The organism is Streptomyces sp. BV286 (genome assembly GCF_019090165.1).
In the GTDB taxonomy this organism is placed as follows: domain Bacteria; phylum Actinomycetota; class Actinomycetes; order Streptomycetales; family Streptomycetaceae; genus Streptomyces.
Genome location: NZ_JAHRIB010000178.1, coordinates 113,696 through 171,366 on the forward strand (window position 1 = coordinate 113,696; position 57,671 = coordinate 171,366).

The window sequence follows — 57,671 nt, forward strand, 5'->3', positions numbered from 1 at the left end:
TCGGTGAACCGCTCGCGTGCGGTCTCCGGCGCCACGTCCAGCAGGACCGTCAGATGGGGTACGAGCCCGTGGGTCGCCCACCGGTTGATGCGGGAGACCTCGGTCGGGGACAGGTCGCGCCCCGCTCCCTGGTAGGCCACCGAGGAGTCGATGTACCGGTCCGAGACCACGACCGCGCCCCGCTCCAGCGCGGGCCGCACCACGGTGTCCACGTGCTCCGCGCGGTCGGCCGCGTACAGCAGCGCCTCCGCGCGGTGCGACAGCCCCGCCGACGACACGTCGAGCAGGATCGACCGCAGCCGCTTGCCGACGGGGGTGGCGCCCGGCTCGCGTGTCACCACGACCTCGTGGCCCTTGGCGCGGATCCACTCCGCGAGCGCCTCGGCCTGGGTCGACTTCCCGGCCCCGTCACCGCCCTCCAGGGCGATGAAGAACCCGGAGGTGGTGGGCGCCTGCACGGGATCGTCGCCGCCCCGCAGCGCGTCCCGCAGGTCGTGCCGCAGGGGCACTCCGGAACGGTCGTCGGCCTTGGCGAGGACCAGCGCCGCGACCGGCAGCAGGAGCGCGCCGACCAGCATCAGGGTGAAGGCGGCGCCGCCGTGCGCGAACACGAACTTGCCGTTCTCCAGGCGGTGCGGCCCTATCGCGGCGGCCACCAGCGGGGCCGCGAGCACGCCCAGGGCCACGAAGACCCGTACGACCGCGTGCAGGTGTTCCGTCGTCCGCGTGCGCCGGTAGTCCTCGGCCTCCTGGTCGAGCAGCGCGTGCCCGGTGTTCGCGGCGACGCCCGCGCCGACGCCCGCGAGGCCGGTGATCAGCAGCACGGTGGTGCCGTCCGGGACGAGCCCGGCGGCGAGCAGTGCGATCCCGGTGAAGGCGATCGCCAGGGCGAGCAGCCGTCGACGGGACAAGGAGGGCAGCAGTTTGGCGGCGTTGCGGATGCCGATCACGACACCGCCGGTCAGCACGAGGACGAGCAGCCCGTACGTCACCGGGCCGCCGCCCAGGTCCTTGGCATGCAGCACGGCCACCGCGACGGCGGCCGCGACGGCCCCGGCGACGGCCGCGCAGGCGAGCACCAGGAGCGGGATGGCCCCGGTGCGGCCCTTGTCGATGCCCGAACCTGTCTTCGGGCGGCGCAGTCCTTCGAGCGGCGACCGCGCGCGGGGGGTCCGTGTGTCGGGCAGTTCGAGGAAGGTGAGCACCGACAGGGAGGCGGCGAACAGGCCCGCGGAGACGTACGAGGCGAGCGCCGCCTGATGCTGGTCGAACCACGCGAGTCCGGCGCCCAGCAGGTTGTTGACGAGCCCGGCGGCGACGAGCGTCGCCGCCGCGAGGGGCGCGGCCATGAATCCCGTACGCAGTGAGAGTCGGCGCAGCGCGTCCATGTGGTCGGGCAGCGGCCGTACCGTCGCGCCCTCCAGCGGCGGCGCGGGCAGGAGCGCGGGTGCCGCGCTCTCGCGGCACACCGTCCAGAAGCGCTCGGCGACCCCGATCACGAACGCCGTCACGAGGAGCAGCGCCAGCGCGTTCTCGGGAGTCCAGTCGATCCACAGGGGCGCGATGATCAGCAGCGCGGCCCGTACGCCGTCCGCGCCGACCATGGTCCAGCGGCGGTCGAGGGGGCCGTCCTGGGCGGTGAGCGAGGAGAGCGGGCCGAGGAGGACCGCCCCGAAGAGCAGGGTGGCGAGAATGCGTGCCCCGAAGACCGCCGACACGGCGACGGCCACTCCGCGGTAGCCACCTCCGAAGGAGCCCTCGGCGACCGCGGTCTGGAGGGCCAGCAGCACCAGGACGAGCAGTGCGAGGGCGTCGCCCACGCCTCCCACCAGCTGTGCGCTCCACAGCCGCCTCAGTTGCGGCACCCGCAGCAGCGCCCGGACGGCGCGCTCCCGTGAGTCTGCGACCAGGGCGTCGTCGGGGGCCGGAGTGTGGGCCGTTGGCTGCTCGGCTCGCGTCATCCTGCCAGCCTATCCGGACGGGCCCGCTCCCCGAAGAGGCCCCCGAACATGCGAACGGCCCCGACACCAAGTGGTCCCGGGGCGTTCGTTCGGCGAACCGAAGGTGAAGGAGTCGGTCCGCCACCGGACCGGTCCTCGACCGAAAACAGTCTGCGGCCCGGGCGGCACCGAAAAACGGTGTGCCGCCCGGCCGTCCACCGGAAAGCGGATCAGTCCTCGGCCGTCGTCTTGGCCGCGGTGACCTTCTTGGCCGTCGTCTTCTTGGCGGTGGTGGTCTTCTTTGCCGCCGTCTTCGTGGCCGTGGTCTTCTTGGCGGCTGTCTTCTTCGCGGGCGCCTTCTTGGCCGGTGCCTTCTTGGCGGGGGCCTTCTTCGCCGTCTTCTTGGCCGGCCCCTTCGCGCGCTTCTCCGCGAGCAGCTCGAAGCCCCGCTCCGGAGTGAGCTCCTCGACGCTGTCGCCGGACCGCAGGGTCGCGTTGGTCTCGCCGTCGGTGACGTACGCCCCGAAGCGGCCGTCCTTGACGACGACCGGCTGCCCGCTGACCGGGTCGGCGCCGAGCTCCTTCAGCGGCGGCTTGGCTGCCGCCCGGCCGCGCTGCTTGGGCTGCGCGTAGATCGCGAGGGCCTCGTCGAGGGTGATCGTGAAGAGCTGGTCCTCGGCCGTGAGCGACCGGGAGTCCGTGCCCTTCTTCAGGTACGGCCCGTACCGCCCGTTCTGCGCGGTGATCTCCACGCCCTCGGCGTCCTTGCCGACGACGCGCGGCAGGGACATCAGCTTGAGCGCGTCCTGCAGCGTGACCGTGTCCAGGGACATCGACTTGAAGAGCGACGCGGTGCGCGGCTTCACGGCGTTCTTGCCGGTCTTCGGGGTGCCCTCGGGGAGCACCTCGGTGACGTACGGGCCGTAGCGGCCGTCCCTGGCGATGATCTGGTGGCCCGTCGCCGGGTCGGCCCCGAGCTCGAAGTCGCCGCTGGGCTTGGCGAGCAGCTCCTCCGCGAGCTCGATCGTCAGCTCGTCGGGGGCCAGGTCCTCGGGGACGTCGGCCCGCTGGTGGTTCTCGGAGTCCTTCTCGCCACGCTCGACGTAGGGGCCGTAGCGGCCGACGCGCAGCATGATGTCGCTGCCGGCCACGGAGAACGACGACACCTCGCGGGCGTCGATGGCGCCCAGGTCGGTGACGAGCTCCTTGAGGCCGCCGAGGTGGTCCCCGTCGCCGTTGCCCGCCTCCGCCGCGGCGGCTGCGCCGACCTCGTCGCCCTCGCCGAAGTAGAAACGCCTGAGCCACGGGACGGACCGGGCCTCGCCCCGCGCGATGCGGTCGAGGTCGTCCTCCATCTTGGCCGTGAAGTCGTAGTCGACGAGCCGTCCGAAGTGCTTCTCCAGCAGGTTGACCACGGCGAAGGACAGGAAGGAGGGCACGAGGGCCGTCCCCTTCTTGAACACGTATCCGCGGTCGAGGATCGTGCCGATGATCGACGCGTACGTCGACGGGCGGCCGATCTCCCGCTCTTCGAGCTCCTTGACGAGGCTGGCCTCGGTGTAGCGGGCCGGGGGCTTGGTCGCGTGGCCGTCGACCGAGATCTCCTCGGCGGACAGCGGGTCGCCCTCGCCGACCTGCGGCAGGCGGCGCTCACGGTCGTCCAGCTCGGCGTTCGGGTCGTCCGCGCCCTCGACGTACGCCTTCAGGAAGCCGTGGAAGGTGATCGTCTTGCCGGACGCGCTGAACTCGGCGTCCCGGCCGTCCGAGGCCCTGCCCGCGATCTTCACGGTGACGGAGTTGCCGGTGGCGTCCTTCATCTGGGAGGCGACGGTCCGCTTCCAGATCAGCTCGTACAGCCTGAACTGGTCACCGGTCAGACCCGTCTCGGCCGGAGTGCGGAAACGGTCGCCCGACGGGCGGATCGCCTCGTGCGCCTCCTGCGCGTTCTTGACCTTCCCGGCGTACGTGCGCGGCTTGTCCGGCAGGTAGTTCGCACCGTAGAGCTGCGTGACCTGCGCCCGGGCCGCGGAGACCGCGGTGTCCGAGAGGGTCGTGGAGTCGGTACGCATGTAGGTGATGAAGCCGTTCTCGTACAGCTTCTGCGCCACCTGCATCGTGGCCTTCGCGCCGAAGCCGAGCTTGCGGCTGGCCTCCTGCTGGAGCGTCGTCGTACGGAACGGCGCGTAGGGCGAGCGGCGGTACGGCTTCGACTCGACGGACCGTACGGAGAAGTCCGTGTTCTCCAGGGCGGCGGCGAGCGCGCGGGCGTTCGTCTCGTCCAGGTGGAGGGTGTTCGCGCCCTTGATCTGCCCGAGCGAGTCGAAGTCGCGACCCTGCGCGACGCGCTTGCCGTCGACCGCGGTCAGCCGGGCGACCAGGCTCGACGGATCGCTCTGGTCACCGGCGCGGCCGGTGCCGAAGGTGCCCGTGAGGTCCCAGTACTCGGCGGAGCGGAAGGCGATGCGCTCGCGCTCCCGCTCGACGACGAGGCGGGTCGCCACGGACTGGACGCGGCCCGCCGACAGACGCGGCATGACCTTCTTCCACAGGACCGGCGAGACCTCGTAGCCGTAGAGACGGTCGAGGATACGGCGGGTCTCCTGGGCGTCGACCATGCGCTGGTTGAGCTCGCGCGGGTTGGCGACGGCACTGCGGATCGCATCCTTGGTGATCTCGTGGAAGACCATCCGGTGGACGGGGACCTTGGGCTTCAGGACCTCGAGAAGGTGCCACGCGATGGCCTCGCCCTCGCGGTCCTCATCGGTTGCGAGGAAGAGCTCGTCGGAATCCTTCAGCAGGTCCTTGAGCTTCTTGACCTGGGCCTTCTTGTCAGCGTTGACCACGTAGATCGGCTGGAAGTCGTTCTCGACGTCCACACCGAGCCGACGTACCTCGCCGGTGTACTTCTCGGGCACCTCCGCGGCGCCGTTGGGGAGGTCGCGGATGTGCCCGACACTCGCTTCGACGACGTATCCGGGGCCGAGATAGCCCTTGATCGTCTTCGCCTTGGCAGGCGACTCGACGATGACGAGTCGGCGGCCGCCGTGTGCGGTCTCGCTGGTCGGGGACAACTTCGCTCTTCTCTCCGGTCGACGCAGGGGGTCTCGCCCCAGGCCTGGAACCCGGGGCTCGGGTCATGCTGACGCTGCGGAGTGTGACGGTACATCCCGCCCCCGTGTCAAACGGGAAAAGCCCGCAACGGCCACTCGAACGGTAACCCGACTCCCGCCATTCCTGCCGCCCGGAGTGCCGACCTGCCGTTTCCGGGCCATGCGGAGGGTGACCTCTCAATTACCGGAGAGGAGGGGCGCGGGGAGTGTCGATCTTGGCCGTACCCACCGGAGAGCGGCGATTTACGGACACCGCGGGCGGCGTTTCCCGGCCGGGGAAGAGCCCGTGCGTGTCGCCGGCCCGGCGCTCAGGTGCGGGTGAAACACCACACGGCGAGGAACACGGCGGCCATCCCGGCGAAGCCCGCGACCGCCGCCGACGCGACGGGATTCACTTCGTGGGCGATGGGGGCCCGCTGCCGCAGCCGGACCGCCGTCCACAGCAGCAGCCCGCCTCCGAACAGGGCGAACACCGATCCCGTGAAGATCGCCGGTCCGCTCTCCATGGCTCGTCCCTTCGCCCGTTCGTGCCCCGGGTCGGACGCTGACACCTCCGGGAGGCCGGGATCCCAACCCCGGGTGAACGGGAGGCGGACAGCGCTGTGCGGCCCGATGCGGAATCACTCACACCGCGACCACACCCTCCGCACAGGGCCGGCCACCGCACCTGCCGGAAGTCGGCCATCTCTCGAATGGAGTCCGTCACACCGCACGGAAAACCGCTCGTTCCCCTTCGTTCCCCTTCGTTCCCGTGCCGCCGCCACGGTCCGCCGCGCGACCGGATACGACGCCGGCCCGAACGCCGAACCCGGGTTCCCCCCCGGACTCGGGCGCCGGGTGCCGTGCCGGGCCCGGCTGTGCCGTGCGGTGCCGTGCGGTGCCATGCCATGCGATGCCGTGCGGTGCCGGGTCCAGCCGTGCCCGGTGCCATCCGGTGCCGTCCGGTGCCGTCCGCCCCGGACGTCACCGTGCGGGTTCGATGAAACCCTGCTCGACCAGCAGCCGGATCTGGGCGGGCGTCCGGTCCCTGAGCAACACGGGATCCTCTCCGACCAGTTGGGCGATGGCGTCCAGGATCCGCCCCGCGCTCAGCGTGCCGTCGCAGACGCCCGCGAAGCCGGCGCCGACCGTGTCCACCTTCGTGGCCCGCCGCATGCCACGGTGCTGGCGCAGCACGACGTGCTCCGGGTCCTCCGCGCCGGGCAGCCCCACCTGCTCCTGCACGATCTCGCCGGCGAGTTTGAAGTGCCCGGCGAGCAGGGCCGCGTCGTCGTGCGCACGCAGAAAGTCCACCCGCTCGAAGTGCGCGCGCACGGTGTCGCCGAGCGGCTGCTCGACGGGGTGCGGCCACTCCTCCAGGACGACCGAGGGCAGCTCGGCCCCCGACCTGCGCAGGGTGATCCAGCCGAAGCCGACGGCCTTCACCTTCCGCGCCTCGAACTCGTCCAGCCAGGCGTCGTACCGGGCCTGGTACTCCGCGGAGTCGCCGTCGTGGTCGCCCGCGTCGCGCAGCCACAGCTCCGCGTACTGCGTGACGTCCTGGACCTCGCGCTGCACGATCCACGCGTCACAGCCGCGCGGCACCCAGGAGCGCAGCCGGTCCTGCCAGTCCTCACCCTCCACGTGCTGCCAGTTGGCCAGGAACTGCGCGTATCCCCCTTCGTTCAGACGGGCTCCCGCCTCCTGAACGAGCGTGCGGCACAGATCGTCCCCGCCCATCCCGCCGTCGCGGTAGGTGAGCCGGGCGCCGGGCGAGATCACGAAGGGCGGGTTCGAGACGATCAGGTCGAACGTCTCGTCGGCCACCGGCTCGAAGAGGGACCCCTCGCGCAGCTCGGCCGCCGGAGCCCCGGAGAGGGCGAGCGTGAGCGAGGTGATGTGCAGCGCACGGGGGTTGAGGTCGGTCGCGCTGACGCGTGTGGCGTGCTGCGCGGCGTGCAGCGCCTGGATTCCGGAGCCGGTGCCGAGGTCGAGCGCGGAGGCGACGGGGGTGCGCACGGTGATGCCCGCGAGGGTCGTGGACGCGCCGCCCACGCCCAGTACGACGGCGGCACCGGCCTGCGTGCTCCGCCCGGCGACGCCACCGGCCCCGCCGACCGCGCAGCCCAGGTCCGAGACGATGAACCAGTCCTCGCCGCCGGGCCCGCCGTACGGCCGTACGTCGACCGCCGCCGCGACCTCGTCCCCGCCGACGCGGACCAGCCAGCCGCTCTCCAGGCAGTCCTCCACCGGCAGGACGTCCGCCACGCGCGCGTACGGCACGGGGTGCTGGAGCAGGAACAGCCGTACGAGCGCCTCCAGCGTGGAGTCGCCCCTGGTCGCCCGGAGCGCGGGCACGGTCTCGCTGCGCGCCAGGGCCGCGTAGGCGGGGGCGCCGAGGAGGTCGAGGAGACCGTCGGCGCTGAAGGAGGCGCCCAGGAGGGCCTCGCGCAGCCGTGCGGTGACGTCGGTGCGGTCGGACGAGGGCAGCGGTGCCAGGCTGGTGTTACTCACCCGCCCATTGTGACGCGCAACCGGCGCGGGGCGGGCGCGCCGCTACCGCCGCGGACGATCCTTCCGCGTGAGCGGGCACGTCGGCATCCGCGGAGCGAGGTACGTGCAGCGTCCGCGGAGCGGGGCACGCGCGGCATCCACGCAGCGGGGCACGTCGCCGGCGGCGAGGCGAACAGGTGAGCCGCCCGACAGCGCCGGGCGGCTCACCGAAACACCTGGCCCCGGAGGGCGACCCGGCGTCGGGCGGCGACGCGTGGGGTCAGCTCTTCGTCGCCGAGGCCGAGGCGGACGCGCTCTTGCAGCTCTCCTGCTCGGCCATCGCCTTGCCCACGTCGCCCTCCTCCAGCTTCTTGAGGGCGTCGTTGCCGCTCTGGCTCAGCTTGTCCAGCTGGGTGGCGATCCCCTTCAGACCGTCGGCGAACTTCGCCTGGTCCTTCGTGTCGAGGTCGTCGACCTGCTTCTTGAGGTCGGCGTACGACGAGGAGATGGTGTTGAGCTCCTTGACGGCGTCCGTCTGCTTCTTCTCGCCGTTCTCGACGTCCGGGGCGCCGGCCTTGTTCACGGCCGTGCCGATCGCCTTGTAGGCGTCGGACATGTCCTGGAAGGCCTGGGAGTCGGTCTTCTGCACGTCCGCCGGAGTGCTGTTGTCCGAGGTCTGCTTCTGGATCGCGGTGTTGGCGGCCTCGATCTTCTTCGCCTGAGGCTGCACCGCGTCGCAGACCTCCTTGGCCCAGGAGTTCAGCTTGTCACTGCTGTCGTCACTGCTGCATCCAGACATCGCCAGTACCAGTACCGCACCGCCGGACAGTGCGGCCGCGAGCTTCTTGTTCACCGGATTGGTCCCTTCCATGGCTCTCGGCCCCGGAACATACACGCCAACCGGGCGACCCCACCGTGACGAACATCCGTTTGGACCACTATTGAAGCCATTTGCACCAAGCGAGATATGGCTCACGAACAGGGCGCGCACACAGACGGACGGGCGGACGGCGCGTCAATACGCGCCGCCCGCCCGTCCGTTGAGCCGAACCTGACCAGGTGATGGCCCAGGTGTTACGAAACCACCGCCGGATCAGCCGACTTGGCCACCCGCTCGGAGTTGCCTTCGTCACCCACGGCGATGCCGCGCCGCTTGGACACGTACACCGCACCCACGATGACGGCGAGCGAGAGCACGGCGATGAGAACCCGCATACCCACGCTCTTGTCCTCGCCGTAGCTGAATTTGACCACCGCGGGCGCGATGAGCAGCGCCACGAGGTTCATCACCTTCAGGAGGGGGTTGATCGCCGGCCCCGCGGTGTCCTTGAAGGGGTCGCCGATCGTGTCGCCGATCACCGTCGCGGCGTGGGCGTCACTGCCCTTGCCGCCGTGGTGACCGTCCTCGACGAGTTTCTTGGCGTTGTCCCACGCGCCACCGGAGTTGGCGAGGAAGACCGCCATGAGCGTGCCGGTGCCGATGGCGCCCGCGAGGAACGCGCCGAGCGCTCCGACGCCGAGCGTGAACCCGATCGCGATCGGCGTCAGTACGGCGAGCAGACCGGGCGTGGTCAGCTCGCGCAGCGCGTCCTTGGTGCAGATGTCGACGACGCGCCCGTACTCGGGCTTCTCGGTGTAGTCCATGATCCCGGGGCGCTCACGGAACTGCCGCCGCACCTCGTAGACCACGGCCCCGGCGGACCGCGACACCGCGTTGATCGCCAGCCCCGAGAAGAGGAAGACGACCGCGGCGCCCGCGATGAGCCCCACCAGGTTGTTGGGCTGTGAGATGTCCATCATCAGGTTCATCGGTGCGCCCGGGCCCGAGACCTTCTCCCCCACGTCGTTCGCGGCCGTGAGGATGGCGTCCCGGTACGAGCCGAAGAGCGCCGCCGCCGCGAGTACGGCGGTGGCGATGGCGATGCCCTTCGTGATGGCCTTGGTGGTGTTGCCGACGGCGTCGAGGTCGGTGAGCACCTGCGCGCCCGCGCCCTCGACGTCGCCGGACATCTCGGCGATGCCCTGCGCGTTGTCGGAGACCGGGCCGAAGGTGTCCATCGCGACGATGACACCGACCGTGGTGAGCAGACCGGTACCGGCCAGGGCCACCGCGAACAGCGCCAGCATGATCGACGTACCGCCGAGCAGGAAGGCCCCGTACACGCCGAGGCCGATCAGCAGAGCGGTGTAGACGGCCGACTCGAGACCGAGCGAGATTCCGGCGAGGACGACGGTGGCCGGGCCGGTGAGCGAGGTCTTGCCGATGTCCTTCACCGGGCGACGGGTCGTCTCGGTGAAGTAGCCGGTCAGCTGCTGGATCAGCGCGGCCAGCACGATGCCGATGGCGACGGCGAGGAGTGCGAGGATCCGCGGGTCGCCCGCGTTGCCGAGGATGGCCTCGTCCGTGACTCCGTCCAGGTCCGCGTACGAGGACGGCAGATAGACGAAGACGGCCACGGCCACCAGCGCCAGCGAGAACACCGCGGAGATGAAGAACCCACGGTTGATGGCGCTCATCCCGCTGCGGTCCGCACGGCGCGGAGCCACCGCGAAGATGCCGATCATCGCGGTGAGCACGCCGATCGCGGGCACGATCAGCGGGAAGGCGAGCCCGGCGTCGCCGAAGGCCGCCTTGCCGAGGATCAGCGCGGCGACGAGCGTGACGGCGTACGACTCGAAGAGGTCGGCGGCCATGCCGGCGCAGTCGCCGACGTTGTCGCCCACGTTGTCGGCGATGGTCGCGGCGTTGCGCGGATCGTCCTCCGGGATGCCCTGCTCGACCTTGCCTACGAGGTCGGCGCCGACGTCGGCGGCCTTGGTGAAGATGCCTCCGCCGACACGCATGAACATGGCGATCAGCGCGGCGCCGAGACCGAAGCCCTCCAGGACCTTCGGCGCGTCGGCCGCGTACACCAGCACCACACAGGAGGCGCCCAGCAGACCGAGCCCCACCGTGAACATGCCGACGACGCCGCCCGTGCGGAAAGCGATCTTCATGGCTTTGTGCGAGACGGCGGTGAGATCCTTTTCGGGCTCACCCTCCGCCGGAGTCGCTTCCCGTGCCGCGGCGGCCACGCGCACATTGCTGCGTACGGCGAGCCACATACCGATATAGCCGGTGGTCGCCGAGAACGCCGCGCCGATCAGGAAGAAGATCGATCGTCCGGCGCGCTGATTCCAGTCGTCCGCGGGCAGCAGCATGAGCAGGAAGAACACCACGACGGCGAAAACGCCGAGCGTTCGCATCTGTCGGCCCAGGTAGGCATTCGCGCCCTCCTGGATCGCCACCGCGATCTCCTTCATGCTTTCGGTGCCCTCGCCCGCGGCGAGTACCTGGCGTACCAGGACCCCGGCCACGACAAGCGCCGCAAGGGCGACCACCGCGATGACGATCACGATGAGTCGGTTGTCGTCGGTCAGTACCGCAGCTGCGAGGGTTGTGGGCTGGTCAAACTGATGAGGGGTAGAAAGCCCCGCCATTCGTCCTCCTTGACGCTTGGACCGAGCTCAAGATGTGGACGGATTGTAGGTACCGGAACCTGATCAAAACAGTGCGCGGTAAGCGGAATTGGCCTTCACATGCTCTTCAGCAAATGATCCATGGACCACCGCGGGACCCGAAAGTGGTAATGCCTCAAAAGCATTGACGCCAGGTCGATTGCCATGCGGCGCGACCTAAGGCTGATCGTATTGTTGATCGTAATCGAGATCGTGAATTCATTCACGAAAAACGCGTGGCTTGATCCGGTGACGGATGAGGAGCCGAACGGGCGGTGCCGAGCGGCTGTCGGCCCGCCCTCGGGTCAGCACCCGGGACGCAGGACGGTACGGATCTGCTGCCGGGGCGGCGGATGAGGCCGGGGGCTTCCGGGGACACCGAGCGGTGCCGACGCGGGCCCAGGGGTGGCCGGAGGAGGCGGCCGGGGGGGGTCGGAAGGCGGCCCGAAGGCGGCCCGAGGGCGGCCGGGCGGCGCCCAGGAGGGTCGCCCCGGAGGCAACCGGCCGGGGTTCGGGTCGGGCACGCGCAGCCCCTCATGCGCAGCCGGACATGCGAAAGGGCCCTGGTGAGCAGGGCCCTTTCGCACAGGTTGGGGCAGTACCGGGGGGTGGATCAGGAAACGAGCACGGCCGGCGGCGTGGTCGGCCAGCTCATCCTGATCAGTCCGCCGTTCTCACCGGCGGTCACTTCCACGTCGTCGACGAGGCCGCTGATGACCGCGAGGCCCATCTCGTCCTCCTCGGTCTCGACGTCCGCGCCGTCGCTTCCGCCATGGGCGCCCGGTGTCTTGTCACCGGGAACCGTGTGCGGTGCCTCGTCGCCGACCTCGATGGAGAACTGCTTCTCCTCCTCGATCAACGACACCCGCACCGGCGCCGAGATTCCGCCGCTCTGGTGCAGGCCGACGGCCCGGGTGCAGGCTTCGCCGACGGCGAGCCTGACCTCGTCGAGGACGGCCTCGTCCACTCCGGCCCTGCGCGCCACCGCTGCCGCCACCAGTCGGGCGGTCCTGACGTGCTCGGGCAGCGCGCTGAAGCGGAGTTCAACGGTGGCCATGCATCCCCCTCGGAACTACGGGCGTGCGGTCGGGGGGCCGGGTCGCCGAGACCCGACCCCCCTCCATTGACTTCTGCCTCCCGGGCCAGGCCCGGGATCCGACTGTCGGCGACTGACCGGCCGGTCAGGGACGGGCCGGACGACAGCCGCTAGTCGGTGGCCGCCACCGCTTCCTCGACCGAGGTGTGGATCGGGAACACCTTGGTGAGGCCGGTGATGCGGAAGATCTTCAGAATGCGCTCCTGGTTGCAGACCAGCCGGAGCGAGCCCTCATGGGCACGCACCCGCTTCAGGCCACCCACCAGCACGCCGAGACCGGTGGAGTCGAGGAAGTCCACGCCCTCCATGTCGACGACAAGATGGAAACTGCCGTCGTTCACCAGCTCGACCAGCTGTTCGCGCAACTTGGGCGCGGTATATACATCGATTTCGCCACCGACCTCGACGACCGTACGATCGCCGACGGTACGGGTCGACAGGGACAGGTCCACGGATCCTCCAGCACCTTGCTATCGAGCGGTCATCCCAAGGGACACCTCGGCGGAGCCCCCGGGACGGTTCGCCAGCCGCGATGGCATTCAATCACTTACCGGCAGGCGTGCACGACGCCTTGGGTCCATTGTCCGTCACGCCAGTGACACACTCGATGCCGATGGCCAAGAATCTCCGACCCGATCGAACCTCGACGGACACCGCATCCCGCCCCTCGCCGGGCGAGATCCTGGACCGGCTCGCCTCGGGGCCGAGCCGGGCTTCGCGCATCACTCATACGGAGCACTTGCCCCCACGTGCGGGTCGTCATGCAGTGTGGCCCGACCGGATCCGTTCGGAAGTCGTCGCCGCCGTGGCGTCCGCCGGTGTCGAACACCCCTGGGCCCACCAGGCGCTCGCCGCCGAGCACGCCCTGGACGGCGAATCGGTGATCGTCTCCACGGGCACGGCCTCCGGCAAGTCCCTGGCCTATCTCGTCCCGGTCCTGTCCACCCTCCTCGACGGTTCCGAAGCTCCGAACGGCCGCGGCGCGACCGCCCTGTACCTCGCGCCGACCAAGGCCCTCGCCGCAGATCAGCGGCGATCCGTGAAGGAACTTTCACATCCTCTGGGCCACGCCGTGCGCTCCGCGGTCTACGACGGGGACACCCCGGTCGAGGAGCGCGAGTGGGTACGGCAGTACGCCAACTACGTCCTCACCAACCCCGACATGCTGCACCGCGGGATCCTCCCCTCCCACGCCCGGTGGGCCTCCTTCCTGCGCGCGCTGCGCTTTGTCGTCATCGACGAATGCCACACCTACCGAGGTGTCTTCGGGTCACACGTCGCCCAGGTTCTCCGCCGGCTGCGCCGCCTGTGCGCCCGCTACGGCTCCTCCCCCGTCTTCCTGATGGCCTCGGCGACAGCCGCCGAGCCCTCGGTCGCCGCCTCCCGCCTCACCGGCCTTCCCGTGGTGGAGGTCGCCGACGACGCCTCACCCCGCGGTGAACTGGTGTTCGCCCTCTGGGAGCCGCCCCTCACCGACCTGCACGGCGAGAAGGGCGCCCCCGTCCGTCGCACCGCCACCGCCGAGACCGCGGACCTCCTCACCGACCTGACCGTCCAGGGCGTCCGGTCGGTCGCCTTCGTACGGTCCCGGCGCGGGGCCGAGCTGATCTCGGTGATCGCCAAGGAACGGCTCGCCGAGGTCGACCGCTCCCTGGTCCGGCGCGTGGCCGCCTACCGCGGCGGATACCTCCCCGAGGAACGCCGCGCCCTCGAACGTGCCCTCCACTCCGGCGAACTCCTCGGTCTCGCCGCCACCACCGCCCTTGAACTCGGCATCGACGTCTCCGGGTTGGACGCCGTCGTCATCGCCGGCTATCCGGGCACCCGCGCCTCCCTGTGGCAGCAGGCCGGCCGCGCGGGCCGCTCCGGGCAGGGGGCGCTGGCGATCCTGGTCGCCCGCGACGACCCGCTGGACACCTTCCTCGTCCACCATCCGGAGGCCCTGTTCGACCAGCCGGTGGAGTCCACCGTCCTCGATCCGGACAACCCGTACGTCCTCGCGCCCCACTTGTGCGCCGCAGCGGCCGAACACCCCCTCACCGAGGAGGATCTCGCCCTCTTCGGACCGGCCACGGCAGAGCTGCTGCCGCAGTTGGAGGCCGCGAAGCTGCTGCGCCGCCGCACGAAGGCGTGGCACTGGACGCGCCGGGAGCGGGCCGCCGACCTGACCGACATCCGCGGCGGAGGCGGCAGCCCGGTGCAGATCGTGGAAGCCGGTTCCGGACGCCTGCTGGGCACGGTCGACGCCTCGGCCGCGCACACCACCGTCCACGAGGGCGCGGTCCACCTCCACCAGGGCCGTACGTACCTGGTCGACGAACTCCTCCTGGACGACTCGGTCGCCCTGGTCCAGGAGGCCAACCCGCCGTATTCGACGGTCGCCCGCGACACCACCGCCATCTCCGTCCTGGAGACGGACGTCGAAGTCCCCTGGGGCGACGGCCGCCTGTGCTACGGCTCCGTCGAAGTCACCAACCAGGTCGTCTCCTTCCTGCGTCGTCGTCTCATCACCGGCGAGGTACTTGGTGAGACGAAACTCGATCTGCCTGCCCGCACGCTCCGTACGCGGGCCGTGTGGTGGACCGTCACCGAGGACCAACTCGACGCCGCCCGGGTGAATCCCGAGATCCTGGGCGGTGCCCTGCACGCCGCCGAGCACGCGTCGATCGGCATGCTTCCGCTCTTCGCCACCTGCGACCGCTGGGACATCGGCGGTGTCTCCGTCCCGCTGCACCCGGACACACTCCTGCCCACCGTCTTCGTGTACGACGGTCACCCCGGTGGTGCGGGCTTCGCGGAACGTGCCTTCCACACCGCCCGCGAGTGGCTCACCGCCACCCGCCAGGCCATCGCCTCCTGCGAGTGCGAGGCGGGCTGCCCGTCCTGCATCCAGTCCCCCAAGTGCGGCAACGGCAACGACCCGCTGCACAAGCGGGGGGCTGTGCGCTTGCTGACCGTCCTCCTGCGCGACGCACCGGAGGCGCACACCGGAGAACCGAAGGTGCATCGCGGAGAAGAACCGGTGGAGCGCCGCGAGGAGGGGCACACGGAGGAGACGGGCACCTCGTCGTCGGCACCGGACCCAGGTCACCCCGTCGGCCAGGAGGGCGTCACCGGCGAGGTGCCGGCGGCCACGGAGGGCTAGTGCCAGGGGTGGGCGCGGTCCCGGCTCTCGCCTCGCCCCTCCGCTCACCCCGGGTTCCGCTCACCCCGGGTCCCCGGCCGACGCCGGTCCCCCAAGGGCGACCTGAGGCACCCGACCCACGGCCCCCGGTGCGGTCATCGAACCCACCGGCCCGCCCGGCCCCACCGAGCTGTCGGGGCTGTCGGGGCTGTCGGGAGCGCCCGGGCCGCCCGGTGTCACAAGGCCAGGCGGCCCGCCCGGTGTCAGAGGCCCGGCCGGGCCGGCCCGCGACCTCACCTCGGCGGTCAGCGGCCCTCTTCCCGCCGCGACCGTGACGTCCGAGATGTCACCCCGGACCGCGCACCGCACGATCCGGGTGCCCTGGGCCCGTGCCACCCGGTCCGCCAGGCCGCACGCCCGTGTCCCACCGTCCGTCCAGTGGTCGGCCGCCGCGAGGGCCGCCAAGTCGGCCGCGCCGCCCGCGCGATGACGGACCACCACCGCCTGCCCCATCGCGAGCACGGCGCCGAAGACCACGCACAGCACCGCGAGCGCACCCACGGTCCAGACGGTCGCCGACCCCCGGTCCGACGCCGACCACGGAGCACGTGGTCCCGTACGCGTCCCGATGCCTGCCCTTCGGGCCCGTCCCCCTGTTCTCACCGGGCCGCCCCCACCGTCTCCTCGGCGAGGGCCGTGGCCTCCTGGCTCAGGTCGAGGGCCAGCGCGTCAGGCCCCGGTGTGTCGGCCTCGACCCGCACGCGCACCAGGTCGCCCTCCCTCCGGACGGACACCCGGGCTCCGCCCGGCGCCGCCTGCCGGGCGGTCTCCATGACCGTGCCCGGCGGTTCCTGCCGGGCCGCGGCCCGGGCGCCCGCCCGGGCCGCGTCCACACACTGGATCAGCGCGGCCGCGGCCAGCAACGCCCAGACCAGCGCCATCGTGAACGCGACCAGCACCGGCAGCACCACGGCCGCCTCCGCCGTCACGAAACCGCCGTCACCGGCCATCCGGGGCGGGCCCGGCCCCCGGCCCCGGCCTGCATCGGCCCGCCCGGTGACCGAAGCCGTCGCCCCTGCCTCAGAACTGCCCATTGAGCGCCCGCCCCACGATGTCCTGCAGAGCAGCGCGCACCTGACCGCTGGTCAGCACCTCGTAGAGCAGCGCGGCGAACCCCACCGCCGCGATCAGCCCCATCGCGTACTCGGATGTGACCATCCCGGCATCCCGCCGCACCATCCGCGCCCGCCCCACACAGGCCCTGCCCGCAAGGACCCACGCCCACGCCCGCACACGTACCCGCACTGCCTTGTCCATCCGAACTCCCCGTACAACTCTGTTCCGTTGACCTTCATCACTCGTCACTCGTCACTCGTCACTCGTCCATGGCTCGTCGTGCGGCCCTTTCAGACCTTTCAGCCGGTCGTCAGTCGCCTCCTCCCAGCACGCCGCCCGCGAGCCCGAGCACCACCGGCAGTACGCCGATCGCGATGAACGCGGGCAGGAAGCACAGCCCCACGGGGGCGGTGATCAGCACGCCCGCCCGTCGCGCCCTGGCCGTGGCGGCACGCCCGCGTTCCGTGCGGGCCTCGGAGGCGAGGCGCGCCACCGGTACCGCCGCCGGTACGCCCGACTCGCCGGCCCGCTCCAGCAGCCGGGCCAGTGGCCGGGCCCCGGGCAGCGCTGCCAGTCCTCGCCACGCCTCGCCCGGTTCGCCCCCGAGCCGCACCTCGGCGGCTCCCCTCGCCAGGCGCTCCCCCACGGGGCCCTCCAGCGCCTCGCCCACCGCCCGGGCGGCCAGGACGGGACTCGCGCCCGCAGCGATGCAGGCGGCCAGCAGATCTGCGGCGAGGGGCAGTTGCCGCTCGGCAGTCGCCGTGTCGAACTCCTTCACCGGTGCCGGTCTCCGCTGCCATCGCCACATGCCGAACCCGGCCGCAAGTCCGACCACGGCCCCGCTCGCGCCGCCGACGAACACCCAGCAGGCGCTCACGGCACCGACCACCGGCAGCCATCGCCGCACGGCGCCACGCATCCGTGAGCGCCTCCCAGTGGAGATCTGTCCCGAGAAGACCCGTCCCCCGGAGACGGGCCCCGCCGCCGATCCGGTCTCACCGGCCCACCGCGCCGACAGCGCCGACAGCGCCAGCAGCGCCTTCGACCGCCGGCGCGTCCGCCGCTCCCGCCGCGCGTGGCTCAAGGCCCTGGTCAGCGCCCACACCGCCGCCACCACGCACAGCGTCACCCCCAGCCTGTGGACGACTTCCGTACTCATCCCGCCTCCGCTCCCCGTACGATCCGCAGCGCCCACCACAGTCCGGCGCTCTCCAGAAGGCCGCCGACCAGCAGACAGCCGAGGCCCGCGCCGGTGTGCAGCACGACGTGCAGCGGGTCGGCGCCGAGCGCGGTGCCCAGCAGCAGCCCGAGCACCGGCAGCCCCGCGAGCAGCACCGCCGTCGACCGGGCACCCGCCAACTGGGCACGCAGGTCGGCACGCTGGTCACGCTCCGCGCGCAGTGCCCCCTCCAGCCGGTCGAGCCCGGCCGCGAGTCCGGCGCCGCGGTCCACGGCGACGCGCCAGCACGCGGCGAGGCCCAGCAGTCCCTCGGCCCCGGGCCGCCGGGCCGCGTCGGTGAGTGCGCCGGGCACGTCCCCGCCGAACCGGGCCGCCGCCAGCACCACCGCCTGCGCGTCCCCGAGCCCTCCGGAGTCCCGGGCGGCCCCCAGCAGGGCCTCACCCGGCTGCCGTCCCGCCCGGACCTCCCCGGCTAACGCCCCGCACAGCGCGATCACCGAGTCGGCCCGCCGCTCCCTCGCCCGCCGTGCCGCTCCGGCCCGGCGGGCTCGCCGTACCAGCGGAACTCCCAGTCCGCCCAGGACCACCGGCACGACGGACGTCCCCAGCAGGCCGACCAGCACTCCGGCGACCAGCGCCCACCACTCGCCGTGCGTCGCGTGCAGCCGTCGCAGTCGCTCCCCGGTCCGTGCCGCCCGCTGCCACGACGGAGGCCCGGCCCCCGCCTCTCCGCCACCCGCGCACAGCAGTTGAGCCCGTCGCGCCCCCGGCCCCGGACCGCCCATCAGCCAGGCCGCCGCTCCGGCACACGCCATCGCCGCGCCCATCGACACCTCGGCGATCCCCGTCACAGCCCCTCCCTCCGCCCGCCCACGTCATCGATGCCACCGAGCAGCTCCCGCAGCCGCTCCCACCCACGCCCGTACGAGAAGGCCCTGGCGCCCCACCGCAGCGCGGGCACCGTCACGACCAGTCCGGCCGGATCGCGCTCCAGGACGTGCACCTCGGCGATCCGCCGCCGTCCGGCCCGGTCGCGCACGAGATGGAGCACGACGGACAGCGCGGCCGCCACCTGGCTGTGCAGGGCGGCCCGGTCGAGCCCCGCGGCCGTGCCCAGCGCCTCCAGCCGGGCCGGCACTCCCGAGGCCGCGTTGGCGTGCACGGTCCCGCAGCCGCCTTCATGGCCCGTGTTCAACGCGGCCAGCAGCGCCACCACTTCAGGTCCACGCACCTCGCCGACGACCAGCCGGTCCGGCCGCATGCGCAGCGCCTGGCGCACCAGGTCCTGGAGCGTGACGAGCCCGGCGCCCTCCTGGTTGGGGGGTCTGGATTCGAGCCGTACGACGTGGGGATGGTCGGGGCGCAGCTCCGCCGAGTCCTCGGCGAGCACGATCCGCTCGCCCGGTCCGACGAGGCCGAGCAGGGCGCTGAGCAGCGTCGTCTTGCCGCTGCCCGTGCCGCCGCTGATCAGGAACGAGAGTCTCGCGTCGAGCAGGGCCCGCAGCAGCCGGTCCCCGCCGGGCGGTACCGTCCCCGCGGCCACCAGTTCGTCGAGCGTGAACGCCCTCGGCCGTACGACCCGCAGCGACAGGCAGGTCGAGCCGACGGCGACCGGTGGCAGCACCGCATGCAGTCGGGTGCCGTCGGGGAGCCTGGCGTCCACCCAGGGGTGGGCGTCGTCGAGCCGCCGCCCGGCCACGGTCGCGAGGCGCTGGGCGAGGCGTCGTACGGCCGCCGCGTCCGGAAAGGACACCGCGGTCAGTTCCAGGCCGCCGCCGCGGTCCACCCACACCCGGTCGGGCGCCGAGACCAGCACGTCGGTCACCGAGGGATCGTCGAGCAGCGGCTCCAGCGGCCCGCTCCCGATCAGCTCCGACCGCAGGCGCTCGGCCGCACCGAGGACTTCGGCGTCCCCGAGCACCCGCCCCTGCTCCCGCAGGGCCTGCGCCACGCGCGCGGGGGTCGGTTCGCCGCCGCTCTCGGCGAGCCACTGCCGGACCCCGTCCAGCAGTCCCGTGTCGGCGGACCCGCTCCCGCCCGACGGGCGGCCGGCGGGCGAACCGATGCCCGAGCGCACGCCCGGCGGCCCCGCCTGCACGGGCGCCGCGCCCCGCAGGCCCGTGCCCCCGCTCATACGCCCCCTCCGGCAACCGCGGCCCGCTCCCAGAACGCCGAGCAGAAGCGCGCGAGCGGCCCGCGGCCGTCCCCGCCGGGCGGGGCGCCCCGCTCCTGGGCCGCCGACAGCCCCGGTTCCCCGGGCACCTCACCCATGAGGGGCAGTCCGAGGAGCCGTGCGACTTCCCGGTCGTCCAGTCCTGGCGCGTACGGCCCGCGGACCGCGACGCGCAGGTCCCGCAGGACCATGCCGACCGCGGACGCCACCCGCCCGGCCGCCGCGACGGCGCGCAGCTCGGCGGGGACCACGAGCAGCCCCAGGTCGACCTGTGCGAGGGCCTCCGCGGCCCCTTCGTCGATCCGGCGCGGCAGATCCACGACGACCGCCCCGCCTCGCCTTCTGGCGGCGGCCAGAACCGCCCGGACGGCTTCGGGCGCGATGGTGACGGAGTCGCCACGGTCCCAACTGAGGACCCGCAGGGCGTGCAGTGAGGGCAGCGACTCCTCCAGGGCTCCGCCGCCGACCCGCCCGTGCGAGGCGGCGAAGGCCGGCCAGCGGAGTCCTTCGGCGGCTTCTCCACCGAGCAGTACGTCGAGTCCACCGCCCAGTGGATCCGCGTCGACGAGGAGGGTGCGCCTTCCCTGGCGCGCCGAGGTGACCGCCAGCGCGCAGGCGAGCGTGGACGATCCGGCGCCTCCGCGGCCGCCGATCACGCCGACGGTCAGGGCGGGCGGTCCGACTCCCTCGGCCACGTCGGCGATCCGGTCGACCAACCATTGTTCGCCATCCGGCAGCAGCAGCACATGGTCGGCGCCGATCTCCACGGCCCGTCGCCAGACCCCGGCGTCGTCCTGATCCCGCCCCACCAGAACCACGCCGCGTCTGCGCGCGGCGCCCCGCACCCGCCGTGCCGCGTCGTCGCCGACGAGCACCAGAGGTGCCGTGTCCCAGCCGCCGCCGCGCTCCGGCACACCGTGGTGGACTTCCGGCCGGGCGCCGGCCGCGGCGCACAGCCGCAGCAGGTCGTCCAGCAGATGCGCGTCCTCCGTGACGATCAACGGTCCGCCCTGCCGCCCCTCGGCGGCCGACGGCCGGTCGTGTGTGATGGCCCCCGTCATGCTCTCCAGCTCCCCTCGCTGCTTCCTCACGGAGCCCCTGCGGCCCCGCGATTCCCGCTCGTGCGCGAGAACCGGCAACCGGTCCTCCATATGAACCGCCGATACGAACCGGCCATAGCCGCCGGACAAACGGAACCGGCCATGAACTTCCGCGAGCGGTACGCGCTGGAATCACGGTGCAGCGATGCTGGAAATCGTGTGGATCTTGGTCGATAACTGTGGACAACTCGACGGTTGTGAATATCGCCTTCACCCAAACAGGTGACCGTTGTACGACTTCCTTAGCGCAGCGCGGCAACTACGCACAGTGACCAATCCTGTGCGGGCGCAGAGAAACGCCGGGCCCCGCAGTGCGGGGCCCGGCGTCCTGTGAAGCGGAAGGGAAAACCCATCCGGACATGCGACGACCCCCGCCGGGGGGGAGAGCGGGGGTCGTCCCCACGGTCTGACTCGGGGGGGGAGGAGCCGGACCGGGTTAGCACGGTCGCGAACGATCCGTGACTTCCATGGTGTACCCGAGAGGCCTCTCAGGCAAACCCACGCGCCCCACACTAGCCCGAATGGCGGGCGCATATGCTCAACCCCGTGGAAAACCACTCCTTGCCTCGTACAGCGGCCTTCTTTGACCTGGACAAGACGGTCATTGCGAAGTCGAGCACGCTCACCTTCAGCAAGTCGTTCTACCAAGGCGGCCTGATCAACCGCCGGGCGGTGTTGCGTACCGCATATGCCCAGTTCGTCTTCCTCGCGGGCGGCGCCGACCACGACCAGATGGAGCGGATGCGCGCGTACCTGTCCGCGCTGTGCCGCGGCTGGAACGTCCAGCAGGTGAAGGAGATCGTCGCCGAGACCCTTCACGACCTGATCGACCCGATCATCTACGACGAGGCCGCCTCCCTCATCGAGGAGCACCACATCGCGGGACGCGACGTCGTGATCGTCTCCACGTCCGGGGCGGAGGTCGTCGAGCCGATCGGTGAGCTATTGGGCGCGGACCGGGTGGTGGCGACCCGCATGGTCGTGGGCGCCGACGGCTGCTTCACCGGCGAGGTGGAGTACTACGCCTACGGCCCCACGAAGGCCGAGGCGATCAAGGAGCTGGCCGCGTCCGAGGGGTACGACCTCTCGCGCTGCTACGCGTACAGCGACTCGGCGACCGACGTCCCGATGCTCTCGGCGGTCGGCCATCCGCACGCCGTGAACCCGGACCGCACGCTGCGCCGCGAGGCCACCGCGCGCGGCTGGCCCATCCTCGACTTCCACCACCCGGTGCGGCTCAAGCAGCGGCTGTCCGTACCGCCGCGACCGGCGCTCGTGGCCGCGGCGGCGATAGGAGCGGCGGCGGCCACGGCGGGGCTGGTCTGGTACGCCAGCCGCCGTCGCGCGGCGGTGGGCTGAGGCGGTCCGGGCTCCCCTGCCGCCTCCCCCGTCCGCGCCGCCCCTCCTCGCCCGCCTCTCATGGCCGGGCGGCCGATTCACTCCCTTTGGGCATAAAAGTAAAGAAGTACAGGGAGGGGTTCCGCTTCCTCCGGTCCAGGAGTACAAAGGGGTTAACGGCCCGCGAGACCAAGGACATCCGAAAGGATCACCTTCAAACGCAAACCGAGGCCCCACGGACCGCGCATGAACACCGGGCACCCACGCGACGTCGACCCGTCGATTACGGGCCAGCCGCACCAGGTGACGGGCAACAGTTCCCGACCTGATGGGCAAAACTACGAGGACGCTTGGTACCCCAGTGAACATGCCAGCGGCGGTACGGAAATCCGTACCGCCGCAACCCTGTTCAGGGACCTATGCGGCGCCTCGCTGCAGCGCCTCGCACACCGCCGTCGACTCCCTGGCTCCGAGTTCGACCGCCTTGCCGCAGTGGGTGATCCAGGCCGCCATCCCCTCCGGGGTCCCGGAGGCGTAGCCGTCGAGAGCCGCCGCGTAGGCCGCTCGGCCGAGTTCCGCGTGACCGACCTCCGGCGGGCAGACCGACTTGGGATCGAGACCGCTGCCGATCAGGACGATCCGTTCGGCCGCGCGCGCGACGAGGCCGTTGTGCGAGCCGAAGGGACGCAGCGCGAGGAGTTCGCCGTGCACCACGGCGGCGGTCACCAGGGCGGGCGCCGAGCTTCCCGCGATGACCAGCCGCGCAAGACCGTCGAGGCGGCCCTCGACCTCCGCCGCGTCCGGCACCGGAAGCCCGATCAGCGGCGGCCCGGCGGCACCCGCCGTGGTCTCCGTGACCGGTTCCCCGTCCTGCCGCGGACGCCCGACCGTGTCCCCGTTGTCGGCGGCGGCCACCAGGTGCAGCCTCGCCAGTACCCGTAGGGGCGACTGCCGCCAGATGGACAGGAGTTCGCCCGACTCCGCGGTCAGCCTGAGGGCCGCGCCCACCACCCTGGCCTCGTCGTCGCCGCTGAAGTCGGTCCTCCGGCGCACCTCTTCGAGGGCCCAGTCGGCACCGGACAGCGCCGCCGATCCCCGGGAGCCCCGCAGTGCGGCCTCCCCGGTGATCTCGTTGCTGCGGCGCCGCATGATGCGGTGCCCGTAGACGCGGTCCACGGCCTTGCGCACGGACTCGACGGATTCCGCCACGCCCGGCAGCGAACCCAGCGCCGCGAGGGGGTCGGCGTTCGCACCTGTCGTACTCATGGGTACGACCCTACGCACACCCGGCCCCCACCCCACCGACGAGTGGTCTTCTTCACGTCCCGACAGCCCTCGGACGCGGGCACACCCATACGCCGGCATGAACATCACGGTCACCGGCCCGTTCACCGAGGCCGGTCTCGGAGTGGCCTGCCACCACTCCGAGACCGGCCTCCTCAAGTGCCAGGCCGGCGACGACCTGCTGCTGACGGCCAAACACTCGGACCGGGTGCGTGCTGCGGTCCCGGCCGGTCCCGGGCGGTTCCGGCCGGTCCCGGGCGGTTCCGGCCGGTCCCGGGCGGCTGCCAGCCCGGACGCCCGCCAGGCGCTACGGCCTGCCCGCCGGCGCGCCCGGCACGCCCTTCGGGGCCGGGGCGGGCCGGTCGGACAGGAACGACGCCCAGTCCTGCTCCGGAGCCTGGCCCACTTTGAGGGTGCGGAGCTTGTCGAGGGTCTCGGGGTCCTGTGCGTCGAGCCAGTCGGCGAGCTGCCGGAAGGAGACACAGCGCACCTCGCGCTCATTGCAGACGCGCTCGATGGTCTCCTCGACGGCGCGCATGTACGTGCCGCCGTTCCAGGACTCGAAGTGGTTGCCGATGATCAGGGGCGCGCGGTTGCCCTTGTAGGCGCGGGAGAAGCCCGCGAGCAGGCCGTCCCGCATCTGGTCGCCCCAGTACGCGTGTTTGGCGGGGTCGCCCTTGGACGTGGTGCCCGACTGGTTGACCATGAAGTTGTAGTCCATGGTCAGCGTCTCGAAGGCGCGGCCCGGGACCGGGACGAGCTGCAACGACAGGTCCCAGAGGCCCTCCTTCTTCTTGGGCCAGACCTGGTCGTTGACGCCGCTGGTGTCGTAGCGGAAGCCGAGCTCGCGGGCGGCGCTCATGAAGTTCTTCTGCCCCTCCAGGCAGGGCGTCCTGGCGCCGACGAGCTCCTTGTCGTAGTCGAAGGGCAGCGGGGAGGCGTCCATCGCGCCCGTGTTGGTCTTCCAGGACTTGACGAAGGCCTTGGCCTGGGCGATCTCGTCCTTCCACTCCTCGACCGACCATTCGCCCACTCCGCCCCCGCTGCCGCAGAAGTGGCCGTTGAAGTGCGTGCCGATCTCGTTGCCCTCGAGCCAGGCGCCGCGCAGCTGCTCCACGGTGTCCTTGATGCCCTGCTCGTCATTGAAACCGATGTCGGAGCGGCCGGGTGAGTGCTGCGGCGGCCGGTACAGGTCGCGCTTCGCCTCCGGAAGCATGTACACGCCGCTGAGGAAGTACGTCATCGTCGCCCGGTTGTCCTTGGCCACCTTGCGGAAGTGCGAGAACAGCCGCTGGCTGTCCTCGCCGGCCCCGTCCCAGGAGAAGACCACGAACTGCGGCGGTCGCTGACCGGGCTTCAGCCGCTCAGCCCGGGGCAGCCGCGGCTGCGCGCCGGTGTACGCGGTGGAGCCGTCGCCGATCAGGCGGACCGCGTTCTTGGGCGCGGGTGCGGGCGCACCCACGGCCTTCTTCGCGCCGTGCGCGCCTTCGTCCTGCGCGCCCTTCTTGGCACCGGTGCCGTCGAGCGCGCAGCCGGCGAGCGCCGCGGCGCAGACAGCGGCGAGGGTGACGCCCGTGGTGATCCTCTGAGTGGCGGCCATGTTCCGCCCACCTTCTTCCTTCGATCGGGACAAAACAGACAGCGACGCCAAGATCGCAAGAGTCCGGGAAGAGGGTGGTGCGACAAGCCGATCAAAATGATTAATCACTCTCCGGAATGAACTGTTGACCCATTTGCGCTACTTTTTCTGACACGTCCTTTACTCTCCATTACGATTCATTTACTGAGCGTTGATAAATCCCGCCGCTGTACGCCGTGACCCACGGCCGCGCCCCAAGCGACCGCGTAGCCCCGGAGGAGACGGGAACCATGCCTGCCTGCGTCCCCACCCGCACCGACGACTCTTCGCACACACCGGACGAGGGGCGGCCGCACAGCCCGCCCGGGCCCGGCCGCCGAGGCCCGCGCGTTCCCCGGATCCCCCGGATCGCTGCCGCCGACCTGTCCGCCTCGATCGCCGTCTTCCTGATCGCCCTGCCCCTGTCCCTGGGCATCGCCCTCGCCACCGGAGCACCACTGCAGGCGGGGCTCGTCGCCGCCGCCGCGGGCGGGCTCGTGGTCGGCCGGCTCGGCGGCGCCCCGCTCCAGGTCAGCGGACCCGCCGCGGGGCTCACCGTGGTCACCGCCGACCTCATCCAGAAGTACGGATGGCGCACGACCTGCGCCATCACCGTCCTCGCCGGACTGGCCCAACTCGGCCTCGGCCTCCTGCGGGTGGCCCGTTCCGCCCTGGCCGTCAGCCCCGCGATCGTGCACGGCATGCTGGCCGGCATCGGCATCACCATCGCCGTCGCCCAGTTGCACATCGTGCTGGGCGGATCACCGAGCAGCTCGGTCGTCGACAACGTGCGGGAGCTGCCCGCCCAGCTGGCCCACCCGCAGGTGGCGGCACTTTCGATGAGCGCCCTGACACTCGCCCTCCTGCTGGCGTGGTCCCGGATCCCCGGACGCGCGGGACGGGCCCTGCGTACCGTGCCGGCCGCGCTCGTCGCCGTCACGGCGGCCACCGGGACAGCCGTCCTCGCCGGGCTCACCCTGCCCAAGGTGGACCTGCCGTCCTGGCGGAGCCACGCCCTGGCCGGACTGCCCGAGGGCCCGGCGCTCGGGCTCGTCGCCGCCGTGCTCACCACCACGCTGGTGTGCAGCGTCCAGTCGCTCCTCGGCGCCGTCGCCGTGGACAAGCTCACGGCCAGGCTGCCCGCCCAGCAGGGGCGCTCGGACCTCGACCGCGAGCTGCTCGGACAGGGCGCCGCCAACATCGTCTCGGGGTCGCTCGGCGGGCTCCCCGTCGCGGGCGTGGCCGTACGAAGCTCGGCGAACGTCCAGGCCGGCGCCCTCAGCCGGAACTCCACGATGCTGCACGGCGTCTGGGTGGTGGTGGCCGCGCTGCTGATGGTCCCGCTCCTGGAGCTGATCCCCCTCGCCGCACTCGCCGCCCTGGTGATGGCCGTCGGCATCCAGATGGTGTCCCTGCACCACATCCGCACGGTCACCCGCCACCGCGAGGTGCTGGTGTACGCCGTCACCACGCTCGGCGTCGTCGTCCTCGGGGTGCTGGAAGGCGTCACGCTCGGGGTCGCCATGGCCGTCGGCGTCGCCCTGCACCGCCTCACGCGGACACGCATCACGCACGAGGTGGGCCCCGACGGCGTCCACCATGTGCGGGTGCGCGGGCAGTTGACGTTCCTCGCCGTACCCCGCCTCAGCCGGGCGCTTCACCTGGTGCCGCCGGGGGCCGAGGCCGTCGTCGAGCTGGACGGCTCCTTCATGGACCACGCGGCGTACGAGTCGCTGCACGACTGGCAGAGCGCGCACACCGCGCGGGGCGGCACCGTCGAGCTGACCGGGCGCACCGGAGCACGGCTCGCGGAACCGCACCTCAAGGACGGCCACGGGCAGACGTCGCACTGCCACTGCCGGCCCTGGACCCCCTGGCGCAACCACCACTGCGAGAACCCCGAGACACCACCGCCCGGCGGGCACCCCAGCGGGCATCAACTGGCCAGCGGGATCAGCACGTTCCAGCGCAACACCGCGCCCCTGGTGCGCGGCGAGCTGGCCCGGCTCGCCCGGGAGGGGCAGCGGCCCTCACAGCTCTTCCTGACCTGCGCCGACTCCCGGCTGGTGACCTCGATGATCACCTCCAGCGGGCCCGGCGACCTCTTCGTCGTACGCAATGTCGGCAATCTCGTGCCGCCGCCCGGTGTGGAGAGCGGTGACGACTCGGTGGCGGCCGCGATCGAGTACGCGGTGGAGGTGCTGCAGGTGCGGTCCATCACCGTGTGCGGGCACTCCGGATGCGGGGCGATGCAGGCACTGATGAACACCGAGCCGACAGGCGCCCGGACGCCGCTGAAGCGGTGGCTGCGGCACGGACTGCCGAGCGTGGAGCGGATGGCCGCGAAGGACCGGCCCTGGACACGCATCGCGGGACGGGCTCCCGCCGACGCCGTCGAGCAGCTCTGCCTCACCAACGTGGTGCAGCAACTGGAGCATCTGCGGGCGCACGAGGCCGTGACGCGGGCCCTGGAGGAGGGCGCGCTCGAACTGCACGGGATGTACTTCCACGTGGGCGAGGCCCAGGCGTACCTGCTCACGGAGGCCACGCCCCACGAGGGCGAGGTCTTCGACCGGGTCGCGGCGGCGGCCCTGCACGACACCCCGGCCTGAACCGCTCCCGTCCCGCGTCCGTGGAAACGAGTGGCCCCCGTGTCCGCGGGCGGGCCACACGCACACATGATCCCGGGACAGGTCTAAACCAATTCTCGGACGACCCTTGTCACCAGGGGCCCGCGTCTGATGAGCTGTGGCCTGGGACACAACGGTCGCCCACCGGCCCAGCACCGTAAGGGAGATGTCGTGAGCAACGAAAGCCTGGCCAACCTGCTCAAGGAAGAACGCAGGTTCGCGCCGCCCGCCGACCTGGCCGCGAACGCCAACGTCACGGCGGAGGCGTACGAGCAGGCCAAGGCTGACAGGCTCGGCTTCTGGGCCGAGCAGGCACGCCGGCTGACCTGGGCCACCGAGCCGACCGAGACCCTGGACTGGTCGAACCCGCCGTTCGCGAAGTGGTTCAAGGACGGCAAGCTCAACGTCGCGTACAACTGCGTGGACCGGCACGTCGAGGCCGGGCACGGCGACCGCGTCGCCATCCACTTCGAGGGCGAGCCGGGTGACAGCCGCACCCTCACCTACGCCGAGCTCAAGGAAGAGGTCTCCAGGGCCGCCAACGCCCTGACGGAACTGGGAGTCGGGAAGGGCGACCGGGTCGCCGTCTACCTGCCGATGATTCCCGAGGCCGTCATCTCGATGCTGGCCTGCGCCCGGATCGGCGCCGCGCACTCCGTGGTCTTCGGCGGCTTCTCCGCCGACGCCATCGCCACCCGCATCCAGGACGCCGACGCCAAGCTGGTCATCACCGCGGACGGCGGCTACCGGCGCGGCAAGCCGGCCGCACTCAAGCCGGCCGTGGACGAGGCGGTCTCCCGGGTCGACGGCGTGGACAAGGTGCTCGTCGTGCGCCGTACGGGCCAGGAGGTGGCCTGGACCGAGGGGCGTGACGTCTGGTGGCACGAGATCACGCAGAAGCAGTCCGCCGAGCACACGCCCGAGGCGTTCGACGCCGAGCACCCGCTGTTCATCCTCTACACCTCGGGGACGACGGGTAAGCCGAAGGGCATCCTGCACACCTCCGGCGGATACCTCACGCAGACCGCGTACACGCACCACTCGGTCTTCGACCTCAAGCCGGAGACCGACGTCTACTGGTGCACGGCCGACATCGGCTGGGTCACCGGGCACTCCTACATCACGTACGGACCGCTGGCGAACGGCGCGACCCAGGTGATGTACGAGGGCACGCCCGACACCCCGCACCAGGGGCGCTTCTGGGAGATCATCCAGAAGTACGGCGTGACGATCCTCTACACGGCCCCGACGGCCATTCGTACGTTCATGAAGTGGGGCGACGACATCCCCGCGAAGTTCGACCTGTCCTCGCTCAGGGTCCTCGGCTCCGTGGGTGAGCCGATCAACCCCGAGGCGTGGATCTGGTACCGCAAGCACATCGGCGGCGACCGCACCCCGATCGTGGACACCTGGTGGCAGACCGAGACCGGCTCGATGATGATCTCGCCGCTGCCGGGCGTCACCGAGACGAAGCCGGGGTCGGCGCAGCGGGCGCTGCCCGGTATCGCCGCGACCGTCGTCGACGACGAGGCGCGGGAAGTGCCCGACGGAGGCGGCGGCTACCTCGTCCTGACCGAGCCGTGGCCGTCGATGCTGCGCACCATCTGGGGTGACGACCAGCGGTTCATCGACACCTACTGGTCGCGCTTCGAGGGCAAGTACTTCGCCGGTGACGGCGCCAAGAAGGACGAGGACGGCGACATCTGGCTGCTCGGCCGGGTGGACGACGTGATGCTCGTGTCCGGGCACAACATCTCGACCACCGAGGTCGAGTCCGCGCTCGTCTCCCACCCCTCGGTCGCCGAGGCGGCGGTCGTGGGCGCGGCCGACGAGACGACCGGCCAGGCGATCGTCGCCTTCGTGATCCTGCGCGGCACCGCGTCGGAGACCGAGACCCTCGTGGGTGAGCTGCGGAACCACGTCGGGACGGTCCTCGGCCCCATCGCCAAGCCGAAGCGGATCCTTCCGGTGGCGGAGCTGCCCAAGACCCGTTCCGGCAAGATCATGCGCCGGCTGCTGCGTGACGTCGCCGAGAACCGCCAGCTCGGTGACGTCACCACGCTCACGGACTCGACGGTGATGGACCTCATCCAGACGAAGCTCCCGGCGGCGTCCAGCGAGGACTGACACACGGCACGGAGGGGCACCCGGCGCAGGACGCGCCGGGTGCCCCTTCCGCGTCTACCGTGAAGATCACCGGATCGACCCGGCCGTACCCTGGGTAGGCTCAGGAACGTCAACAACGCGACAGGAGAACCTCCCGAGGTCCCGGAGTTCTCCAAGAGCTGCATAGGTGCGCCGGGAAGTCTGGTCGGCATGTGCTCAGTCCTGCCCACCGACCGGAGGTCGACCTCGTGCCCGCGCCCGCCCCCTCCCCCGGCGAAGACCGCCGTACCGCCAGAAGCCGCAAGGCCCTCGGGCGGCTCTCGCTGCCCGAGCGGACCTTCATCACGGACGCGCTGCGCACCGAGACGGTCGGCGGCGTCCTCCTGCTCGCCGCCGCCGTCGCCGCGCTGATCTGGGCGAACTCCCCCGTCCGGGAGAGTTACGAGTCCGTCCGCGACCTCCATGTCGGACCTGCCGCGCTCGGCCTGAACCTCTCCGTCGAGCACTGGGCGGCCGACGGGCTCCTCGCGGTCTTCTTCTTCGTCGCCGGCGTCGAGCTCAAGCGCGAACTGGTCGCCGGTGACCTCAAGGACCCGCGGGCCGCCGCGCTCCCGGTCGTCGCCGCCCTCTGCGGGATGGCCGTGCCGGCGCTCGTCTACACCCTGGTCAACGTCACCGGCGGCGGCTCGCTCGCCGGCTGGGCCGTACCCACCGCGACCGACATCGCCTTCGCGCTGGCCGTCCTCGCCGTCCTCGGCACCTCGCTGCCGAGCGCCCTGCGCGCCTTCCTGCTCACACTCGCCGTCGTCGACGACCTCTTCGCGATCCTGATCATCGCCGTCTTCTTCACCGACGACCTGAACTTCCCGGCGCTGGGCGGCGCCACCGTCGGCCTCGCCGTCTTCTGGCTGCTGCTGCGCAAGGAGGTGCGCGGCTGGTACGTGTACGTGCCGCTCGCCCTGGTCATCTGGGGCCTGATGTACAACAGCGGCGTCCACGCCACCGTCGCCGGCGTCGCGATGGGCCTGATGCTGCGCTGCACCACCCGCAGGGACGAGGGCGAGGAGCACTCGCCCGGCGAGCACGTCGAACACCTCGTACGGCCCCTGTCGGCGGGCCTCGCCGTACCCCTGTTCGCGCTGTTCAGCGCCGGGGTCGCGGTGTCGGGCGGCGCGCTCGGCGACGTGTTCACCCATCCGGAGACCCTCGGCGTCGTCCTCGGGCTCGTCGTCGGCAAGACGGTCGGGATCTTCGGCGGTACGTGGCTGACGGCCCGCTTCACCAGGGCGTCGCTCTCCGACGACCTCGCCTGGCCGGACGTCTTCGCGGTGGCCTCGCTCGCGGGCATCGGCTTCACGGTGTCGCTGCTCATCGGGGAACTCGCCTTCGCGGACGACGCCGCGCTCACCGACGAGGTCAAGGCCGCCGTCCTGACGGGCTCCCTGATCGCGGCCGTCCTGTCGGGGGTCCTGCTGAAGCTGCGCAACGCCAAGTACCGCAGGCTGTGGGAGGACGAGGAGCGCGACGAGGATCTCTCCGGCATCCCCGACGTCTACGAACAGGACGACCCGGCCTACCACCTGCGCATGGCCGAGATCTACGAACGAAAAGCCGCTGAGCACCGAAGGCTTGCCGAAGTGACGGGCGGGGCAGGCGGGGAGCACGACGGTCCGGCATGATCTGACACGCACGGTCCGATACGTACGGGCGCAGAACCCGGCCCGGCACGTACGGTCCGACACGTACGCATGACGCCCACGGCGCCGAAGCGACGACGACAAGACAACGGCGACAAGACAACAGGGAGAACGCGATGAGCGCACCCGACGGCAGCCCGGTCGGCGCCGAACGCAGCATCGGCCAGCTGGTCGCCTCGGCGACGACCGAGATGTCCGCACTGGTGCACGACGAGATCGCGCTGGCGAAAGCGCAGCTCAAGCGGGACGTCAAGCGCGGGGCGGTCGGCGGTGGCGCCTTCTCGGCGGCCGGCGCGGTACTGATCTTCTCCCTGCCGATGCTGAGCTTCGCCCTGGCGTACGCCATCCGCACCTGGAGCGACTGGAACCTCGCCGTCTGCTTCCTGCTGTCGTTCGCGGCGAACGTCGTGGTCGCCGGGGTGCTCGTGCTGATCGGCGTGGTCTTCGCGAAGAAGGCCAAGAAGGGGAAGGGCCCGCAGAAGACCGCGGCCTCGGTCAAGGAATCGGCAGCCGTACTGCAGAACGTCAAGCCGCACCCCCGTCAGGTGACCGCGGCGGACCGGGTCGGTGACGGAGTCGAGGCTGTGGCACGCTCGTCCTCATGACGGGCTCCTCCCTCCCTGCGGGGCAATCACCCTCGGCGCAACCCACCTCGGTCGTACGGCTGGACGTGCCCGGCGGGCAGGTGACCCACCGGGACGTCGCCGCGAACGGCGCGCGCTTCCACATCGCCGAGATGGGCGACGGGCCCCTGGTCCTGCTGCTGCACGGCTTTCCGCAGTTCTGGTGGGCCTGGCGGCATCAGATGGTGGCCCTCGCCGACGCGGGCTTCCGCGCGGTCGCGATGGACCTGCGGGGCGTCGGCGGCAGCGACCGCACGCCACGCGGCTACGACCCCGCGAACCTCGCGCTGGACGTCACCGGGGTCGTACGGTCCCTCGGCGAGCCCGACGCGGCGCTCGTCGGCCACGACCTCGGCGGCTATCTGGCGTGGACGGCGGCCGTGATGCGCCCCAAGCTGGTGCGCCGGCTCGTGGTCTCCTCGATGCCGCATCCCCGGCGCTGGCGCTCGGCGATGCTCTCGGACATGAAACAGAGCGCGGCGGGCTCGTACGTCTGGGGCTTCCAGCGACCCTGGATCCCGGAGCGTCAACTCGTCGCCGACGAGGGCGCCCTGGTCGGCCGGCTCGTCCGGGACTGGTCGGGGCCGCGGCTGCCGGAGGACGACGCCGTGGAGACGTACCGGCGGGCCATGCTCATCCCCTCGACCGCGCACTGCTCGGTCGAGCCGTACCGGTGGATGGTCCGCTCGATGGCCCGTCCCGACGGCATCCAGTTCAACCGGCGCATGAAGCGGCCGGTGCGGGTGCCGACGCTGCACCTGCACGGATCGCTCGACCCGGTCATGCGCACGCGGAGCGCGGCCGGGTCCGGGGAGTACGTCGAAGCGCCGTACCGCTGGCGGCTGTTCGACGGGCTCGGGCACTTTCCGCACGAGGAGGACCCGGTGGCGTTCTCCACCGAACTGGTGAACTGGCTGAAGGACCCCGAGCCGGACCGCTGAGGCCGCCGCACCGCGGGCCCGGTGCCGCTGCACCGCAGGTCGGGGGACACCCGCGGCCGCCCGTCGTACCGTGCGTCCCACGGGCCTCAGGAACGCCTGTCCTACGAACGCCACTTGCCTCGCGCATAGGCCAATTGGGGGGCGTGGGGGCGGTTATGGACCTTGGGGCTGGGGCAGACGTCGGGGTATGGGCTGGACGCACGACTACAGTGACGCAGCACGCAACCGCCGCTCGGCCGGCGGGCTGAGCTCCCACCGGAGGGGCGCCCCGCAGTTGCAGGGCACGGATCCCCGGCTGGGAATCCCGCACATTCTGAGGCGCCGCGCCCGCTGGGTCTCGGCCCGCCTGCGCCATCCCCGCGACTGAGCCGCCCAGAGCCTCAGGACCTCACCGCGTGCACCTCGGGACCGGCTCCGGGCCGGTCCCGTCCGCCGGTGCCCGGCGGACGGCCAGAGCGCGCACTCGCACGGTCAGAGCGCGCAACTGTCGCTGTCCACCTGCTGGTTGGCGGTGCGGCCCTTGGCGATGTCCTCCCGGACCTCGTCCACGGTGAGCGCGTACCCCGTGTTGGCGTCGTCGAGGGACTTCGCGAACACCACGCCGTACACCTTGCCGTCCGGCGTGAGCAGCGGGCCGCCCGAGTTGCCCTGGCGCACGGTCGCGAACAGCGAGTACACCTTCCGCTCCACGGTGCCCCGGTGGTAGATGTCCGGGCCGTTCGCGGTGATGGGGCCGCGGACCCGCGCCGCGTTGATCGTGTACGAGCCGTTCTCCGGGAAGCCCGCGACGATCGCGCCGTCCCCCCTCGACGCCTCCCGGGTGGCGAACTGCAGGACGGGCGCGTCCAGCTCGGGCACGTCCAGCACGGCGATGTCACGCTCCCAGTCGTAGAGCACGACCTTGGACGCGTACCGCTTGCCCTCTCCGCCTATCTGGACGTACGGCTCGTCCACGCCGCCCACCACATGGGCGTTGGTCATCACGCGGCGCTTGTCGAAGACGAAACCGGTGCCTTCGAGGACCTTGCCGCAGCTCTGGGCGGTGCCGGTGACCTTGACGATGGAGCGCTGGGCGCGGGCGGCCACCGGACTCGTCGCGAGGGCCGGGTCGGGCGGGTCCACCGCGTCGATCTGCTCGTCCGAGAAGGGGCTGAAGACCTGCGGGAAGCCGTTCTGGGCGAGGACCGAGGAGAAGTCCGCGAACCAGGTGTCGGCCTGGGCGGGCAGGGCCCTGTCCACGCCGAGCATCACCTTGGAGCCGCGGACCTCCTTGCCGAGGGTCGGCAGCGTCGTGCCGGCCAGGGCCGAGCAGATCAGCCAGGCGACGAGGAGCATCGCCACGACGTTGACGAGGGCGCCGCCCGTGGCGTCCAGGGCGCGGGCCGGGGACCAGGTGATGTACCGCCGCAGTTTGTTGCCGAGGTGGGTGGTGAGGGCCTGGCCGATCGAGGCACAGACGATCACCACGACCACGGCGACGACGGCGGCGGTCGTGCCCACCTGCGCGTCGTCCGTCACCGCTCCCCAGACGACGGGCAGGAGGTAGACGGCGACGAGGCCACCACCCAGGAAACCGATCACCGACAGGATGCCGACGACGAAACCCTGGCGATAGCCCACGATCGCGAACCACACGGCGGCGACCAGCAACAGGATGTCCAGCACGTTCACTGCTTCGAGCCTCGCCTCATCACTTTGCGGTTGCCGCGTCCTGGCCTGGGGGCCGGCCCGCCGCGCAGCGGCAGAGGGGCGAAAGGCCTCCCGGGAGGACACAGCACGGGTGCCACCCTGTCATGCGCGCCAGTCGAGCGGGACCTGCTTGTCGCGGTCCCACGGTCGCTCCCAGTTCGCGTAGTGCAGCAGGCGGTCGATGATTCCGGCCGTGAAGCCCCAGACCAGGGCTGATTCGACCAGGAATGCCGGACCTCGGTGGCCGCTGGGGTGGACCGCCGTCGCGCGGTTGGCCGGGTCCGTGAGATCCGCCACGGGCACGGTGAAGACCCTCGCGGTCTCGTTCGGATCGACCACACCGACCGGTGTCGGCTCGCGCCACCAGCCGAGGACCGGGGCGACCACGAAGCCGCTCACCGGGATGTAGAGCGTCGGGAGCACGCCGAAGAGCTGGACGCCCCGGGGGTCGAGCCCGGTCTCCTCCTCGGCCTCGCGCAGAGCGGCCCGCAGCGGACCGTCGGTCTTCGGGTCGCCGTCCTCGGGGTCGAGGGCGCCGCCCGGGAAGGACGGCTGACCGGCGTGCGACCTGAGGGAGCTGGCGCGCTCCATGAGCAGCAGCTCGGGGCCGCGGTCGCCCTCGCCGAACAGGATCAGTACGGCCGACTGGCGTCCCGCCCCGTCCTCCGGGGGCAGGAAGCGGCTCAGCTGGCGCGGCTGGACCGTCTCGACGGCGCGCACCACCGGGTCCAGCCAGCCGGGCAGCCCGGCCCTGGTCAGGGCCAGATCGCCGTCCTGCATGTCGTGCGTGTGGCTCGCGCGCGTCATCGCCACCCCCGTTCTGCTGATCTCAACGCCCGCGGGTCCGCAGATCGTTCCGTCATCCGGTGCCCCGCGCGGGTGAACCCGACACGGGTGAACCCGACACGGGTGAACCGGCCCCGGGTGCCCCGAGCGGCGGTGCGGGGATGCCGCCCGCGTCCAGGTACGCCTGCGGAGGGTTGAGGCGCTGGCCCGGGAAGCCGCCCTTCTCGTACTTCAGGAGCTTCTTCGCCTTCTCCGGGTCCGTCTCGCCCTCGCCGTACGCCGGGCAGAGCGGGGCGATCGGGCAGGCGCCGCAGGCGGGTTTGCGGGCGTGGCAGATACGGCGGCCGTGGAAGATCACGTGGTGCGACAGCATGGTCCACCCGGTCTTCGGGAAGAGCTCGCCGACGGCCGCCTCGATCTTGTCCGGCTCCTTGGCGTCGGTCCACTGCCAGCGCCGTACGAGCCGCTGGAAGTGGGTGTCCACGGTGATGCCGGGGCGGCCGAAGGCGTTCCCGAGGACCACGAAGGCGGTCTTGCGGCCGACACCGGGCAGTTTGACCAGGTCTTCGAGGCGGCCCGGGACCTCGCCGCCGAAGTCGTCCCGCAGGGCCTTGGAGAGGCCCATCACCGACTTGGTCTTGGCCCGGAAGAACCCGGTCGGCCGGAGGATCTCCTCGACCTCCTCCGGGTCGGCCGCCGCCAGGTCCTCGGGCGTGGGGTACTTCGCGAAGAGCGCCGGCGTCGTCTGGTTCACCCTCAAGTCGGTCGTCTGCGCCGACAGGACGGTGGCGACCACCAGCTGGAAGGGGTTCTCGAAGTCCAGCTCCGGGTGGGCGTACGGGTACACCTCGGCGAGTTCACGGTCGATACGCCGGGCCCGCCGGACGAGAGCCGTGTGCGACTCACCGCGGGGAGGCTTGGCGGGGGTGATGCGGGCGGGGCTCACTTCGGCGGGCACGGCTTTCTTCACGGAGGCGGATTTCTTGGCGGGGGCCGACTTCTTGGCGGGGGCCGATTTTTTGGTCGGCGCCGACTTCTTGGCCGGCGTGAGCTTCTTGGCGGACGCGGCCTTCTTGGCGGCGGTCCCGGATGCGGCCTTCGCGGCGGACACCTTCGCAGCCGCGCTCCTCGTCGCGGTCGTCTTGGACACCGCGGCCTTCCTGGCCGGCGTGAGCTTCTCGGTTGGCTCGGCCTTCTTGGCGGACGCGGCCCTCTTGGCGGCCGTCCCGGATGCCGCAGTCTTCTCGGCGGGCGCCTTGGACGGTGCTCTCTTCCCGGTGCCGCTCCCGGCGCTGCTCTTGGCGGTCCTCTTCGCGGCGGCGGCCTTCTTGGCGACGGCAGCCTTCCTCGCCGCCGCGGCCATCTCCGAGGCCGCCGCCCCGACCGCCTTCCCCGCGGCCCCCGCCGCACTCCTCGCCGGCTTCGCCGCTGCCGCTTTTGTCGTTTTCTTCGTTCCGTCGGAGCCCTGTTCGCCCACAGCGGAATTGCGACGTACAGCCACCCGTCCAGCCCCCTTGGCCTGTGCTCTCACCGGCGATTTGGACACCCGGCCAGCCTAAAGCCCACCGCCGACATTGACCCCGGCCCCAGAAGATCGGCCCCCAATTGGCCCCCTGCCGCACTGCCGGACACGCCCGTGCGGCAGACTTGTGACTGATCACACTGTTTGGACCGTCCGGCAAGATGGGGAACACGGTCCCCTGGTACACCGGGGAGCAAGATCCCCTGAGCAGGTCGACAAGGAGAGAACTCGTGGACGACGTTCTGCGGCGCGCCCCGCTCTTCGCGGCGCTCGATGACGAGCAGGCCGCGGAGCTCCGCGCCTCCATGAGTGAGGTGACCCTCGCGCGTGGTGACGCCCTCTTCCATGAGGGTGACCCGGGTGACCGGCTGTATGTGGTCACCGAGGGCAAGGTGAAGCTCCACCGCACATCCCCCGACGGACGCGAGAACATGCTGGCGGTCCTCGGCCCCGGCGAGCTCATCGGCGAGCTGTCGCTGTTCGACCCGGGCCCGCGCACGGCGACCGCCAGCGCGCTGACCGAGGTGAAGCTGCTCGGCCTCGGCCACGGCGACCTCCAGCCCTGGCTGAACGCGCGGCCCGAGGTGGCCGCCGCCCTGCTGCGTGCCGTCGCCCGGCGACTGCGCAAGACCAACGACCAGATGTCCGACCTGGTCTTCTCCGACGTGCCGGGCCGGGTGGCCCGCGCGCTCCTGGACCTCTCGCGCCGCTTCGGCGTGCAGTCCGAGGAGGGCATCCACGTCGTGCACGACCTGACCCAGGAAGAGCTGGCCCAGCTGGTCGGCGCCTCCCGGGAGACGGTCAACAAGGCGCTCGCCGACTTCGCGGGCCGCGGCTGGCTCCGCCTGGAGGCCCGCGCGGTGATCCTGCTGGACGTGGAGCGCCTCGCGAAGCGCTCGCGCTAGCCGTCCTCACGACTTCTTACTGAAGGGCCCTGCCGCACGGTGGGGCCCTTCGTCGTCGTCCCGTGCCGCCGGAAAACGGCATGACCCCGCGGCCCCGCCCGGGCACAGTGGCCCCATGTCGAACAGAGGGCTCGACGCCCTGGGGTACATCGAACGCGAGGGGTCCGCGGTGCGGATCCCGCCGGCGTTCCGGCCCGTCGTGGCCACGGCCCGCGACCGGGTGCTGGACGTCTTCGGGGCACGGCTGCACAGCGCGTACCTGTACGGGTCGATTCCGCGCGGCACCGCGCGCGTGGGCCGTTCCGACCTCGATCTGCTGCTCGCCCTGCGGGAGGAGCCCACGGACGCGGACCACGCGGAGGCCCGGGCGGTCGACGAGGCGCTCGACAAGGAGTTCGCGCAGATCGACGGGGCGGGGACGCTGTTGGTCAGCCGGTCGCAGGTGTTGAGCGACTTGGAGAGGCACGACCTCGGCTGGTTCGTCGCCTGCCTCTGTACGCCGCTGCTGGGCGAGGACCTCGCCGAGGAACTGCCGCGCTACCGGCCCGACGCCCTCCTCGCCCGCGAGACGAACGGCGACCTCGCGCTGCTCCTGCCGCGCTGGCGCGAGCGGATCGCCGGGGCGGGCGGTTCGGAGGCGGATCTGAGGCCCCTGGTTCGCTTCATGTCACGCCACCTCGTCCGGACGGGCTTCACCCTCGTCATGCCCCGCTGGAACGGCTGGACGAGCGATCTGACGGAGATGGCCGAGGCGTTCGGCGCGTACTACCCGGAGCGGGCCGCGCACCTACGGGCGGCGGCCGTCCTCGGGTACGAACCGAAGGGCGACCCCGCCGTCCTGCGGTCGTACGTCGACGATCTGGGGCCGTGGCTGGCCGAGGAGTACGCGCGCGTGCACGGCGTCAAGAAACCACGCCCCTAGGGAGGGCGGAGGGCGCTCCGGAAGAAGCCCTCACCAGTTCCCGCAGAGGTCTCCTGCGCGTCCTGGGAAGAGGCGGCCTCCGGTTTCTCACACCTCGCCGATGAGCCCGTGTTCCCGGAGGTAGTCCAGCTGCGCCCGTACGGACAGTTCCGCCGCCGGCCACAACGAGCGGTCGACGTCCGCGTAGACGTGTGCGACGACCTGGGACGGGTCCGTGTAGCCGTCCTCGACGGCCGTCTCGACCTGGGCAAGGCGGTGGGCACGGTGGGCGAGGTAGAACTCGACGACTCCCTGGGCGTCCTCCAGGACGGGCCCGTGGCCCGGCAGGACCGTGTGCACGCCGTCGTCGACCGCGAGGGACCTGAGCCGCCGCAGCGAGTCCAGGTAGTCGCCCAGCCGTCCGTCGGGGTGGGCGACGACCGTGGTGCCCCGGCCCAGGATCGTGTCGCCGGTCAGGACGGCCCGGTCGGCGGGCAGATGGAAGCACAGCGAGTCGGCGGTGTGGCCGGGCGTCGGTACGACCCGCAGTTCGAGGCCGCCCGTGGTGATCACGTTTCCGGCGGCCAGGCCCTCGTCGCCGAGCCGCAGCGCCGGGTCGAGGGCCCGCACCTTCGTGCCGGTCAGTTCCGCGAACCGGGCGGCGCCCTCGGCGTGGTCAGGATGCCCGTGCGTCAGCAGGGTCAGGGCCACCCGCCTGCCCGCCTTCTCGGCGGTGGCGACGACGTTGCGCAGGTGTACGTCGTCCAGGGGCCCCGGGTCGATCACCACCGCGAGTTCGGAGTCGGGCTCGGCCACGATCCAGGTGTTCGTGCCGTCCAGGGTCATCGCCGACGCGTTGGGCGCGAGGACGTTGACGGCACGCGGGGTGGCGGGGCCGGAGAGCACCCCGCCGCGTGGCTGGCCGGGGAGTGCTGCGGCGTCGGTCATGCGGGGGCTCCACCGGTCGGGATGTGCTTGGTGAACTCGTCGTGGCCCGGCCAGCTGAGGACCAGCTCGCCGTCCTCCAGCCGGGCCCGGGCCAGGACGGGTGTCAGGTCCCGCCCGGGTGCTGCCGCGAGGGCCTCGGCGGCGCTCGCGTACGCGCCGAGCTGGCGCAGGGTCGCGATGGTGGGCGGCATCATCAGGAGGTCGCCCTTGTCGTAGCCGTCCATCGCGTCCGCCGGGCGGATCCAGACGGTGCGGTCGGCCTCCGTGGAGGCGTTCCGGGTGCGCTGGCCCTTCGGGAGGGCGGCCACGAAGAACCAGGTGTCGTAGCGGCGGGGTTCGAACTCCGGGGTGATCCAGCGCGTCCAGGCGCCGAGGAGATCGGAGCGCAGGACCAGTCCCCGTCGGTCGAGGAACTCCGCGAAGGAGAGGTCACGGGCGACCAGGGCCGCACGGTCGGCCTCCCAGTCGTCCCCTGTGGTGTCGCCGACCACCGTGTCGGGCGCCGGGCCGGCGAGCAGGACGCCCGCCTCCTCGTACGTCTCACGGACCGCCGCGCAGACGATCGCCTGGGCGGAGGTCTCGTCGACGCCCAGCCGGGACGCCCACCACGCGCGCGTGGGGCCCGCCCAGCGGACGTGGAGGTCGTCGTCCCGGGGGTCGACGCCGCCGCCGGGATACGCGTACGCGCCCCCGGCGAAGGCCATGGAGGCGCGTCTGCGCAGCATGTGCACGACGGGGGCGGTATCGGTGTCCTTGAGGAGCATGACGGTGGCCGCCCGCCGGGGAGTGACCGGTGTGAGCGTGCCCTCCGCGAGTGCGCGGATCCTCTCGGGCCACTCCGGGGGGTACCACTGACCGTTCGCCATGGGCGGAGGCTATCCCGGAGTGAGCTGATGTTCGAGAGGCAACAACCGGTCCCCAGGAGAGCCGCACCGGTGCGGCGGCTCCCCGTAGCGGCAGGCGGGAGCGTGCCTACGCGTGTGTGAGCTCCACCTGGATCTCGACCTCCACGGGCGCGTCGAGCGGCAGTACCGCCACGCCGACCGCGCTGCGCGCGTGCACGCCCTTGTCGCCGAGGACCTCGCCCAGCAGTTCGCTCGCCCCGTTCAGGACGGCGGGCTGGCCGGTGAAGTCGGAGGCCGAGGCGACGAAGCCGACGACCTTCACCACGCGCGCGATGCGGTCGAGGTCGCCCGCGACCGACTTGACGGCCGCGAGGGCGTTCAGCGCGCAGATGCGGGCCAGTTCCCTGGCCTCCTCCGGCGTGACCTCCGCGCCCACCTTGCCGGTGACGGGAAGCTTGCCGTCCACCATCGGGAGCTGGCCGGCCGTGTAGACGTACACGCCCGACTGCACCGCGGGCTGGTACGCGGCCAGCGGCGGGACGACGCCCGGCAGGGTCAGTCCCAGTTCGGCCAGTTTCGCCTCGACAGCGCTCACGCCGCCCTCTCCCGCTTCAGGTAGGCGACGAGCTGCTCGGGGTTCGGCCCGGGCACGACCTGGACGAGCTCCCAGCCGTCCTCGCCCCAGGTGTCGAGGATCTGCTTCGTGGCGTGGACGAGCAGCGGCACAGTCGAGTATTCCCACTTGGTCATGAGGGCGACTGTATCGGCTGGCGCGCCATGCCCTCCGCCCAGCCCGCGCACGGGGCCCCCGTGCGTCCGTGGCCGCTCCCTGACGGCGGCGGAGCCCGCGGGGGCGCCCGCGCCGGCCGCTGTCCGGCGCGGCGGCCGATGACTGGGCGGGGCGCTTGCTGGGCACCCGTATGCGTGGCGGGGCCGTCGGGTTTCGTGGCTCGAAGGCCCCCGTGACCCCACCCACGGCCACCGCGGCACTCAGTGAGGAATTAGGCTCGAAGACGTGAGCAGGCTTCAGGTCGTCAGCGGCAAGGGCGGTACCGGAAAGACCACGGTCGCCGCAGCACTCGCGCTCGCCCTCGCGACCGAGGGCAAGCGCGCCCTTCTGGTCGAGGTCGAGGGCAGACAGGGCATCGCGCAGCTCTTCGAGGCGCAGGCGCTGCCCTACGAGGAGCGGAAGATCGCGGTCGCTCCCGGTGGCGGGGAGGTGTACGCGCTCGCCATCGACCCCGAACTGGCCCTTCTGGACTACCTCCAGATGTTCTACAAACTCGGCGGCGCCGGACGCGCCCTGAAGAAGCTGGGCGCCATCGACTTCGCGACCACCATCGCGCCCGGCCTCAGGGACGTGCTCCTCACGGGCAAGGCCTGTGAGGCCGTACGCCGCAAGGACAAGCGCGGGCGGTTCGCGTACGACTACGTCGTGATGGACGCCCCGCCGACCGGGCGGATCACCCGCTTCCTGAACGTGAACGACGAGGTGGCCGGGCTCGCCAGGATCGGCCCGATACACAACCAGGCGCAGGCCGTCATGCGCGTGCTCAAGTCACCCGAGACGGCCGTGCACCTGGTGACGCTCCTGGAGGAGATGCCCGTCCAGGAGACCGCCGACGGCATCGCCGAACTGCGTGCCGCGCGGCTCCCGGTGGGGCGGATCATCGTGAACATGGTGCGGCCCGCGATCCTCGACGAGGCCGACCTGGACCTCACGCGCGAGGCGCCCCGTACGGCCATCGCCAAGTCGCTGTCGGCCGCCGGACTCGGCGGCGCGCGCCGCGGCGGGGTCGCCGAGCGGCTGGTGGACCCGCTGCTGGACCAGGCGCGGGAGTACGCCGAGCGGTACGCGCTGGAGCGCGACCAGCGGGCCGTGCTCCAGGACCTCGGCCTGCCGCTGCACGAACTCCCGCTGCTCGCCGAGGGAATGGACCTCGCGGGCCTGTACCAACTCGCCAAGGAACTGCGTCAGCAAGGGATCTCATGAGTCAGGACCCGGCCCGCGCAAACGATCCGGCACACCCGTCCGACCCGGCCCAGGTGTCCGATCCGGCCCACGCGATCGACTCCGCCGCCGTCCTGGGCGTCGACCCGTTGATCGACGATCCCGGGACGCGCATCGTGGTCTGCTGCGGTTCGGGCGGCGTCGGCAAGACCACCACCGCGGCGGCCCTCGGGCTGCGGGCCGCCGAGCGCGGCCGCAAGGTGGTCGTCCTCACCATCGATCCGGCGCGCAGGCTCGCCCAGTCGATGGGCATCGACGCGCTCGACAACACCCCGCGCCGGGTGAAGGGCATCGACGACTCCGCGAGCGGCGAACTGCACGCGATGATGCTCGACATGAAGCGCACCTTCGACGAGATCGTCGAGGCGCACGCGGACCGCGAGCGGGCGGCCACGATCCTGGCCAACCCCTTCTACCAGTCGCTCTCGGCGGGCTTCGCGGGCACGCAGGAGTACATGGCGATGGAGAAGCTGGGGCAGCTGCGGGCCCGCGAGGAGTGGGACCTCATCGTCGTCGACACCCCGCCCTCGCGGTCGGCGCTCGACTTCCTGGACGCGCCGAAGCGGCTCGGTTCGTTCCTCGACGGCAAGCTGATCCGGCTGCTGACCGCGCCGGCGAAGCTGGGCGGCCGCGCGGGGATGAAGTTCCTGAACGTCGGGATGTCGATGATGACCGGCACCCTCGGCAAGCTGCTGGGCGGCCAGCTCCTCAAGGACGTCCAGACGTTCGTGGCCGCCATGGACACCACCTTCGGCGGCTTCCGCACCCGCGCGGACGCCACGTACAAGCTGCTCCAGGCGCCCGGTACCGCCTTTCTCGTCGTCGCGGCCCCGGAGCGGGACGCGCTGCGCGAGGCGGCGTACTTCGTGGAGCGGCTGGCCGCCGAGGACATGCCGCTCGCCGGTCTCGTGCTGAACCGCGTGCACGGCAGCGGCGCCACCCGGCTGTCCGCCGAGCGCGCGCTCGCCGCCGCGGAAAATCTTGACGAGGCCCGCATTGTGGATCAGGTGGACGGGAAAGCTGGACTTCGTAACTCTCCCGACACGTACGGCAGTTCAGAAGCATCCGCTCCCCGGACCACCGGTCCCGAGGCTCCCGAATCCGACGCAGGCTCCCCCGCCGCGGACCGGAACACCGCCGACGGAGCAGGACCGGAGGACCGGACCGTCGAACAACTCACAGCAGGCCTGCTGAGGCTGCACGCCGAGCGCATGCAGCTGCTCTCCCGCGAGCAGCGCACGCGTGACCGCTTCGCCGCGCTCCACCCGGAGGTGGCGGTGGCCGAGGTGGCCGCGCTGCCCGGCGACGTGCACGACCTCGCTGGGCTGCGGGACATCGGGGACCGGCTCGCGGCCGGTACCTCGCCGGCCGGAGCTTCCTGAGCCTCTCGGGGCCACGGAGGCCCCTGGCGCGTACGTCGGTGACGTACGTCGCCGTACGGGGGCCGCGTGGACGCCCCGCGTAGTGCCGAGGACGCCACTCGCACCCCTGGCGCGTACGGAGCCGCTGTGGGCCCCGGTGCGCGCGCGGCGGTCCGGTCAGCCCACCGCCGCGTAGTGCTCGTACACCTCTTCCTCGTCGAGGGGCAGGATTCCCGCACCTCGCTCGTATTCGATACGCGCTGTTTCAAGCAGCCTGCGCCAAGAGGTGACGGTCGGTCGCCTGCGCAGCAGTGCGCGGCGCTCCCGCTCCGTCATCCCTCCCCACACTCCGAACTCGACGCGGTTGTCCAGCGCGTCGGCCAGGCACTCCGTGCGCACCGGGCAGCCGGTGCACACCGCCTTGGCCCGGTTCTGCGCTGCTCCTTGAACGAACAGTTCATCCGGATCGGTAGTGCGGCAGGCCGCCTGCGCACTCCAGTCGGTTACCCAGCCCATACCGGCGCCGTCCTCTCCCGAATCGAGGCTCCCCCACGGCGGCAGCGGCATATTCACCGCCGCCAGTTGAGGACGTTACGGAAGGCGGGCACAGTCAACCAGCCCCTTCGGGCCCAATCTTGAATGGCCCGAATGGACTATGGGTACGCGACAGATCACCCAACGGAGTGACCCGACGACATGCGTGACCTTCCCGGCAAACCGGGACAGTTGACTTGCGTCACAACGGACGACAGCTGACACATGAGGCGGATTCGGGCACGTCCTCAACGAAAAGGCCGCGTGCCGACCGGAACGATTCGGGGTCGCCGGACGTATTGATACGCAGCCCTACTCCTGTGACAGTTGAGAGCAGCTTAGGCCAAGGCCTATACGCGTGTCCGGCGAATGAGAACGTAGGCTGCCCTCATGCCAAACAAGCGCTCGGGTGGTGGTCTGTCCCCTACGCAGCAGGCCGCCAAGTTCCTCGGTGTCAGCGTGCTCGCGGGTGCCGTCATGGCCGGAATCGCCGTGCCGGCGTTCGGCGCGCTCGGTCTCGCGGCCAAGGGTTCGGTCGAGGGGTTCGACGAGATCCCCGCCAACCTGAAGCGGCCGCCACTGAGCCAGCGCACCACGATCCTGGACAACCAGGGCGGCCAGATCGCCACGGTCTACTCACGTGACCGCACGGTGGTCGACCTCAAGGACATCTCGCCGTACATGCAGAAGGCGATCGTCGCGATCGAGGACGCGCGGTTCTACGAACACGGCGCGGTCGACCTCAAGGGCGTCCTGCGGGCCCTCAACAAGAACGCGCAGAGCGGCGGCGTCTCGGAAGGCGCCTCGACGCTCACGCAGCAGTACGTGAAGAACGTCTTCGTGGAGGAGGCGGGCAACGACGCGACGAAGGTCGCCCAGGCCACCCAGCAGACCCTCGGCCGGAAGGTCCGCGAGCTGAAGTTCGCGATCCAGGTCGAGGAGGAGCTCGGCAAGAAGAAGATCCTCGAGAACTACCTGAACATCACGTTCTTCGGTCAGCAGGCCTACGGCGTCGAGGCCGCGGCCCAGCGCTACTTCTCCAAGTCCGCCAAGGACCTCGATCTGGGGGAGGCCGCGCTCCTCGCCGGCATCGTCCAGTCACCGAGCCGGTACGACCCGGTCAACGACGAGGCCGAGGCGAAGAAGCGGCGCAGCATCGTGCTGCAGCGCATGGCCGACGTGCACGACATCTCGCAGGCGGAGGCCGACAAGGCCAAGAAGGCGCCGCTCGGCCTGAAGGTCAGCAAGCCGAAGAACGGCTGCATCACGGCGGTCAAGGGCGCCGGCTTCTTCTGCGACTACGTCCGCGAGGTCTTCCTGAACGACCCGGTCTTCGGCAAGACCCAGAAGGCCCGGGCCAAGGTCTGGAACCAGGGCGGTCTCACGATCCGCACGACGCTCGACCCGCAGTCGCAGAAGTCGGTGCAGCAGTCGGTCAAGGACCACGTCTACAAGAGCGACCAGGTGGCGACCGCCGCGACCATCGTCGAGCCCGGCACCGGCAAGATCCTCGCGATGGGCCAGTCGCGCCCGTACGGCTTCGGCAAGAACGAGACGCAGCTCAACCTGTCGGTCGACGGCAGCATGGGCGGCGGCGCGGGCTACCAGCCCGGTTCGACGTTCAAGCCGATCGTGGCCGCCGCCGCCCTGGAGGGCGGCAAGCCCGCGACGCAGGTGTACTCGTCGCCGTACGAGATGGACTACCCGAACCCGGTCTCGGCGTGCAACGGCGCCCGGTGGAACGAGAAGGGTGTCCCGGTCGCCAACGAGAACGAGAGCGAGGTCGGCCCGTACGACATGCGGGACGCGACCGCGAAGTCGGTCAACACCTACTACATCCAGCTGATCAGCGACATCGGCATCTGCCCCGTGACCGAGATGGCGGGCAAGATGGGCGTCGAGCGCGCCGACGGCAAGAAGATGAACCAGGCTCCGTCCATCGCCCTGGGCACGCAGGAGATGTCCCCGCTGACGATGGCCAATGCGTACGCGACCTTCGCCACGCGGGGCACGTACTGCTCGCCGGTCGCCATCGAGTCGATCAGCCAGACCGTCGGCGGCCAGAAGAAGTCGCTGTCCGTGCCGAAGACGAGCTGCAAGCGCGCCATGTCCGAGACGACCGCCGACACGATCAACACGCTGCTCAAGGGTGTCGTCGAGGACGGTACGGGTACGGAGGCGGGCCTCGGCAGCCGGGCGAGCGCGGGCAAGACCGGTACGACGGACGAGCGTTACGCGGCCTGGTTCGTGGGCTACACGCCGAACATGGCGGGCGCGGTCTGGGTCGGCGACCCGGCCCACAAGCGGCGGATGGTCGACATCACCATCGGCGGTGTCCCGCACGACAAGGTCTTCGGCGGCAAGGTCCCCGGACCGATCTGGCGCGACATGATGAGCGGCGCGCTGGAAGGCAAGCCCGCGCCTCCGTTCAACCTCGTCCACATCCCCCGGCCCGACACCGGCAAGGGTGACGGCCGCGGCGACGAGGACGACAACGACGACGGCAACAACGGGGACAACCGCGGCAACAACAACGGCGGCGGGAACGGCGACAACGGCGGGAACGGCCAGCCCACGATCCCGACGCCGTCCTTCTCGATCCCGGAGGAGTGGACGATCGGCGGGAACGACGGGAACAACGGCGGCGGGAACGGCAACGGCGGCAACTTCCCGTAGACCGGGACGCCGGGCCGACCCCGACAGACCCGGACCGAGACCGAGTCCGAGACCGGCAGGCCTCCTGCGCACGTACGCCGATGGGGCGCCCTTCAAGCGAAGGGCGCCCCATCGGCGTACGACTGCTGTTTCTGCTTCTGCTTCTGCTTCTGCTTCTGCTTCTGCCTACCGTTACCGCTTCGAGGGCCGGAGCCGGGGCCGCGGGGGTTGCTCGCGGTATGCGGCGCTCAACCCGCGAGCAACTGCTTGACGACCGCGGCGACTCGGCCGCCCTCGGCCTGCCCGGCCACCTTCGGGTTCACGATCTTCATGACCTGACCCATGGCACGGGGGCCCTCCGCGCCGGCCGCCTTCGCCTCCTCGACCGCCTGCGCGACGATCTGCCGGAGCTCGTCGTCGGAGAGCTGCTTCGGCAGGTAGTCGGCGAGGATCTCGCCCTCCGCCTTCTCGCGCTCAGCCGACTCGGCACGGCCGCCCTGCGCGAACGCGTCGGCCGCCTCACGGCGCTTCTTGGCCTCCTTGGCGATCACCTTCTGCACCTCGTCGTCGGAGAGCTCGCGCTTCTCCTTGCCCGCGACCTCCTCCTTCTGGATCGCGGCGAGGGTCAGCCGGAGCGTCGAGGAGCGGAGCTCGTCGCGCCCCTTGATCGCGGCGTTGAGGTCAGCCTGCAGCTTCGACTTGAGCGTGGTCATGGGGTGATTGTCGCAGGTGTGGCACGACGGCCGCCCATGGATTTCGGGCGGGCCGCTCCCGTGGGACTCGGGGGGTCCGGGGTCTGACACGATGGACGTATGCGTGCGCGATACGGAGTACCTCTGGGAATCGCGGCGGCTGGTGCCGCCGGTCTGCTCTATTCGGCGGGGTTCGAAGCCCGCTCCTTCCGTCTCCGACGAGTGACCGTCCCGGTGCTGCCGCCCAGGATGCGGCCGCTGCGCGTGCTCCAGGTCTCCGACATCCACATGGTCAGCGGTCAGCGCAAGAAGCAGCGCTGGCTGCGCTCGCTGGCCGGGCTGCGCCCCGACTTCGTCATCAACACCGGGGACAACCTCTCCGACCCGGAGGGCGTACCGGAGGTCATGGACGCCCTCGGCCCCCTGATGGAGTTCCCCGGGGCGTACGTCTTCGGCTCGAACGACTACTTCGGACCCACCCTGCGCAACCCCTTCCGCTACCTGCACGAGAAGGCGCAGGGCCGACACGGCCTGAACGGGAACGCGCCCGCCGTCGACGTGGTCCACAACCCGTGGGAGTCGCTGCGCGACGGATTCGACGCGGCGGGCTGGCTGAACCTGACGAACGTGCGGGGTTCGTTGAAGATCGACGGCTTCGAGATCGAGCTGACCGGGCTCGACGACCCGCACGTCAAGCGTGACCGCTACGCGCGCGTGGCCGGCGGCCCGTCCGACTCGGCCGACTTCTCGATGGGCATCGTGCACGCCCCGTACCTGCGCGCGCTCGACGCCTTCACCGCGGACGGCTACCCGCTCGTCCTGGCCGGCCACACCCACGGCGGCCAGGTCTGCATCCCCTTCTACGGCGCCCTCGTCACCAACTGCGACCTGGACACCGACCGGGTCAAGGGCCTGTCGACGTACACGGAGGCGGAGTCCGGGCGGACGGCGTTCATGCACGTCTCGGCGGGCTGCGGAACGAGCCGCTACACACCGGTGCGGTTCGCGTGCCCGCCGGAGGCGACGCTGCTCACGCTCACGGGACGGGAAGCCGGTTAGCGGAGAGGTGGCGGGGCGGGCGGGGCGACCCCACATGAGCGGGGCCCCTGCGGCCCCGGCACCCCCGACCGCTTCAATCCATCCCGACACCCCCGACCGGTTCAATCCATCTCGCCGCTTTTGTCCGATCCGCTTAGCGTGAGGGCATGACCGCTCCCATACCTGCGGATATCCCGGACATACCCCGCATCCCGGGCATCGCGGCCAGCGCCGCCGCTGCCACAGTCTCCGTCGTGCCGGCGGACGCGGTGGTTCCACGCGTCCGTCGCCCCCTGGTCGCCGCCTACCGCCTCCTCGTCGCGCTCGCGGCAGCCGCGGGCGTGGCGCTCGACCTGGTTCTGGGCAGCCCGTCACGCGTCCTGAGCTACTTCACCATCCAGAGCAGCATCCTGGTGGCCGTGGTGTTCACCTTCTCGGCCTGGCGGGCCTGGACCGCGCGCCGCCCGCTGCCGCCGGCCGTCACCGCCTGCACGCTGCTGTACGCGGTGGGCACGGCCCTGGTCTACCACCTGCTCCTGGCCGACAACTCGAGCACCTTCTCCATGACGGGTGACATCGAGACGCTCACCGGCTGGCACGCGCTCACGAACCAGCTCCTGCACTCGGCGATCCCCGTCGCGGTCGCGCTGGACTGGCTCCTGCTGACCCGCCCAGGGCCGCTGCGACTCCACAGCGCGGCCGCGTTCCTGGTCCTCCCCGTCGCATACCTGGCCTTCACCCTGACCCGGGGCGTACTCCTGCCGCCGAGCACACCGGCCCGCTACCCGTACCCCTTCCTCGACGTATCCCAGCACGGCTTCGTCGAGGTCCTGGGCAACGCCACCGTCCTGGGCCTCGCCTGCTACGCCCTGGCCGTCCTGCTCGTCGCCCTGGACCACGTCAGACCGGGCCCACGCCGCCACCGACGCCCCGAAAACCGGATTTCGTCTCCGGCCACCAGTGGGCTAAAGTAAACGACGTCGCCACGGCACACACCACGAAAGTGGCCTGCGGTAAGCGACATCGGGGTGTAGCGCAGCTTGGCAGCGCGCTTCGTTCGGGACGAAGAGGTCGTGGGTTCAAATCCCGCCACCCCGACAGCTGAAACACCAGGTCAGGCCCGGTGCTGAGAGATCAGCACCGGGCCTGATTTGCTTTGTGGGCCTGTTTTGGGAGCCATTTGGGAGCCGACCTCGGTGCCCGGCTCCCGGGTGGCTCCCAGCGAGGGGATTATGGGAGTCCGCCAGCGGCCTGTCCGCCTCAGAACAGGTGTCGACGGTAGGTCCTCTTGGGCACCATCGCTTGTACGGGCTGTATCTCGCCCGCTTGTCGTCGCCGGAGAGCCCACACAATGCCGTTACTGTCCGAGGACCACCGCCGCATACAGACAGCTGTCGTAGGCCACAAGGACTCCGATCTTGCGGTGATCCTGCCCATGGACGCAGCAGAGCTGACTCGCTGGCGGCAGCAGCATCCCCGGTACACGTACTGGTGCGGCACGCTGCTCGGCGGCTGCGGCGAAGCGCTGACTGACCGCCTGTACCACTCCAAGGTGTGCCACTTCGCGCATCACCCGCATCACACCTGCACACGCACGGCCAACGGTGAGGACAGCGCGGACCACCTGTTCATGAAGGGGGCCCTGGACGAGTGGATCCGGAACCGGGAACTCAAAGGCACCGTGCAGTGGCCGAGACGCGCCGCGTCACTGGGTGAAGCGATCGACGTCGATCTCCCGGACCGACAACGACGGCTGCGTTTTCGGCTCAAACCCGGAAACAGCGGCTCCTGGGCAAATGACACGGGAAAGACAGAGGAGGTCGACTGGATCTTCGGGCTGGGCGGACCTGTCCCCCATGAGTTCTTCGACGGAGACGGCTATGTCTTCCGTATCCGGTTCGAGACAAGAGGAGCCCGGCGCTGCCCCTACCTGGGCGTCCAGCGGCGCAGCGGTGTGACCACCTGGACACCGTTTGCTGAGGCCACTCTGACCGATGAAGGGCTGACAACAACAGCGGTCGAAGAGATCCGGGGCGACTACAGACGAGCCGTAGTCGCCCGAGGTAGCGAAAGCGTTGCTAGCAAGTCGTCGTCAGAGACCACAGCAGGCCCCGAGAGCCGACAGCTAAGCCGGGGCGAGCTCGTTGTCGCCGTCCGTGAAGCCCTGGAGCTGGACGCCCGCTGGGCCACCCGAGCGACCTGGAAGGGTCTAGGTCAGACGGTCGGCACAGACTTCTCCCAATACGGCGTCGCAGATCTTCGAGACCTGCTCTCAGAGGTGGACAGCCCCTTTCCCATGGACGAGCCCGTGCTGTCCGCCCTCGTACGATCGGACACCGGCGAACCGTTGCCGTACCTGGACAGCATCCTCGAAGCCCTCGGCCTGGGGCGGCCGTCGTCGGCAACGCACCTGAAGCGGTGGGTCCAACGGGAAGTAGACCGCGCGTTCGCCAAGTACGGGCTCCCCGCGCGCGCTGTGCCGCCGGCGCTACCGCTGAACGCGGCCGTCCCCGAGATCCGCATTGTCGATCTCCCTGTCTCTGCTCGTCGGCGCCCGCCCGCACGAAACCGACGGGCACGCCCCACAGAGGTCCGTCACCAGGCACCAATCGACCGGAGTCAGCTGCAACACCTGATCGCTCAAGGGCAGGAAATGGCGGGCAGCGGGCAGGGAAAGGGCGGGACCCGCCTGAGGTCGGAAATCCGATCGGCCCGTCGATGGCTCCAGGGCACACGGAACACCAAACTCAACGATCGCGGCCTGCGGTTGCTGAGAGAGACCATCGCCGGGCTTGAGGCAGCCATCGAGGAAGCGAAGATGGCCACCCAACACCGCGAGAAGACGCCGGGCGAGAGCAACCAGAGGCGTTGTTCGCTCGCAAGTCCCGAGCCGTCCCAGCAACAGCGTGAAGCTCCGGCGGACCCCGCCCAGGCAGCCTTGGCCCCCACCCTTCGCCCGGACCTGCGGCAGCGGCTGATCGACGTCGCGCAGGCAGGTAGCACCACCAACTGGCCGTTGCTGGCCGGCGTCAAGAACACATCCGAGGAGGAGCGCCGCAGGCTTCTGTCAGCTATCGAGGACGGAACGCACGATGATGCTCCGCTGCTGTCCGCTCTGGTCGTAGCCCCCGGAGGGGGCCCGGTGCCGTACTTCCGGGGAATCCTGCATGACACGGGCCTCGCTGTACCCCGGTCCGACGAAGCGCTGTTGAGAATCTGGCGTCGAGAACAAGAGCGCGCCTACGCGGCTTACGCCAACCCGCCGCGCCCACTACCGCCCAGGCTCGTTCCAAAGGCCACGGCCGTCCACGACGCGCGTGGGTCCGCCTGAGACTTACGACCGCAGTATCCGGTAGCGCAGATTCGTGACGGAGCGCGAGGGCGGGCACCTAGGCCAGCTCCGTGAGTTCATCGATCTCAATTGCGTCCACCCCGTCTTCTTGGCGTGTGATTGAACAGTCAAGGTCGCCGGATGGGTGGCGGGGGGACGATCAGCGCTGACGCAGTACATCCGGTATGTACTGCGGTCGTTACCGCCGGTCGCGATCAAGCTTTCGCCCAAGTGTGGTTCTGCTGTGTGGACTTGAGGGGAGGGCACTGTCAGTGCCCGTTGCAATGCTCTACGCATCCGGTTCAGATGAGTTGAGAGGAGGCTCCGGTGTTGGACGATCTGCTCGTTGTGGGGTTCGACCTGGAGACGCAGACCGAAGTCCACATCGGCGACCGCCCTTTGGAACAGTGGCGGGCGCTCGGCTACGGGGCTCGGGAGACCGTTGTGTGCTTCTACTGCTGGCGTGGCATTGACGCCCCGGTGGGTACGAAGGTGGCGCTACTGGCCCGCGGCCGGATCGGCGGCCTGGTGCGGCCACACTTCGCGCACCCGGCTGGAACCGCACCGCCCGGCGGGCACAGCCGCGAAACTGTCTGGCACATCAACGCCAAACACCGGCTCGCCCGCTGGGCGCACACGCGGCACAACGTCACGAGGGTCCGGATGGAGCAGTGGACCGAGGACCGCGACCGCCGCGCCGACGTCTACGTCATCCTCGACGACGGCGCCCAACTGGCTCTGGAGGCACAGCGAGAGCTGATCACCGACGAGCTGTGGCAGGCCCGGCACCGAGACTACGCCGCCGCCGGCGTGCGGGACGTATGGTTCATGCGCCCAGACACCCGCATCCCGCACGTGCTTTTCGCCGAGGGCACTCCGGCCTGGACGCTCTACCATCGCGAAGGCGAGGTCGAAGCCCGGCTCGGCCAACCCCACGCGCGCGGCTCCCAGTGGTGGACGAAGGACCTGCGCCTCTACGCACCGCACCATCCACCCTGCCCCGGCGATGAGATCGTCCGTGAACGCTTCCTGCTCGAAGAACTCGGTTTGGACGCCACCGGCGTGAGCTTCCCGCCCACGATGCACGAGCGTCTGTCCCAACAGGCCGCCCGTGTATACCAAGAGGCAGGTGAGGCCCGGAACCAGCACGAACAGAGGGAGCGACGACGGCGGGAGGGTGCAGCCCGACAGCCCCGCAGTCGCCCATGGGTGCCCACCCCGCTTCCGCCAGTTCGGCCGGTGCCTCGCCCAGCGAGCGGGGAACCGGTCTGCGAAGTCTGCCACCGTCCGCTCGCGGAGCCCCTGGTGCGCTATGGGCGGCACCTTCTGTGCTAGCCCACAACCACAGCCCCGAACCTCACTCAGCGCCTGCTTGATGAGCCACCGGGATTCCTTGTCGCAGGCCCTGCTGTGCACCGGCGACAGCGGATACAGGGATGCATTGTGTTGGAAGCCGGCTTCGGAAATCGGCTCCCCGGTGCCTCCGCGCGACGGTCGTCTACCTTCGAGCGCACTGTGTGCCCGTTTCCTGAATGAGCGACTCCACAGCTTGTGCCGAGCAGACCTGAGACGGTACGACGATCGCCATGCACCCTTGGTCTCCGTTGAACGACCGGCAGCTCGCACTCCTCACCCGTATCGGGGACGGAACCGACCCCGTCACGTCGGGCAACCCCGAGCTCGCCGTCACGGCTCGCGCGCTCAGGGATCGGGGCTTGGTGACCATGCCCAGGAAGAAGGGGAGGTGGCAGGCGGAGATCACTGACGCGGGGCGCTTCTACCTGGAGCACGGGCATCATCCCGACCGTCCGGAGTTGGCTCCGCGTAAGCCTCGCGCGGCGGCGTCTGAAGCCGGGGTGCCGGTTGCCGCTGGTCCGTCGCAGGATGCCGATCCCCCGACCAAGACGAATCCCGCCCCGAAACGGGCTGTGAAACCTCCGCGCCCGTCGCCAGCGGCTGTCGGGCCGGCGCTCATCGCGCAGGTGCAGGAGGCCGGACGATTTCTTCGGATCCCTGACCCCAGCGCAGAGGAACGGGCTCGGTATCGCAGGGCGTTCGACGCGGCGCGGCAGTGCGCTCCGGAGGGGTACCACCTGAAGTACAGCGGGCGGGCGAAGGGGGACTTCTTCCTCGGTCTGCTCAGGGTGTCCGGCGAGGACGACACCGAGTGGAACCGAATCCGGCTGGCACGAAGCCGAGTGATCACCGATGTCGAGGACGTGCTCGCCGCCGTCACCAAGGACCACAGCGCCTTCGAGATTTCCGAGGAAGTCCTGCCGAGGGTGCTCACACTGATCCGGCTCCTCGCCGATGAGGCACTCGCACGGTACGGCGAGATCGCGGTGTCCAAGAAGCGCAGGCAGCCGAGGCCGCTGCTCACCGTCCACGGCAGGACGTACGAGGTCGGTTTCCGTGAGCGGCAGAAGCAGGTCCGGTACGTCCCCAAGCAGCCGGGCCGACGCACGTACGACTGGCAGCGGGTCACGCCGGCCCAGAAGTTCGAGCCGTCCGGCGAACTGGAGCTGCTGGTCAGCGAGAACTCGGGGTACAGCTACAACTACGGCTGGAAGAAGGAATGGGCCGACACGGCCAAGAAGTCGTTGGAGGAGCAGATCGCCTCAATCTTCCGGGCGTTGAAGGCACGCGCGGAGGAGCAGGAGCGGGCCCGGTTGGAACGAGAGGCCGAGCAACGGCGTCTGCGAGAGGAGCGGGAGCGCCAGGAGGCCGAGCGACGGCGGCTGGCGGCGGAGCGTGAGGAGCGCGAGCGGCGGGAGTGGGAGGCCGCGGTAAGTGCGGCTTCGGTCAAGGCGGTTCACGCGGTACGGGCCGAGCACTTTGGTACTGCCCTTGAGCAGTGGCGGGCCGCGGGTGAGATCCGGGCGTTCTGTGCCGCGTTGGATGAAGTCGCCGCCGCGTCGGAAGATGCTCCCAAAGCTGAGCGGCTGCGTGAGTGGTCGGCTTGGGGGAACGCGGAGGCCGATCAGCTCGACCCCACAACGAACGGCAAGGGTCTGGCCGCCCGCGACTTCAACGTGGAACCGACGAAGAAGCAACTGCGACCTTTCCTTGACGGCTGGCGGCCGGACCGGCCGGAGAAGGAGCCTCCAGCTCAGCCAACGCCTCCGAAGCCGGAACCAGACCCGTGGCGCGGCGTCATCGACGCACATCAGGATCAAGGGTGGCGATATGGACGCCAAGGTCGCGCTCAATGGTGGAGGCAATGACGCCGTGACCTCGGTCGCGTAGGGCCTTGACCGCCTTCTCGACGAGTCCCCCGAGCCTGATGACCTCGGCGCGCAGGGCGACCAACTCGTCGTAGCGGTCGGCTTTGTCTTCGCCGCACCAGGCCCGGACGGTTCGCAAGACAGCCGCTTCCGCGTCGAGCTTCCGGTCGTCCCGTCGGCTGTAGGAGTACCAGGAGGACTGGGCACGCTCCTGCTCGATGCCCTGCTGCTTGCGGTCCACCTCCGGAAGGATCTCGTCGGCGAGGCGGCCGGCGATCTGACGGGCGACGCGCTCGGTGACCGGCCACCCAGCCAGGCACATGCCGTGGCGGTTCTCGTACACCATGGCGTCGCCGCGGAGTTCAGCTGCGTCCATGCCGATGAGCGGTGCCGTCTCGTCAAGGCGGCTCAGCTCCAGGACCCCGGCGTCGGCCACCGTTCGGCGCAGGCGAAGCCTGTTCTTCGGACGGACGAAGCCGAGGATCATGCGGGCGGCCTCGAAATCCGTGCTGCCCCGGACGTGGCGAGAGGACTCCGCCAGCGCCAGCTCCGCCGCGTCATCCGCGCGGAACGTATCGGCATCCGCCCACGGTGCTACGAGAGAGCCGGAACTGACCCACTCCTGCAGGCCAGCGGCATCACCTTCGAGGAACCGCACGTGAACCCAGCCAGACCTACCGGAGCTGCCCACGCGTACGACCTCCACCTGGCGGACCTCGCTGCCCAGGTCCTTCGGCCTCGCGCGATACGCCCAGTGCTCGCCAATCTCCATGTGCCTATTGAGCCAGGTCTGTTGGCTCTCTCACCGGGCGTTTGCCATAACCTCCGGATAGAGGTGACCTCCACGAGGTTGACGCTGCCCCCGCAAGGTGTCGCCGGAGACGGCTGTGCCTCTGGTGGTGACCATCAGAGGCACAGCAGCAGTCACCGCTGGGACTCCGCAGGCTTACGTGATTCCCTGCGCGCACGTAGGAGATCGTCGAGTACGCGCACGGGTGACGTGGGGCTCATCGCCAGGCGGGTGTCGAGTGCCGCCTCCCACTGCTCGGTCAGTCCGAGCATGAGGCGCTTGCGCATTCCGGGTGTGACGTGGGCGTAGCGCGCGGAGACCGAGCCGTCGATGTGGCCCATGCGGTCGTCCATGAGGACTTTCTCGGTGCCGAGGTCCTCCATCACGGTCCGGTGGGTATGGCGGAGGCCGTGGGGTGTGAGGCCCTTGGCGATCGGGAGCCAGCAGGCGTCGGCCCGGTCGCTGGCGCCACGCCCTCGGGCTGGGACGCCGGGCCACGGCTCGCCGAGGAGCGGTACGGGGCGGGCTTCCTGCGGTGCCTTCTTCGGGTACCAGCCGGAGACCGCCGGGGTGAACAGCCAGGTGGCGAAGCCGTTTCGGCGCCAGTGGGCTGCGTGCTGCGGTACCGCGCCGCCACGCACGAATCCCAGGTCTGCGATGGCCTGTTCCACCCTGACCCGCTTGGCTTCGGTGATGCGGTCGGGGTGGTTGAGGACGTTGGACACCGTGCCGGTGGAGACTTCGGCTCGGCGTGCGACGTCGACGAGCTTTGCGCCGTGGTGGCCGCCGGTGCGGGCCGTGCCCTGGCCCCGGAAGACGTAGGTCTTGCCGTGGCACGAGCAGGGTTTCGGCTTCGTGCGGGCGACGTGGTTGGCGACCAGGGCCGACAGCCAGTCCATCACGTCGATGGTGCGGTAGCTGTCGTCCTTGGGTGGGCAGCGAACCAGCTCGCCAGTGTCGAGTTCGTACAGCTGCCATTCGACGCGGACGGCCCCGGGGCGGGCGAACTCCGTCTCCAGGCCGACGATTTCGCCCCAGCGCATGCCGGTGTAGCCCTTGAGGACGACGGCGACGAACTCGTCGTCGCGGCCGGAGAGCAGGGCGGCTCGTTCCGCGGTCAGCAGGGTGCCGAGGGGGTCGGTTACGACCTTCTCCGGGCCTCGGTCGCGGGAGCGTCCGGCGCGCTTGCCGCGTCCGCGCCGTCGGGCGGCCGGGTTCGAGGTGATCAGGCCCTCGTCGAGCGCGTCCTCGAAGATCAGGTGGAGCGTCGAGCGCCAGGTCTTGACGCTGGAGGCCGCGTAGGCGGCCTTCTCCTTCTTCTCCCACAGGTCGACGTCCGTGCGCAGGATGCCGGCGAGTGCCTTGTCCTCGAAGTCAGGGAGGAGGTGCTCCT

Annotated in this window: 46 protein-coding genes and 1 tRNA gene (2 of these 47 running past the window's edge); 19 read left to right on the top strand and 28 right to left on the bottom strand. The window is 70.8% G+C overall.

The window, feature by feature from the left end; genetic code table 11:
• From tmk to bldG, 8 genes are all read right to left on the bottom strand, one after another.
• On the bottom strand, positions 1-1,961 hold the 5' portion of the coding sequence (gene tmk / locus KUF83_RS34380; RefSeq protein WP_217458947.1) for a dTMP kinase. The gene continues 1,441 nt to the left of window position 1, outside the view; 1,961 of the gene's 3,402 nt are visible here — the first part of the coding sequence; the start codon lies at positions 1,959-1,961; its stop codon lies off the left edge, out of view.
• A gap of 209 nt (positions 1,962-2,170) precedes the next feature.
• Entirely contained in the window at positions 2,171-5,011 is a 2,841-nt protein-coding gene (topA, locus tag KUF83_RS34385; RefSeq protein WP_217458948.1) for a type I DNA topoisomerase, read from the bottom strand.
• 347 nt (positions 5,012-5,358) lie between these two features.
• A complete protein-coding gene (locus KUF83_RS34390; protein ID WP_217458949.1) occupies positions 5,359-5,556 on the bottom strand; it encodes a hypothetical protein in 198 nt (65 codons plus the stop codon).
• Positions 5,557-6,013: 457 nt separating this feature from the next.
• A complete protein-coding gene (locus KUF83_RS34395; protein ID WP_217458950.1) occupies positions 6,014-7,543 on the bottom strand; it encodes a methyltransferase in 1,530 nt (509 codons plus the stop codon).
• Between the two features lie 259 nt (positions 7,544-7,802).
• Positions 7,803-8,393, bottom strand: coding sequence for a small secreted protein (locus KUF83_RS34400; RefSeq protein ID WP_217458951.1), 591 nt, complete (start codon positions 8,391-8,393; stop codon positions 7,803-7,805).
• A gap of 203 nt (positions 8,394-8,596) precedes the next feature.
• The gene (locus KUF83_RS34405; RefSeq protein WP_217458952.1) at positions 8,597-11,002 is read right to left on the bottom strand and encodes a sodium-translocating pyrophosphatase; all 2,406 of its coding nucleotides are present in this window, start codon (positions 11,000-11,002) and stop codon (positions 8,597-8,599) included.
• A 631-nt stretch (positions 11,003-11,633) separates the two neighbouring features.
• Positions 11,634-12,077 carry an ATP-binding protein gene (locus KUF83_RS34410; RefSeq protein WP_217458953.1) on the bottom strand — a complete coding sequence of 148 codons (444 nt, stop codon included), beginning with the start codon at positions 12,075-12,077 and terminating at the stop codon, positions 11,634-11,636.
• Between the two features lie 149 nt (positions 12,078-12,226).
• On the bottom strand, positions 12,227-12,568 hold the full coding sequence (bldG, locus tag KUF83_RS34415) for an anti-sigma factor antagonist BldG (protein ID WP_003975386.1): 342 nt from the start codon (positions 12,566-12,568) through the stop codon (positions 12,227-12,229).
• A gap of 80 nt (positions 12,569-12,648) precedes the next feature.
• Here bldG and KUF83_RS34420 point away from each other — a divergent pair, with 80 nt between their 5' ends.
• On the top strand, positions 12,649-15,261 hold the full coding sequence (locus KUF83_RS34420; RefSeq protein WP_254644772.1) for a DEAD/DEAH box helicase: 2,613 nt from the start codon (positions 12,649-12,651) through the stop codon (positions 15,259-15,261).
• Between the two features lie 60 nt (positions 15,262-15,321).
• Here the strand turns inward: KUF83_RS34420 and KUF83_RS42220 are convergent, their stop codons facing one another.
• The 7 genes from KUF83_RS42220 to ssd all read right to left on the bottom strand — a co-directional run bounded on the left by KUF83_RS42220 (position 15,322) and on the right by ssd (position 20,770).
• Positions 15,322-15,870 (bottom strand): Rv3654c family TadE-like protein, encoded by a 549-nt coding sequence (locus KUF83_RS42220; RefSeq protein WP_308403270.1) that lies wholly within the window; start codon positions 15,868-15,870, stop codon positions 15,322-15,324.
• A gap of 29 nt (positions 15,871-15,899) precedes the next feature.
• Positions 15,900-16,250, bottom strand: coding sequence for a TadE family type IV pilus minor pilin (locus KUF83_RS34430; RefSeq protein ID WP_217459010.1), 351 nt, complete (start codon positions 16,248-16,250; stop codon positions 15,900-15,902).
• Positions 16,251-16,320: 70 nt separating this feature from the next.
• Positions 16,321-16,557 (bottom strand): DUF4244 domain-containing protein, encoded by a 237-nt coding sequence (locus tag KUF83_RS34435; RefSeq protein WP_217458954.1) that lies wholly within the window; start codon positions 16,555-16,557, stop codon positions 16,321-16,323.
• Between the two features lie 109 nt (positions 16,558-16,666).
• A complete protein-coding gene (locus KUF83_RS34440) occupies positions 16,667-17,515 on the bottom strand; it encodes a type II secretion system F family protein (protein WP_217458955.1) in 849 nt (282 codons plus the stop codon).
• Positions 17,512-18,363 (bottom strand): type II secretion system F family protein, encoded by an 852-nt coding sequence (locus KUF83_RS34445; protein ID WP_217459011.1) that lies wholly within the window; start codon positions 18,361-18,363, stop codon positions 17,512-17,514. The genes KUF83_RS34440 and KUF83_RS34445 overlap by 4 nt, the downstream gene beginning before the upstream one ends.
• 20 nt (positions 18,364-18,383) lie before the next feature.
• On the bottom strand, positions 18,384-19,670 hold the full coding sequence (locus KUF83_RS34450) for a TadA family conjugal transfer-associated ATPase (RefSeq protein WP_254644773.1): 1,287 nt from the start codon (positions 19,668-19,670) through the stop codon (positions 18,384-18,386).
• Positions 19,667-20,770: a septum site-determining protein Ssd gene (gene ssd, locus KUF83_RS34455; RefSeq protein WP_217458956.1), complete on the bottom strand. Its 1,104-nt coding sequence runs from the start codon at positions 20,768-20,770 to the stop codon at positions 19,667-19,669. Before ssd ends, KUF83_RS34450 begins: the two co-directional genes overlap by 4 nt.
• Before the next feature lie 573 nt (positions 20,771-21,343).
• On the opposite strand from ssd, the gene KUF83_RS34460 reads away from it, so the two are divergent.
• Positions 21,344-22,168, top strand: coding sequence for an HAD family phosphatase (locus KUF83_RS34460; protein ID WP_217458957.1), 825 nt, complete (start codon positions 21,344-21,346; stop codon positions 22,166-22,168).
• A 396-nt stretch (positions 22,169-22,564) separates the two neighbouring features.
• On the opposite strand, the gene KUF83_RS34465 is transcribed toward KUF83_RS34460, so the two are convergent.
• Together KUF83_RS34465 and KUF83_RS34470 are read right to left on the bottom strand one after the other, a co-directional pair.
• Positions 22,565-23,413, bottom strand: a complete 849-nt coding sequence (locus KUF83_RS34465; protein ID WP_217458958.1) for an oxidoreductase — start codon at positions 23,411-23,413, stop codon at positions 22,565-22,567.
• A 325-nt stretch (positions 23,414-23,738) separates the two neighbouring features.
• Positions 23,739-25,031 (bottom strand): hypothetical protein, encoded by a 1,293-nt coding sequence (locus tag KUF83_RS34470; RefSeq protein WP_217458959.1) that lies wholly within the window; start codon positions 25,029-25,031, stop codon positions 23,739-23,741.
• A gap of 269 nt (positions 25,032-25,300) precedes the next feature.
• Here KUF83_RS34470 and KUF83_RS34475 point away from each other — a divergent pair, with 269 nt between their 5' ends.
• The 6 genes from KUF83_RS34475 to KUF83_RS42225 all read left to right on the top strand — a co-directional run bounded on the left by KUF83_RS34475 (position 25,301) and on the right by KUF83_RS42225 (position 33,413).
• Entirely contained in the window at positions 25,301-27,661 is a 2,361-nt protein-coding gene (locus tag KUF83_RS34475; protein WP_217458960.1) for a bifunctional SulP family inorganic anion transporter/carbonic anhydrase, read from the top strand.
• A 129-nt stretch (positions 27,662-27,790) separates the two neighbouring features.
• Complete coding sequence (gene acs, locus KUF83_RS34480; protein ID WP_217458961.1) at positions 27,791-29,806, top strand: acetate--CoA ligase; 2,016 nt, start codon at positions 27,791-27,793, stop codon at positions 29,804-29,806.
• Between the two features lie 227 nt (positions 29,807-30,033).
• On the top strand, positions 30,034-31,464 hold the full coding sequence (gene nhaA / locus KUF83_RS34485; protein WP_308403271.1) for a Na+/H+ antiporter NhaA: 1,431 nt from the start codon (positions 30,034-30,036) through the stop codon (positions 31,462-31,464).
• Positions 31,465-31,598: 134 nt separating this feature from the next.
• A complete protein-coding gene (locus tag KUF83_RS34490; protein WP_217458963.1) occupies positions 31,599-32,087 on the top strand; it encodes a phage holin family protein in 489 nt (162 codons plus the stop codon).
• A complete protein-coding gene (locus KUF83_RS34495; RefSeq protein ID WP_217458964.1) occupies positions 32,084-33,046 on the top strand; it encodes an alpha/beta fold hydrolase in 963 nt (320 codons plus the stop codon). The genes KUF83_RS34490 and KUF83_RS34495 overlap by 4 nt, the downstream gene beginning before the upstream one ends.
• A gap of 187 nt (positions 33,047-33,233) precedes the next feature.
• Complete coding sequence (locus KUF83_RS42225) at positions 33,234-33,413, top strand: hypothetical protein (RefSeq protein WP_254644774.1); 180 nt, start codon at positions 33,234-33,236, stop codon at positions 33,411-33,413.
• Positions 33,414-33,517: 104 nt separating this feature from the next.
• Here the strand turns inward: KUF83_RS42225 and KUF83_RS34500 are convergent, their stop codons facing one another.
• The 3 genes from KUF83_RS34500 to nth form a co-directional block, all read right to left on the bottom strand.
• Positions 33,518-34,717, bottom strand: a complete 1,200-nt coding sequence (locus KUF83_RS34500) for a MarP family serine protease (protein ID WP_217458965.1) — start codon at positions 34,715-34,717, stop codon at positions 33,518-33,520.
• A 120-nt stretch (positions 34,718-34,837) separates the two neighbouring features.
• Positions 34,838-35,542 carry a CoA pyrophosphatase gene (locus tag KUF83_RS34505; protein ID WP_217458966.1) on the bottom strand — a complete coding sequence of 235 codons (705 nt, stop codon included), beginning with the start codon at positions 35,540-35,542 and terminating at the stop codon, positions 34,838-34,840.
• 52 nt (positions 35,543-35,594) lie between these two features.
• The gene (nth, locus tag KUF83_RS34510; protein ID WP_254644796.1) at positions 35,595-36,884 is read right to left on the bottom strand and encodes an endonuclease III; all 1,290 of its coding nucleotides are present in this window, start codon (positions 36,882-36,884) and stop codon (positions 35,595-35,597) included.
• 389 nt (positions 36,885-37,273) lie between these two features.
• On the opposite strand from nth, the gene KUF83_RS34515 reads away from it, so the two are divergent.
• Both KUF83_RS34515 and KUF83_RS34520 read left to right on the top strand, forming a co-directional pair.
• Positions 37,274-37,948 (top strand): Crp/Fnr family transcriptional regulator, encoded by a 675-nt coding sequence (locus KUF83_RS34515; RefSeq protein ID WP_016642758.1) that lies wholly within the window; start codon positions 37,274-37,276, stop codon positions 37,946-37,948.
• A 115-nt stretch (positions 37,949-38,063) separates the two neighbouring features.
• A complete protein-coding gene (locus tag KUF83_RS34520; RefSeq protein WP_217458967.1) occupies positions 38,064-38,870 on the top strand; it encodes a nucleotidyltransferase domain-containing protein in 807 nt (268 codons plus the stop codon).
• 87 nt (positions 38,871-38,957) lie between these two features.
• Here the strand turns inward: KUF83_RS34520 and KUF83_RS34525 are convergent, their stop codons facing one another.
• The 4 genes from KUF83_RS34525 to KUF83_RS34540 all read right to left on the bottom strand — a co-directional run bounded on the left by KUF83_RS34525 (position 38,958) and on the right by KUF83_RS34540 (position 41,392).
• Positions 38,958-39,797 (bottom strand): MBL fold metallo-hydrolase, encoded by an 840-nt coding sequence (locus KUF83_RS34525; protein WP_217458968.1) that lies wholly within the window; start codon positions 39,795-39,797, stop codon positions 38,958-38,960.
• Positions 39,794-40,663: an NUDIX domain-containing protein gene (locus KUF83_RS34530; protein WP_217458969.1), complete on the bottom strand. Its 870-nt coding sequence runs from the start codon at positions 40,661-40,663 to the stop codon at positions 39,794-39,796. The genes KUF83_RS34525 and KUF83_RS34530 overlap by 4 nt, the downstream gene beginning before the upstream one ends.
• Before the next feature lie 106 nt (positions 40,664-40,769).
• Complete coding sequence (locus KUF83_RS34535; RefSeq protein WP_217458970.1) at positions 40,770-41,237, bottom strand: RidA family protein; 468 nt, start codon at positions 41,235-41,237, stop codon at positions 40,770-40,772.
• Complete coding sequence (locus tag KUF83_RS34540) at positions 41,234-41,392, bottom strand: DUF4177 domain-containing protein (RefSeq protein WP_217458971.1); 159 nt, start codon at positions 41,390-41,392, stop codon at positions 41,234-41,236. The genes KUF83_RS34535 and KUF83_RS34540 overlap by 4 nt, the downstream gene beginning before the upstream one ends.
• Positions 41,393-41,657: 265 nt before the next feature.
• On the opposite strand from KUF83_RS34540, the gene KUF83_RS34545 reads away from it, so the two are divergent.
• Positions 41,658-42,635 (top strand): ArsA-related P-loop ATPase, encoded by a 978-nt coding sequence (locus tag KUF83_RS34545; RefSeq protein WP_217458972.1) that lies wholly within the window; start codon positions 41,658-41,660, stop codon positions 42,633-42,635.
• Entirely contained in the window at positions 42,632-44,035 is a 1,404-nt protein-coding gene (locus KUF83_RS34550) for an ArsA family ATPase (RefSeq protein WP_217458973.1), read from the top strand. Before KUF83_RS34545 ends, KUF83_RS34550 begins: the two co-directional genes overlap by 4 nt.
• A gap of 156 nt (positions 44,036-44,191) precedes the next feature.
• Here KUF83_RS34550 and wblA read toward each other — a convergent pair whose 3' ends face one another.
• The gene (gene wblA, locus KUF83_RS34555) at positions 44,192-44,530 is read right to left on the bottom strand and encodes a transcriptional regulator WblA (protein ID WP_217459014.1); all 339 of its coding nucleotides are present in this window, start codon (positions 44,528-44,530) and stop codon (positions 44,192-44,194) included.
• A gap of 408 nt (positions 44,531-44,938) precedes the next feature.
• On the opposite strand from wblA, the gene KUF83_RS34560 reads away from it, so the two are divergent.
• The gene (locus KUF83_RS34560; RefSeq protein ID WP_217458974.1) at positions 44,939-47,224 is read left to right on the top strand and encodes a transglycosylase domain-containing protein; all 2,286 of its coding nucleotides are present in this window, start codon (positions 44,939-44,941) and stop codon (positions 47,222-47,224) included.
• 227 nt (positions 47,225-47,451) lie between these two features.
• Here KUF83_RS34560 and KUF83_RS34565 read toward each other — a convergent pair whose 3' ends face one another.
• Entirely contained in the window at positions 47,452-47,916 is a 465-nt protein-coding gene (locus tag KUF83_RS34565; RefSeq protein ID WP_217458975.1) for a GatB/YqeY domain-containing protein, read from the bottom strand.
• Between the two features lie 99 nt (positions 47,917-48,015).
• On the opposite strand from KUF83_RS34565, the gene KUF83_RS34570 reads away from it, so the two are divergent.
• The 6 genes from KUF83_RS34570 to KUF83_RS42230 all read left to right on the top strand — a co-directional run bounded on the left by KUF83_RS34570 (position 48,016) and on the right by KUF83_RS42230 (position 55,488).
• Positions 48,016-48,954, top strand: a complete 939-nt coding sequence (locus KUF83_RS34570) for a metallophosphoesterase (protein ID WP_217458976.1) — start codon at positions 48,016-48,018, stop codon at positions 48,952-48,954.
• 146 nt (positions 48,955-49,100) lie between these two features.
• Complete coding sequence (locus tag KUF83_RS34575) at positions 49,101-49,907, top strand: Pr6Pr family membrane protein (RefSeq protein ID WP_217458977.1); 807 nt, start codon at positions 49,101-49,103, stop codon at positions 49,905-49,907.
• A gap of 50 nt (positions 49,908-49,957) precedes the next feature.
• A tRNA-Pro gene (locus KUF83_RS34580) sits at positions 49,958-50,031 on the top strand.
• 325 nt (positions 50,032-50,356) lie between these two features.
• Positions 50,357-52,264 (top strand): competence protein CoiA family protein, encoded by a 1,908-nt coding sequence (locus tag KUF83_RS34585; RefSeq protein WP_217458978.1) that lies wholly within the window; start codon positions 50,357-50,359, stop codon positions 52,262-52,264.
• 327 nt (positions 52,265-52,591) lie between these two features.
• On the top strand, positions 52,592-53,599 hold the full coding sequence (locus KUF83_RS34590; RefSeq protein ID WP_217458979.1) for a competence protein CoiA family protein: 1,008 nt from the start codon (positions 52,592-52,594) through the stop codon (positions 53,597-53,599).
• An 863-nt stretch (positions 53,600-54,462) separates the two neighbouring features.
• Entirely contained in the window at positions 54,463-55,488 is a 1,026-nt protein-coding gene (locus KUF83_RS42230; RefSeq protein ID WP_254644803.1) for a hypothetical protein, read from the top strand.
• On the opposite strand, the gene KUF83_RS34600 is transcribed toward KUF83_RS42230, so the two are convergent.
• Together KUF83_RS34600 and KUF83_RS34605 are read right to left on the bottom strand one after the other, a co-directional pair.
• Positions 55,418-56,260, bottom strand: a complete 843-nt coding sequence (locus tag KUF83_RS34600) for a PE-PGRS family protein (protein WP_217458981.1) — start codon at positions 56,258-56,260, stop codon at positions 55,418-55,420. The two genes, KUF83_RS42230 and KUF83_RS34600, sit on opposite strands and share 71 nt — an antisense overlap.
• A gap of 152 nt (positions 56,261-56,412) precedes the next feature.
• On the bottom strand, positions 56,413-57,671 hold the 3' portion of the coding sequence (locus tag KUF83_RS34605; protein ID WP_217458982.1) for a LacI family DNA-binding transcriptional regulator. 277 nt of this gene lie beyond the right edge of the window; the window shows 1,259 of its 1,536 coding nt (coding positions 278-1,536); its start codon lies beyond the right edge, outside the window; the stop codon is at positions 56,413-56,415.

Coding starts and splice junctions, on each gene's coding strand:
- ssd (WP_217458956.1), bottom strand. CDS start 20,770: ATGACGGGGGCCATCACACACGACCGGCCGTCGGCCGCCGAGGGGCGG.
- KUF83_RS34525 (WP_217458968.1), bottom strand. CDS start 39,797: ATGACCGACGCCGCAGCACTCCCCGGCCAGCCACGCGGCGGGGTGCTC.
- KUF83_RS34495 (WP_217458964.1), top strand. CDS start 32,084: ATGACGGGCTCCTCCCTCCCTGCGGGGCAATCACCCTCGGCGCAACCC.
- KUF83_RS34450 (WP_254644773.1), bottom strand. CDS start 19,670: ATGAGCGGGGGCACGGGCCTGCGGGGCGCGGCGCCCGTGCAGGCGGGG.
- KUF83_RS34400 (WP_217458951.1), bottom strand. CDS start 8,393: ATGGAAGGGACCAATCCGGTGAACAAGAAGCTCGCGGCCGCACTGTCC.
- KUF83_RS34490 (WP_217458963.1), top strand. CDS start 31,599: ATGAGCGCACCCGACGGCAGCCCGGTCGGCGCCGAACGCAGCATCGGC.
- nth (WP_254644796.1), bottom strand. CDS start 36,884: ATGGCCGCGGCGGCGAGGAAGGCTGCCGTCGCCAAGAAGGCCGCCGCC.
- KUF83_RS42225 (WP_254644774.1), top strand. CDS start 33,234: ATGGGCTGGACGCACGACTACAGTGACGCAGCACGCAACCGCCGCTCG.
- KUF83_RS34410 (WP_217458953.1), bottom strand. CDS start 12,077: ATGGCCACCGTTGAACTCCGCTTCAGCGCGCTGCCCGAGCACGTCAGG.
- KUF83_RS34560 (WP_217458974.1), top strand. CDS start 44,939: ATGCCAAACAAGCGCTCGGGTGGTGGTCTGTCCCCTACGCAGCAGGCC.
- KUF83_RS34475 (WP_217458960.1), top strand. CDS start 25,301: ATGCCTGCCTGCGTCCCCACCCGCACCGACGACTCTTCGCACACACCG.
- KUF83_RS34540 (WP_217458971.1), bottom strand. CDS start 41,392: ATGACCAAGTGGGAATACTCGACTGTGCCGCTGCTCGTCCACGCCACG.
- KUF83_RS34575 (WP_217458977.1), top strand. CDS start 49,101: ATGACCGCTCCCATACCTGCGGATATCCCGGACATACCCCGCATCCCG.
- KUF83_RS34505 (WP_217458966.1), bottom strand. CDS start 35,542: ATGACGCGCGCGAGCCACACGCACGACATGCAGGACGGCGATCTGGCC.
- KUF83_RS34445 (WP_217459011.1), bottom strand. CDS start 18,363: ATGGGCGCGGCGATGGCGTGTGCCGGAGCGGCGGCCTGGCTGATGGGC.
- KUF83_RS34570 (WP_217458976.1), top strand. CDS start 48,016: ATGCGTGCGCGATACGGAGTACCTCTGGGAATCGCGGCGGCTGGTGCC.
- KUF83_RS34460 (WP_217458957.1), top strand. CDS start 21,344: ATGCTCAACCCCGTGGAAAACCACTCCTTGCCTCGTACAGCGGCCTTC.
- KUF83_RS34530 (WP_217458969.1), bottom strand. CDS start 40,663: ATGGCGAACGGTCAGTGGTACCCCCCGGAGTGGCCCGAGAGGATCCGC.
- KUF83_RS34430 (WP_217459010.1), bottom strand. CDS start 16,250: ATGGCCGGTGACGGCGGTTTCGTGACGGCGGAGGCGGCCGTGGTGCTG.
- acs (WP_217458961.1), top strand. CDS start 27,791: ATGAGCTGTGGCCTGGGACACAACGGTCGCCCACCGGCCCAGCACCGT.
- KUF83_RS34440 (WP_217458955.1), bottom strand. CDS start 17,515: ATGAGTACGGAAGTCGTCCACAGGCTGGGGGTGACGCTGTGCGTGGTG.
- KUF83_RS34470 (WP_217458959.1), bottom strand. CDS start 25,031: ATGGCCGCCACTCAGAGGATCACCACGGGCGTCACCCTCGCCGCTGTC.
- KUF83_RS34390 (WP_217458949.1), bottom strand. CDS start 5,556: ATGGAGAGCGGACCGGCGATCTTCACGGGATCGGTGTTCGCCCTGTTC.
- KUF83_RS34600 (WP_217458981.1), bottom strand. CDS start 56,260: ATGGAGATTGGCGAGCACTGGGCGTATCGCGCGAGGCCGAAGGACCTG.
- wblA (WP_217459014.1), bottom strand. CDS start 44,530: ATGGGCTGGGTAACCGACTGGAGTGCGCAGGCGGCCTGCCGCACTACC.
- KUF83_RS34565 (WP_217458975.1), bottom strand. CDS start 47,916: ATGACCACGCTCAAGTCGAAGCTGCAGGCTGACCTCAACGCCGCGATC.
- KUF83_RS34520 (WP_217458967.1), top strand. CDS start 38,064: ATGTCGAACAGAGGGCTCGACGCCCTGGGGTACATCGAACGCGAGGGG.
- KUF83_RS34420 (WP_254644772.1), top strand. CDS start 12,649: ATGGCATTCAATCACTTACCGGCAGGCGTGCACGACGCCTTGGGTCCA.
- KUF83_RS34435 (WP_217458954.1), bottom strand. CDS start 16,557: ATGGACAAGGCAGTGCGGGTACGTGTGCGGGCGTGGGCGTGGGTCCTT.
- KUF83_RS34405 (WP_217458952.1), bottom strand. CDS start 11,002: ATGGCGGGGCTTTCTACCCCTCATCAGTTTGACCAGCCCACAACCCTC.
- KUF83_RS34550 (WP_217458973.1), top strand. CDS start 42,632: ATGAGTCAGGACCCGGCCCGCGCAAACGATCCGGCACACCCGTCCGAC.
- KUF83_RS34465 (WP_217458958.1), bottom strand. CDS start 23,413: ATGAGTACGACAGGTGCGAACGCCGACCCCCTCGCGGCGCTGGGTTCG.